The organism is Ornithinibacillus contaminans (assembly GCF_001038425.2).
In the GTDB taxonomy this organism is placed as follows: domain Bacteria; phylum Bacillota; class Bacilli; order Bacillales; family Amphibacillaceae; genus Ornithinibacillus; species Ornithinibacillus contaminans.
This window is the reverse complement of record NZ_LDPV02000046.1, coordinates 115,344-173,014: the sequence shown is the minus strand read 5'-3', so window position 1 is coordinate 173,014 and position 57,671 is coordinate 115,344. Positions and strand designations below refer to the sequence as shown.

Annotated in this window: 58 protein-coding genes and 1 pseudogene (2 of these 59 cut by a window edge); 25 read left to right on the top strand and 34 right to left on the bottom strand. The window is 37.8% G+C overall.

Annotated features, from left to right (window positions below):
• A protein-coding gene (locus tag JF53_RS12120; RefSeq protein ID WP_047982192.1) for a DUF2663 family protein crosses the window boundary here: on the top strand, nt 1-282 show its 3' portion. The gene continues 162 nt to the left of window position 1, outside the view; only the last 282 of its 444 coding nucleotides appear in the window; its start codon lies beyond the left edge, outside the window; its stop codon occupies nt 280-282.
• Between the two features lie 61 nt (nt 283-343).
• The gene (locus JF53_RS12115) at nt 344-841 is read left to right on the top strand and encodes a DinB family protein (protein WP_047982193.1); all 498 of its coding nucleotides are present in this window, start codon (nt 344-346) and stop codon (nt 839-841) included.
• Between the two features lie 104 nt (nt 842-945).
• Here JF53_RS12115 and JF53_RS12110 read toward each other — a convergent pair whose 3' ends face one another.
• Nucleotides 946-2,220: a SpoIID/LytB domain-containing protein gene (locus tag JF53_RS12110; protein ID WP_236686947.1), complete on the bottom strand. Its 1,275-nt coding sequence runs from the start codon at nt 2,218-2,220 to the stop codon at nt 946-948.
• Between the two features lie 306 nt (nt 2,221-2,526).
• Between JF53_RS12110 and uraA the strand changes: the two genes are divergently transcribed.
• Nucleotides 2,527-3,777, top strand: coding sequence for a uracil permease (gene uraA, locus JF53_RS12105; protein ID WP_047982195.1), 1,251 nt, complete (start codon nt 2,527-2,529; stop codon nt 3,775-3,777).
• 52 nt (nt 3,778-3,829) lie between these two features.
• On the opposite strand, the gene JF53_RS12100 is transcribed toward uraA, so the two are convergent.
• From JF53_RS12100 to dacB, 3 genes are all read right to left on the bottom strand, one after another.
• Nucleotides 3,830-5,986: a type IA DNA topoisomerase gene (locus JF53_RS12100; protein ID WP_047982196.1), complete on the bottom strand. Its 2,157-nt coding sequence runs from the start codon at nt 5,984-5,986 to the stop codon at nt 3,830-3,832.
• 160 nt (nt 5,987-6,146) lie between these two features.
• On the bottom strand, nt 6,147-7,004 hold the full coding sequence (locus JF53_RS12095; protein ID WP_047982197.1) for a manganese catalase family protein: 858 nt from the start codon (nt 7,002-7,004) through the stop codon (nt 6,147-6,149).
• Nucleotides 7,005-7,142: 138 nt separating this feature from the next.
• Nucleotides 7,143-8,525: a D-alanyl-D-alanine carboxypeptidase/D-alanyl-D-alanine endopeptidase gene (gene dacB, locus JF53_RS12090; RefSeq protein ID WP_236686946.1), complete on the bottom strand. Its 1,383-nt coding sequence runs from the start codon at nt 8,523-8,525 to the stop codon at nt 7,143-7,145.
• A 218-nt stretch (nt 8,526-8,743) separates the two neighbouring features.
• Here dacB and JF53_RS12085 point away from each other — a divergent pair, with 218 nt between their 5' ends.
• A complete protein-coding gene (locus JF53_RS12085) occupies nt 8,744-10,018 on the top strand; it encodes a tetratricopeptide repeat protein (protein WP_047982198.1) in 1,275 nt (424 codons plus the stop codon).
• Nucleotides 10,019-10,025: 7 nt separating this feature from the next.
• Nucleotides 10,026-10,166: a hypothetical protein gene (locus JF53_RS17505; RefSeq protein ID WP_157052508.1), complete on the top strand. Its 141-nt coding sequence runs from the start codon at nt 10,026-10,028 to the stop codon at nt 10,164-10,166.
• A 209-nt stretch (nt 10,167-10,375) separates the two neighbouring features.
• Here JF53_RS17505 and abc-f read toward each other — a convergent pair whose 3' ends face one another.
• Nucleotides 10,376-11,953, bottom strand: coding sequence for a ribosomal protection-like ABC-F family protein (gene abc-f, locus JF53_RS12080; RefSeq protein WP_047982199.1), 1,578 nt, complete (start codon nt 11,951-11,953; stop codon nt 10,376-10,378).
• 330 nt (nt 11,954-12,283) lie between these two features.
• On the bottom strand, nt 12,284-14,023 hold the full coding sequence (locus JF53_RS12075) for a methyl-accepting chemotaxis protein (RefSeq protein ID WP_047982200.1): 1,740 nt from the start codon (nt 14,021-14,023) through the stop codon (nt 12,284-12,286).
• Nucleotides 14,024-14,418: 395 nt separating this feature from the next.
• On the opposite strand from JF53_RS12075, the gene JF53_RS12070 reads away from it, so the two are divergent.
• Both JF53_RS12070 and JF53_RS12065 read left to right on the top strand, forming a co-directional pair.
• Complete coding sequence (locus tag JF53_RS12070) at nt 14,419-16,014, top strand: amidohydrolase (RefSeq protein WP_047982201.1); 1,596 nt, start codon at nt 14,419-14,421, stop codon at nt 16,012-16,014.
• 167 nt (nt 16,015-16,181) lie between these two features.
• On the top strand, nt 16,182-17,432 hold the full coding sequence (locus tag JF53_RS12065; protein ID WP_047982202.1) for a DNA polymerase IV: 1,251 nt from the start codon (nt 16,182-16,184) through the stop codon (nt 17,430-17,432).
• Nucleotides 17,433-17,514: 82 nt separating this feature from the next.
• Here JF53_RS12065 and coaW read toward each other — a convergent pair whose 3' ends face one another.
• Both coaW and JF53_RS12055 read right to left on the bottom strand, forming a co-directional pair.
• Complete coding sequence (gene coaW, locus JF53_RS12060) at nt 17,515-18,318, bottom strand: type II pantothenate kinase (protein WP_047982203.1); 804 nt, start codon at nt 18,316-18,318, stop codon at nt 17,515-17,517.
• Nucleotides 18,319-18,412: 94 nt separating this feature from the next.
• Entirely contained in the window at nt 18,413-19,165 is a 753-nt protein-coding gene (locus tag JF53_RS12055) for a WxL domain-containing protein (RefSeq protein WP_047982204.1), read from the bottom strand.
• 100 nt (nt 19,166-19,265) lie between these two features.
• Here JF53_RS12055 and JF53_RS12050 point away from each other — a divergent pair, with 100 nt between their 5' ends.
• Nucleotides 19,266-20,288: a DUF916 domain-containing protein gene (locus JF53_RS12050; RefSeq protein WP_047982205.1), complete on the top strand. Its 1,023-nt coding sequence runs from the start codon at nt 19,266-19,268 to the stop codon at nt 20,286-20,288.
• A gap of 94 nt (nt 20,289-20,382) precedes the next feature.
• On the opposite strand, the gene JF53_RS12045 is transcribed toward JF53_RS12050, so the two are convergent.
• Nucleotides 20,383-21,594 (bottom strand): S8 family peptidase, encoded by a 1,212-nt coding sequence (locus tag JF53_RS12045; protein ID WP_047982206.1) that lies wholly within the window; start codon nt 21,592-21,594, stop codon nt 20,383-20,385.
• Between the two features lie 251 nt (nt 21,595-21,845).
• On the opposite strand from JF53_RS12045, the gene JF53_RS12040 reads away from it, so the two are divergent.
• The 8 genes and pseudogenes from JF53_RS12040 (at nt 21,846) to qoxD (ending at nt 28,810) form a co-directional block, all read left to right on the top strand.
• Nucleotides 21,846-22,691 (top strand): alpha/beta fold hydrolase, encoded by an 846-nt coding sequence (locus JF53_RS12040; protein WP_053071999.1) that lies wholly within the window; start codon nt 21,846-21,848, stop codon nt 22,689-22,691.
• A 129-nt stretch (nt 22,692-22,820) separates the two neighbouring features.
• Nucleotides 22,821-23,279 carry an Hsp20/alpha crystallin family protein gene (locus JF53_RS12035; protein ID WP_047982207.1) on the top strand — a complete coding sequence of 153 codons (459 nt, stop codon included), beginning with the start codon at nt 22,821-22,823 and terminating at the stop codon, nt 23,277-23,279.
• Nucleotides 23,280-23,359: 80 nt separating this feature from the next.
• Nucleotides 23,360-24,142, top strand: a complete 783-nt coding sequence (locus JF53_RS12030; protein ID WP_047982208.1) for a DUF2268 domain-containing protein — start codon at nt 23,360-23,362, stop codon at nt 24,140-24,142.
• Between the two features lie 278 nt (nt 24,143-24,420).
• Nucleotides 24,421-24,498: pseudogene (locus JF53_RS18015) on the top strand (YjcZ family sporulation protein); the annotation flags it as partial.
• 438 nt (nt 24,499-24,936) lie between these two features.
• A complete protein-coding gene (gene qoxA / locus JF53_RS12025) occupies nt 24,937-25,914 on the top strand; it encodes a cytochrome aa3 quinol oxidase subunit II (RefSeq protein ID WP_047982209.1) in 978 nt (325 codons plus the stop codon).
• A gap of 66 nt (nt 25,915-25,980) precedes the next feature.
• Nucleotides 25,981-27,930, top strand: a complete 1,950-nt coding sequence (gene qoxB, locus JF53_RS12020) for a cytochrome aa3 quinol oxidase subunit I (protein WP_047982210.1) — start codon at nt 25,981-25,983, stop codon at nt 27,928-27,930.
• On the top strand, nt 27,927-28,523 hold the full coding sequence (gene qoxC, locus JF53_RS12015) for a cytochrome aa3 quinol oxidase subunit III (RefSeq protein ID WP_047982211.1): 597 nt from the start codon (nt 27,927-27,929) through the stop codon (nt 28,521-28,523). The genes qoxB and qoxC overlap by 4 nt, the downstream gene beginning before the upstream one ends.
• A 2-nt stretch (nt 28,524-28,525) precedes the next feature.
• Nucleotides 28,526-28,810, top strand: coding sequence for a cytochrome aa3 quinol oxidase subunit IV (gene qoxD / locus JF53_RS12010; protein WP_047982212.1), 285 nt, complete (start codon nt 28,526-28,528; stop codon nt 28,808-28,810).
• A gap of 51 nt (nt 28,811-28,861) precedes the next feature.
• Here qoxD and JF53_RS12005 read toward each other — a convergent pair whose 3' ends face one another.
• A complete protein-coding gene (locus JF53_RS12005) occupies nt 28,862-29,086 on the bottom strand; it encodes a hypothetical protein (protein ID WP_047982213.1) in 225 nt (74 codons plus the stop codon).
• A gap of 209 nt (nt 29,087-29,295) precedes the next feature.
• Between JF53_RS12005 and JF53_RS12000 the strand changes: the two genes are divergently transcribed.
• From JF53_RS12000 to JF53_RS11990, 3 genes are all read left to right on the top strand, one after another.
• Complete coding sequence (locus tag JF53_RS12000; protein ID WP_047982214.1) at nt 29,296-29,838, top strand: hypothetical protein; 543 nt, start codon at nt 29,296-29,298, stop codon at nt 29,836-29,838.
• 52 nt (nt 29,839-29,890) lie between these two features.
• On the top strand, nt 29,891-31,456 hold the full coding sequence (locus tag JF53_RS11995) for a flotillin family protein (protein WP_047982215.1): 1,566 nt from the start codon (nt 29,891-29,893) through the stop codon (nt 31,454-31,456).
• A gap of 142 nt (nt 31,457-31,598) precedes the next feature.
• Nucleotides 31,599-31,853: a hypothetical protein gene (locus tag JF53_RS11990; RefSeq protein WP_047982216.1), complete on the top strand. Its 255-nt coding sequence runs from the start codon at nt 31,599-31,601 to the stop codon at nt 31,851-31,853.
• A gap of 92 nt (nt 31,854-31,945) precedes the next feature.
• Here JF53_RS11990 and JF53_RS17960 read toward each other — a convergent pair whose 3' ends face one another.
• The 4 genes from JF53_RS17960 to JF53_RS11975 form a co-directional block, all read right to left on the bottom strand.
• Entirely contained in the window at nt 31,946-32,071 is a 126-nt protein-coding gene (locus tag JF53_RS17960) for a hypothetical protein (RefSeq protein ID WP_269083300.1), read from the bottom strand.
• Nucleotides 32,072-32,100: 29 nt separating this feature from the next.
• Nucleotides 32,101-32,454, bottom strand: coding sequence for a DUF1360 domain-containing protein (locus JF53_RS11985; protein ID WP_047982217.1), 354 nt, complete (start codon nt 32,452-32,454; stop codon nt 32,101-32,103).
• 171 nt (nt 32,455-32,625) lie between these two features.
• Complete coding sequence (locus JF53_RS11980) at nt 32,626-33,261, bottom strand: DUF3889 domain-containing protein (RefSeq protein WP_047982218.1); 636 nt, start codon at nt 33,259-33,261, stop codon at nt 32,626-32,628.
• 195 nt (nt 33,262-33,456) lie between these two features.
• Nucleotides 33,457-34,440 (bottom strand): ring-cleaving dioxygenase, encoded by a 984-nt coding sequence (locus tag JF53_RS11975; protein ID WP_047982219.1) that lies wholly within the window; start codon nt 34,438-34,440, stop codon nt 33,457-33,459.
• 207 nt (nt 34,441-34,647) lie between these two features.
• Here JF53_RS11975 and JF53_RS11970 point away from each other — a divergent pair, with 207 nt between their 5' ends.
• Nucleotides 34,648-35,088, top strand: coding sequence for a YndM family protein (locus JF53_RS11970; RefSeq protein WP_047982220.1), 441 nt, complete (start codon nt 34,648-34,650; stop codon nt 35,086-35,088).
• A 50-nt stretch (nt 35,089-35,138) separates the two neighbouring features.
• Here JF53_RS11970 and JF53_RS11965 read toward each other — a convergent pair whose 3' ends face one another.
• Together JF53_RS11965 and JF53_RS11960 are read right to left on the bottom strand one after the other, a co-directional pair.
• A complete protein-coding gene (locus JF53_RS11965) occupies nt 35,139-37,871 on the bottom strand; it encodes a UPF0182 family membrane protein (RefSeq protein ID WP_047982221.1) in 2,733 nt (910 codons plus the stop codon).
• A 139-nt stretch (nt 37,872-38,010) separates the two neighbouring features.
• On the bottom strand, nt 38,011-38,802 hold the full coding sequence (locus JF53_RS11960; RefSeq protein ID WP_047982222.1) for a phosphotransferase family protein: 792 nt from the start codon (nt 38,800-38,802) through the stop codon (nt 38,011-38,013).
• 161 nt (nt 38,803-38,963) lie between these two features.
• Between JF53_RS11960 and moaC the strand changes: the two genes are divergently transcribed.
• Nucleotides 38,964-39,452 (top strand): cyclic pyranopterin monophosphate synthase MoaC, encoded by a 489-nt coding sequence (moaC, locus tag JF53_RS11955; RefSeq protein WP_047982223.1) that lies wholly within the window; start codon nt 38,964-38,966, stop codon nt 39,450-39,452.
• A 3-nt stretch (nt 39,453-39,455) separates the two neighbouring features.
• On the opposite strand, the gene modB is transcribed toward moaC, so the two are convergent.
• The 14 genes from modB to JF53_RS11885 form a co-directional block, all read right to left on the bottom strand.
• Nucleotides 39,456-40,103, bottom strand: coding sequence for a molybdate ABC transporter permease subunit (gene modB, locus JF53_RS11950; protein WP_047982224.1), 648 nt, complete (start codon nt 40,101-40,103; stop codon nt 39,456-39,458).
• On the bottom strand, nt 40,103-40,885 hold the full coding sequence (modA, locus tag JF53_RS11945) for a molybdate ABC transporter substrate-binding protein (RefSeq protein ID WP_157052506.1): 783 nt from the start codon (nt 40,883-40,885) through the stop codon (nt 40,103-40,105). Before modA ends, modB begins: the two co-directional genes overlap by 1 nt.
• 6 nt (nt 40,886-40,891) lie before the next feature.
• Nucleotides 40,892-41,416 carry a MogA/MoaB family molybdenum cofactor biosynthesis protein gene (locus JF53_RS11940; RefSeq protein WP_047982225.1) on the bottom strand — a complete coding sequence of 175 codons (525 nt, stop codon included), beginning with the start codon at nt 41,414-41,416 and terminating at the stop codon, nt 40,892-40,894.
• Nucleotides 41,417-41,443: 27 nt separating this feature from the next.
• On the bottom strand, nt 41,444-42,025 hold the full coding sequence (gene mobA / locus JF53_RS11935) for a molybdenum cofactor guanylyltransferase (RefSeq protein ID WP_047982226.1): 582 nt from the start codon (nt 42,023-42,025) through the stop codon (nt 41,444-41,446).
• Entirely contained in the window at nt 42,022-42,528 is a 507-nt protein-coding gene (gene mobB, locus JF53_RS11930; protein WP_047982227.1) for a molybdopterin-guanine dinucleotide biosynthesis protein B, read from the bottom strand. The genes mobA and mobB overlap by 4 nt, the downstream gene beginning before the upstream one ends.
• Nucleotides 42,529-42,530: 2 nt before the next feature.
• On the bottom strand, nt 42,531-42,764 hold the full coding sequence (locus JF53_RS11925) for a MoaD/ThiS family protein (protein ID WP_047982228.1): 234 nt from the start codon (nt 42,762-42,764) through the stop codon (nt 42,531-42,533).
• The gene (locus JF53_RS11920; RefSeq protein ID WP_047982229.1) at nt 42,761-43,240 is read right to left on the bottom strand and encodes a molybdenum cofactor biosynthesis protein MoaE; all 480 of its coding nucleotides are present in this window, start codon (nt 43,238-43,240) and stop codon (nt 42,761-42,763) included. Before JF53_RS11920 ends, JF53_RS11925 begins: the two co-directional genes overlap by 4 nt.
• The gene (locus tag JF53_RS11915) at nt 43,233-44,543 is read right to left on the bottom strand and encodes a molybdopterin molybdotransferase MoeA (protein WP_047982230.1); all 1,311 of its coding nucleotides are present in this window, start codon (nt 44,541-44,543) and stop codon (nt 43,233-43,235) included. Before JF53_RS11915 ends, JF53_RS11920 begins: the two co-directional genes overlap by 8 nt.
• A gap of 12 nt (nt 44,544-44,555) precedes the next feature.
• Complete coding sequence (locus JF53_RS11910) at nt 44,556-45,569, bottom strand: MoeB/ThiF family adenylyltransferase (protein ID WP_047982231.1); 1,014 nt, start codon at nt 45,567-45,569, stop codon at nt 44,556-44,558.
• Nucleotides 45,570-45,598: 29 nt separating this feature from the next.
• Nucleotides 45,599-46,603, bottom strand: a complete 1,005-nt coding sequence (gene moaA / locus JF53_RS11905; protein WP_407944461.1) for a GTP 3',8-cyclase MoaA — start codon at nt 46,601-46,603, stop codon at nt 45,599-45,601.
• Between the two features lie 68 nt (nt 46,604-46,671).
• Nucleotides 46,672-47,484, bottom strand: coding sequence for a formate dehydrogenase accessory sulfurtransferase FdhD (gene fdhD, locus JF53_RS11900; protein ID WP_047982233.1), 813 nt, complete (start codon nt 47,482-47,484; stop codon nt 46,672-46,674).
• A gap of 12 nt (nt 47,485-47,496) precedes the next feature.
• Nucleotides 47,497-49,848: an FdhF/YdeP family oxidoreductase gene (locus JF53_RS11895; protein ID WP_047982234.1), complete on the bottom strand. Its 2,352-nt coding sequence runs from the start codon at nt 49,846-49,848 to the stop codon at nt 47,497-47,499.
• Between the two features lie 80 nt (nt 49,849-49,928).
• Nucleotides 49,929-51,215: an L-lactate MFS transporter gene (locus JF53_RS11890; RefSeq protein ID WP_047982235.1), complete on the bottom strand. Its 1,287-nt coding sequence runs from the start codon at nt 51,213-51,215 to the stop codon at nt 49,929-49,931.
• 347 nt (nt 51,216-51,562) lie between these two features.
• Nucleotides 51,563-52,096, bottom strand: a complete 534-nt coding sequence (locus JF53_RS11885) for a helix-turn-helix domain-containing protein (protein ID WP_269083302.1) — start codon at nt 52,094-52,096, stop codon at nt 51,563-51,565.
• Between the two features lie 400 nt (nt 52,097-52,496).
• Here JF53_RS11885 and JF53_RS17500 point away from each other — a divergent pair, with 400 nt between their 5' ends.
• Together JF53_RS17500 and JF53_RS11880 are read left to right on the top strand one after the other, a co-directional pair.
• Entirely contained in the window at nt 52,497-52,649 is a 153-nt protein-coding gene (locus JF53_RS17500) for a hypothetical protein (RefSeq protein ID WP_157052505.1), read from the top strand.
• Nucleotides 52,636-52,989, top strand: a complete 354-nt coding sequence (locus JF53_RS11880) for a hypothetical protein (protein WP_047982237.1) — start codon at nt 52,636-52,638, stop codon at nt 52,987-52,989. The genes JF53_RS17500 and JF53_RS11880 overlap by 14 nt, the downstream gene beginning before the upstream one ends.
• A 78-nt stretch (nt 52,990-53,067) precedes the next feature.
• Here JF53_RS11880 and JF53_RS11875 read toward each other — a convergent pair whose 3' ends face one another.
• Complete coding sequence (locus JF53_RS11875) at nt 53,068-53,973, bottom strand: hydroxymethylglutaryl-CoA lyase (RefSeq protein ID WP_047982238.1); 906 nt, start codon at nt 53,971-53,973, stop codon at nt 53,068-53,070.
• Between the two features lie 349 nt (nt 53,974-54,322).
• Here JF53_RS11875 and JF53_RS11870 point away from each other — a divergent pair, with 349 nt between their 5' ends.
• Complete coding sequence (locus JF53_RS11870; protein WP_047982239.1) at nt 54,323-54,598, top strand: DUF2619 domain-containing protein; 276 nt, start codon at nt 54,323-54,325, stop codon at nt 54,596-54,598.
• Nucleotides 54,599-54,655: 57 nt separating this feature from the next.
• On the opposite strand, the gene arsC is transcribed toward JF53_RS11870, so the two are convergent.
• The 3 genes from arsC to JF53_RS11855 are packed head-to-tail and all read right to left on the bottom strand — an operon-like array spanning nt 54,656 to nt 56,755.
• Nucleotides 54,656-55,075: an arsenate reductase (thioredoxin) gene (gene arsC, locus JF53_RS11865; RefSeq protein ID WP_047982240.1), complete on the bottom strand. Its 420-nt coding sequence runs from the start codon at nt 55,073-55,075 to the stop codon at nt 54,656-54,658.
• Between the two features lie 15 nt (nt 55,076-55,090).
• Nucleotides 55,091-56,380, bottom strand: coding sequence for an arsenic transporter (locus tag JF53_RS11860; RefSeq protein WP_047982547.1), 1,290 nt, complete (start codon nt 56,378-56,380; stop codon nt 55,091-55,093).
• Between the two features lie 30 nt (nt 56,381-56,410).
• Complete coding sequence (locus JF53_RS11855) at nt 56,411-56,755, bottom strand: ArsR/SmtB family transcription factor (RefSeq protein WP_047982241.1); 345 nt, start codon at nt 56,753-56,755, stop codon at nt 56,411-56,413.
• A 252-nt stretch (nt 56,756-57,007) separates the two neighbouring features.
• On the opposite strand from JF53_RS11855, the gene JF53_RS11850 reads away from it, so the two are divergent.
• Nucleotides 57,008-57,671, top strand: partial view of a peptide chain release factor 3 gene (locus JF53_RS11850; protein ID WP_047982242.1) — the beginning only. It continues 923 nt past the right edge of the window; only the first 664 of its 1,587 coding nucleotides appear in the window; the start codon lies at nt 57,008-57,010; the stop codon falls past the right edge of the window.

Genomic DNA, 57,671 nt, shown 5'->3' with positions numbered 1-57,671 from the left:
GATGATATCAAAACTATGGTTGATCCACTTACAACGTTTGCCAACATTTTAGCTAATCCCTTGTACTTATTCATGATTGGATTAATTGCGATTATGCTGTTATATCATAACTATTATCAAAAAAAGCTGAAGAAGGAAAAAGACAAATTCAAATCCGTAAGAATAGAAGCGATTGATTATTTAAATGACTCTAGAAATATGAACACACAGGATCAAGCGGTGATGATTAAAAAAATTATGAAGGAAAAACACAAGATTAATCTCTATGTTAAAAACAGCTAACCTCACTATTCAATTTTTCTGATTGTTATGATAGTGTTAAGTTGAAAGTGAGGTTCTGAAAATGAATGAGGTTACCAATGTAAAAAAGGAGCTAGTTGCTTTTAATTCCTGGATTGAATCACTTTATCTAATGGATGAAAAGCTATTTTTCACCCCCATCAAAGCTGGCAAATGGACACCAGCGGAAATTATTAGCCATATTACCTATTGGGATCGGTATATCGATGCCGAAATGCTCCCTGTCATGACAGAAGATGCAGCAATACATAGTGTAGATTTTGAGGTTATCAATACGCCCGCTGCTGCCTATGCCTTATCAGGTGTTTCTCAATCTGATTTATTAGATGCTCAACTAGAGGCTAGAAATAACCTTGTTGCTGCCTTATCGGAAAAAACAGAGGAAGAGTTTTTCCAAGCATTTACGTTAAACGGTGAGGTAATTGATGAATATTCTGGCTATCCCCATACGTTATACAATTACCTTATGTCATTCATTTGGCATGATAATCACCATAAAGATCAGATTGAGGCGTTTTTAGCAAATACAAATAAGGTGTAACATGCAAAGAAGCTGCGACTTCAAGTAAAGTAACCTAAACAAATGTGAACATATTCTGCTCTATTTTGCTTACAAAATTTACTATAGTCTCAGCTTCTCATTCTTTACTGGGCAATCTTTATAGATCTATCAGAAATATGTTTTATCGTTGTACCAGGATAGTAAAATGAAATAATCTCTTCATAGGTCTTACCTCGCTGACCCATGAAATGAGCACCCCATTGACTCATTCCAACACCATGGCCATAGCCCCTCCCCTTCATTGTATACTTACCATTTTGTTGCTCAAGCGAATCGATTAAATAGCTTTTAAAAATTGTACCTCCAATCATAGGGCGAATTCGATTTAAATTAACGTGCTTAAGCTCTACCTGTTCAAACAAAATTAATCCCTCCAGCAATTGCCTCATAAAGTGAATGGAAATTGAACCATTAACACTTCGTAAAGAGTCAAGAACAGGTCCCTCTACCTCAAACTTTGGAATGCTCAAAATTTTAATTTCACCTGGATAACCATTACGATTTAACCAGCTCTTCATGCTGTTTATAATTTCTGAATCTTTTTCCTCAAGGCTATTCCACCAATTGGGATCATCGAAATTAATTTGATTATAATCAATTTGTATCTGGTGAAGCGAAAATCCCCATGGATTTATCGGATCATATGGATCTTGTTTAATCGGAAAATATTGCATCGCCTTCCCGCCCCAAACATTTTGATTGCTTTCGGTCATGCCCCCATTGCTCGCTGAATAAAATGTTTCAATTAAACGATTCTGATGTGTAATCACTTCTCCAATAGTTTCGTTTACTGCTTGGGTTGTTTGTTTATCCCATTTGAATCCTCCATATGCTTGATAACTAACAGTATCATCAATTACTTGTCCTAATTTCGAAACTGCATAGGTCCTGGCGGCTAATGTTTGTGCCTTCAACGTTTCCATTCCCCAAGAGGAGAAGACTTCAAATGGAACGACTCCTTTTAAATAATCTTCAAGTGGCAATTGATTAACAGGTCGAATCGATTGTTTATCTTCTATTGTAAATTCCATTGCACCTAAATACGGTCTATCATTAATATAGATCAGATGTGATGTATCATAGGATTTTGGAACTAGAATTAATCCTCCCGTGATTTTTTGCTTTTTCTGTCCTTTTTGTTTTATATAAAGATTTCCTTTCTCCAGAAATAGTCTATATTTCACCCCTTCTTCTATATTTAGCGTTTGATCTAGGGTAAAAAAGTCTCCTTCAATTTTTATCGTTACTTCGTTCGTATTCCCAACATAGTTTAACAGCTTAACAGTAACCATTTGTTCTGCATGAACAATGGATGAACATAGTAATAAACCTAATAATGGTAAAAGTATTCGTAGCATTCTCATGGGTATATTTTTTGTTAGCAGGGTTGGATTATACATGCAGAAAAAAATAGATTGACAGTTCCCGGGTCTATTGTGTAATATCTAGTTAAGTTCATACGGTTACCTTTAAATCAGTCCTGTGAGACTGGCAAGGTGTAAAAGACAGTGGAGCTGTCTTTTAACTTAAAAGCAGACATGGTATGTCTATTTTTCATATTAAATCTGCTTCTATACGAGCACCTTGCCAATTATTGGCAAGGTGCTTTTCTTAGTTTTCACCTGGTAACTGCCTGAGCATCCAAATAAAAGGAGAGAAGAAATTTGGCAAAATATGATGAAATTCAAGTAGATCAACGTTTACCATTTTTTCAAAGTTTACCATTAAGCTTTCAGCACTTATTCGCAATGTTTGGATCGACTGTATTAGTACCTATCATTTTTGGGGTAAACCCAGCAACCATTCTATTAATGAATGGGGTTGGAACATTATTGTATATTTTTATCACAAAAGGAAAAATCCCTGCATATCTAGGTTCAAGCTTTGCCTTCTTGGCACCAGCAGGATATGTTATTGGTCAATTCGGTTATGGCTACGCGTTAGGTGGATTTTTAGCAGTAGGGACTATTTTAACGCTAGTCGGATTGCTCGTAAAAGTAGCAGGAACAAAGTGGATTGATGTATTATTTCCGCCGGCAGCTATGGGTGCTATTGTTGCGGTTATTGGACTAGAGCTGGTGCCAGTTGCAGCTGGACAGGCTGGTCTAATCGGTGAAACCATAGATTCCACTACGATAATTGTTTCACTACTTACCTTAGGAATTACTGTCATTGGTTGGGTAACATTTCGTGGGTTCTTTAAAATCATTCCAATTTTAATTGGATTTATTGCTGGTTATATTATTGCTTACTTTTTTGGATTAGTAGACTTTACACCTGTTAAAGAAGCAGCATGGATTAGTATACCTGAGTTTTATAAAATGCAGTTTGATTGGTCAGCAATACTAATCATTATTCCTGCCGCATTAGTATTAATTCCAGAACACATTGGTCACTTGTTTGTGACAAGTAACATCGTCAAAAAAGATTTAGCGAAAGACCCTGGTCTTGACCGCTCATTCTTAGGAAATGGTATCTCGACTATTTTATCAAGTTTTATAGGATCCACTCCTAATACAACGTATGGTGAGAATATTGGCGTATTAGCAATCACAAGAGTTTATTCAACATGGATTATTGGTGGTGCAGCAGTAATCGCCATTCTTCTTTCCTTTGTTGGAAAGCTGTCTGCACTAATTTCTTCCATCCCAAATGCAGTGCTTGGTGGAATATCATTACTCTTATTCGGTATCATTGCCGCAAGTGGTATTCGTATGCTAGTGGAAGCAAAAGTGGATTACAGTAAATCACAAAACCTAATTCTAACCTGTGTTATTTTAGTAATTGGAATTAGTGGTGCAACTCTTCAAATTGGTGAGGTAGGACTATCAGGTATGGGCCTAGCAACAATAGTTGGTATCATCCTTAGTGTACTTTTTAAATTATTCGATGTATTAAAGTTATCAAACGAATAAACTAGAAAGAGCGTGCTTGGTTATTAAAAACTCCGGCACGCTCTTTCTACTTTTATTCAAATTCCATCTTCCAAGAATAATACTCGTTATCTGGATTTTTTTCATAACTAAGATAGGCGTTAAATTTCTTTCCTTGCTTACTGGTCAATCCTTTTACATATGCTTTTTTATTTTTCAATAAGCTTTTCACCATAGTTTTTGTAGGTTTTTTCTTTAAGGCACCTAGATATTTATCGTTTTTCCAGATGACAAATTTACAGCCCTGCTTCCAATTACTACAGCCAAATCCCTTTCTGCCCTCTATGATATTCCCACCACATACAGGACATGTTCCTAATGGTTCATTAGACTGCGTAACACTAGATGAACTCTGTACTTCTTGAATAGTAATTGCGTTATCCGCTTTTATTTGTTCAACAGATTCATTCGTAAACAGGAACACCGTTTGTAAAAATCCCTGTTTATTGACAGTACCTTTCTGAATATCAGCTAAGGATTTTTCTAATCGGCCGGTAAATTCAAGGTCAAAAAGAGATTTTACCGGGAAGGTTTCAACAAGTCTCATGCCAAGCTCTGTACAAGCTAAATTTTTCCCTAGGGATGTTATATAACCGACATCCTTCAGCTTCTTAATAGTTTCTGCCCTAGTGGCCGGGGTGCCTATACTATAACCGGTTAAAATACTGCCTACTACGTCTTCATCATCCTCTTTTACACTTTTTCCACAAGTTTCCATGACGCGAAGAAGTGTTTTTTCGGTATGAGCTTTCGGCGGCTTCGTGACATGTGTTGTAACCTCTGCCTGTGTCACTTTAACTTGTTCGTTTTGCTGAACAATCGGTAATAGCTTGTCTTTTGAAGAAATCTTCTCTACCTTCTTCCACCCTTCCACAAGCTGCACCTTGCCTTTAGATTCAAATTTCCCGTTGATACGTTCATCCATTATTTTGGTAATCAGTCTTGTCTCTTCGAACTCTGCAATCGGCATAAACTGCATAATAAAACGGTTTTTAATCGCATCATAAACGATTTGTTCGTCAGGGCTTAATCGTTTGGGCTTTACATATGTAGGAATAATCGCACTGTGACTCTCTACCTTTGCATTGTTAAATATCCGTTTTGTTTTCATAAATTTGATTTCATCTCGGTATGGCAAATCTTCAGATAGCGTCGTTAAAACCTTCGCCGTCTTACCAACTAGACTTTCCTCAAGAGCTGTACTAGACGTTCTTGGATAGGTAATAAACTTTTTCTCATAAAGTGATTGTGCAACCTTTAAAACCTTGTCAGAAGTCCACCCTTTAAACTTACTCGTAATATGTCCTTGTAAATTAGATAGATTAAACAAGAACGGTGGAAATTCCTTTTTCTTTTCCACTTTCTTATCCGCTACAATTGCTTCCTTTTGTTGAATCAATTCTAGTAAACTTTCTAATGACACTTTATTTTTAAACTTATCCTCTGAATCTTCTACATATGTACCTTCGTATGTCTCCTGTTTTGTTGTTTGAAACGTCGCAATCAATTTAAAATAATCCTCTGGTACAAAGTTTGCTATTTCTTTATCCCGATCATAGATAATTTTCAGAGTTGGTAGCAGGACTCGTCCAATATTTAGTACTTTCCCTCTTCCCTTTTGATATTTCAAAGTGGCAACCGAGGTTAAATTGATTCCAATCACCCAATCAGCCCACTGTCTACTAACACCAGCATCCTGTAAAGGTCGTAATTCCTCATTTGGCCTCAAGGAATCCAATCCTTTAAGTACCTCATCCTTGGTCCATTCGTTCAATAACAGCCGGTAAACAGGTTGATTTGGTTTTGCCCGGTAAATAATACTATCGCCGATTAATTGTCCTTCACGGTCATAATCACAAGCTGAAATAATAGCCTCAACATCCTGCCTTTTCATTAGGCTATGAATAATAGCCAACTGCTTCTTAGCACCTTGATCAGCCCATTGTCTATTCTTCGGATTACTTTTGACCTTATATTCAAACTTTGTCGGAATAAACGGGAAATTATCCATATTCCATCTAGCCATTTTATTGTCATAATCCTTAGCATCGAATAACTGTAATAAATGACCAAACGCCCATGTAATGAGATAGTTTCCCCCCTCTAAATAGCCATCTTTCTTCCCTTTTATGCCAAGAGCATCAGCAATGTTTTTAGCCACAGAGGGTTTTTCTGCAATAATTAATTTCAATTGGACACCTACTTTCAAGAAAAAGTTTTCAGAAGGAAAAAATCGATTGTATTGATCGAAGTGGGGAAAAGGAGAAATGAACAGAGTGACTCTATTATACTATAAGACGGTTAAATTGAGAAACTGTCTCAGCAACAGAGCCAAGACAGTTACTAGTTAATTAGATTGTATCAGGATCCGGTAAATCATCTGACTTACGAAGTGCTTCTGGCGGAGTATTGAAGATATAAGGTGGCGCCGGTTTTAGCTGCGGTGCTTTAGCAAAAGCAACCGGACGATTAACATAGTTGAACACACCTAGACCGTCCATGCTTGTGCCATGTGCCCATCGACCCTTTGCACTTTCATCACCTTTTGAATAATTAAATAGTGTATAAGCAACTTCTTGCTTTTCAAGGCTACGCGGGAATGTGCTCGGTACGACTATATTTTCTTTTTCCTCTAGTTCACGAATTGCAGCATACCATTGGTTTTGATGCATCGTATCTCTAGCAATCAACCACGATAGCATATCTTGCACACCACGGTCATTTGTTTGTTCATAGAGTCGGGCAACTTGTAATCTACCTTGAGACTCTGCGGTTAAGTTATGTCGGAAATCCGCAAGTAAATTTCCACTTGCAATAATGTAGTTTGCTGTCCAGCGATTACCGTTACTATCGGCTGGCATTGCACCTAATCCCGATACAATTGTATGCTGTGGATTGGAACCCCCAATAATGGCAGCAACAACTGGATGAATAGAATCATCTAACTCTAAATCTGGTGTCCCATCTAACAATCTCGCAATCATAGTAGCTAACATTTCAATATGAGCTAACTCTTCTGCACCTGTATCCATTAACAAGTCTTTGTATTTTCCATCGCCTCTTACATTCCAACCTTGAAATAAATACTGTAATGCAACAGATATTTCACCGAATTGCCCACCAAGAACTTCTTGTAATTTCCTCGCAAATACAGGATCAGGTCTATCTGGTTTTGCGCGATATTGTAGTTCCTTTACATGATAAAACAACAGCCTCACTCCTTCTGATCAATAGGTAAAATAACCACTCCCTAAATAGATATTCATCATCCATTATTCGGTGACCAGTAACAGAGCCCATTTGCTATTCCATAGTAAACAAAGAAAGTAAAACTTCAAACGAAAAGGTTACTTTTTTTCTTCAATGATAAAGGTTAATAACCGATCAATAATAGCCGGTCCCTCCTCTTCATCCAGTAAATTATTTAACATAACTGAGAAAATTAAATCCTCACCCAATGTTGTTGTTAAATATCCGGACAATGTACTTACTCCCATTATCGTACCTGTTTTTGCTTGAACAGAATATCCTATTAACCTATCACGTAATGTACCTCCTACTAGGCGGTCAGTAGAACCCGCTTCTGGAAGAGATTGATAGAAGATAGGAAACCATTCATTTTCTTGAATCAAGTATAGGAAGTTCGATAACTCATTTGGTGGTATTAAATTAACATGTGAGATACCAGACCCATCGCGGATAACTAGTTTCGCAGTATCCATCCCCATTTCTCTTAATTGTACGTCCAATACCTCTAATCCAGCTTCCCAGCTTCCTATTCCTTTTATTTTTTTCCCTAGTTCTTTTACCAATATCTCTCCATGACCATTGTTACTAAGCTTCATAAATGGATGGCAAAGTTCTGCTAATGGTATGGAATAATGAGTATGTAGTAAAGTTGCTGCTTTAGGAGTTAATCCAGTAGTAATAATTCCAGCATGCTCCACTCCATGCTTCACTAAAGATTGATAAAACAAATCCAAAGCATAATTTGTTGGTTCCCATACTGCAACCCATTCCCTTACGTCTTCAGCATTAATTGGAATTGATCCCTCAATTTGAATAAGATTTTGACCATGTATTCGATTTATCTGTAATTCTTCTGGTTGTTCTACCATAATCGAGTGAATCGTTATGGCTTGATTGATTACTTGTACATAATTTGTACTCGGAGTAATTTTCACTATAGGTTTTTCTTGAACAGCTTCCCCTGGTGAAATATCTAGTATAATAGACCCTGAATCAAAATCCTCATTAGGAGAGGCCGTTAAGGCAGATACTTGTGCACCATAATAGTAGGTTTCATCACTCCAATTTAAATCCTTCGATAAGCGGATACCATCATACCACGAATCATCCCCTATAATATTTCCTGTAATTTCGTTAATGCCTAGTTCCCTTATTTTTCTAGCAAACTGATCGAATTGATCTGGTAGCAATGTGGGATCCCCTTTGCCTTTCAAAAGCAAGTTACCAATCAACTTTTGATTGACAATTTCCCCGTCCATCCATAACTCCGTTTGAAACGTGTAGTCCTTACCTAGCACAGAGAGAGCTACTGCACAGGTCAAAAGCTTCATATTTGATGCTGGGTGTAAACGTATATCACCCAAATGCTCATAGATTAACTCACCAGTTTTTCTCGAACGAATACTTATACCAGCAAGTGCTCCATTTAACTTCGGTTCCTCTTTTAATAGAATCTCAAATCGCCGCCAAATGTCCTCCACAATTGCTCCTCCTCGAATTTTATTTCTTAAAATGTATTGTAAAAATCCTTTTGTCATTACTAAAATCTCATAATCAACCTAGATTCTAGGAAAACTTTCCTAAAACACGACAAAAATGAGCATTTTTTTACAGATTTACACCTTTTATTGAATATTATAATTATTGTCTAGTTTTCCAACTTGATTTTGATTATAATGAAAACCATGGAGGGGAAAACATGGGGATTGATCTTGGACAAGCAATTAGAATTAATCGATTACGATTAAATATGACACAAACCGAACTAGCAAGCGGAATTATTTCGGTATCTTATTTATCAAAAATAGAAAACGGCACTGCCGAACCACCAAAAGAAATTGTTGAACTACTTGGGGAGAAATTAAAACTAGATCCACTGAAGCCAGATAACACGATAAATGACCAGTATGTATTGCGATGGTTTTATCACATTATGCAAGCAAACGTTGACGAGTCAATTAGACTTTATAATAAACTAAAGCATAATTTAACGACTGCAATTGATAAAAAGCTCCTTTCTCTTATTGAAATACATAAGTTACATTATTTTAATCTTATCAGCGATAAAACCGAGGCTGAAAAATTAGCACTATCTCTGCAAAAAAGCTCCAATCGTTTTACCGAAACCGAAAAATACTATTATCTAAAATTTCTTGGAAACTACCATTACACACAGCTAAACTACAGAAAAGCTTTGGAATGTTATCAAGAAGCTGAAAAATATAGTAAGTCCGATATATTTCATCAATTAGAGGAAATATATAGCCTATATTATCTGATTGGTTCAGCGGCGAGTAAATGTATGGAACCTCATTTATGCATACTTTATACTATTCGTGCACTTGATTATTACCAAAAGAATTATAACTTAAAAAAATGCGCCGATTGTCATATTCTTTTAGGGATTTCGTACAGGAGACTGAATGATTTAGAAAAAGCAACAGAATGTTATCAGTATGCTATACGTCTTGTTGAAAAAAACGAAAATAAAGAGCAACTAATATTATGCTACCAAAATTTAGGGAATGTATATTCAAGCAGTGGAAAATCACTGGAAGCTATCAATTATTTTTTAAAAAATTACGAGCTACGTATCGATAGTTCTTTACAAAGTAAATTAATACCAATATCAAGTCTTATGAAGGAATACTACAAACTTAATGATATGGAAAATGCAAAGGTGTGGTTAGATTTAGGTTTTAATTTATCTAAAAATCTTGATCCATCAGAATCCATTTTTGTATATGAATTTCAAGTTTACCAGTACTTAATCAATGGCATTAATAATTCCTTTGAATCATTAATCATTGACCATATTATACCTTTCTTTAGGGAGAAGCAATTATACTACCAAGAAGCAACTTATATTAAAATTCTATCCGATTATTATTTCGATAACAGAAAGTACAAACTAGCTGCAACCTATTACCAAATGCTAGTAAATGATACAAAGTATCATACTGAAAGGGGGTGAATGAACTATGAAAAGATTTATTGTTTGTATGCTGTTTTCATGTGTAATTATGTTTACAGGATTCTCAACAACTGTTTTAGCTTCTAGTACAGATGGGTTAATTTCTCCTTTTAACGAGGAGCATCCAGACCCTTGGACTAAAAAGTAAGGTTTTTCCTGTACGCCTTTTTCTTGCCTACTCCTCGCAAAGCAGTATTCGCCTGCTTTCACTACCATCCACAGGTTTTCTTCTAGATATCACTCCAAGATAAAGGGCAAGAAATTCAACCCATTTAAAAAACTAGTTTTCGTGGAAGCCCGTGCATGCAAGGCATCCATACATATCAATTAGCAATGGAAAAGGAAAGCTATAGATATCTATAGCTTTCCTTTTCCTATTAATTCTTTCTTTTTCTTCAACAATTCTTGAAATTCTTTTTCCAATTCAGGATCTGGATTAATACTTAGTCTACTTAACACATCAGTTAATCTAGTTTCAATGACCATTAATGACTGTTTTAACTCATCTAAGGATTGCGGTTCAAAATTACGATAAGCATGATAATCCCCATCAAATAATTCCATCTTTTGATTCTGTAAAGTAATAACTTTAGTTGCTATATGTTCAATAAATCTCCGATCATGTGAGACAAAAATTACAGTACCCTTGTACTCCTTTAAGAGTAATTCCAATGCTTCCATCGCTATAATATCCAAAAAATTAGTAGGCTCATCTAAAACAATGGTATTAATATCACTTAAGAAAATCTTTGCAAAGGCAACCTTCACTCGTTCTCCACCACTTAAAACATGGACTGGTTTATTGACGTCATCCTTATAGAAGTGCAACCTTGCTAAAACCGTGCGAATTAAGGAAATTTCTTGTGATGATGAATGACTAACGTTTTCCAGGATTGATTTATTTATCGATAATACATCCAAATTCTGGCTAAAATACCCCATCTTTACTGCTGGAGAAATGGTTATTCCCTTTTCCTGTGATATTAATTTTCGAATAAACGTTGTTTTACCGGTACCGTTATTACCAATAATCGCAACTTTATCGCCAGCATGAATTTGGAAAGAGGTTTTGTTCCAAAGTAATCGACTTCCAATACTTCCTTGTAGATCCTCTACTCGAATGATTGGCTTGTTTCCAAGCAGCTCCTCATTTATCACATTCATATTTAATGGTGGCTCTTCTTTTACTTTATCTACCTTTTCTAACTTATCAATTCTAGTTTTGATTGCGTTAGCAGTTGTTTCAAGCTTCTTTTGTTTTTTTGCGAAATATGGCTTAGAGCCCATTTGATTTGCATCTGAATCATTCCTTTTATTTGGGTTTTTAGTTGCTCTAGCTGCTTTTTTCTTCTTCAACTCTAATGCTTGCTCAAGCTGCCGCTTTTTAGATACATACTTCTTATAGTCATTCTCTTGCTTTTCGATTTCTTGTTTCTTTTGCTGTTGATAGCTAGTGTAATTCCCTTTATATTCGGTTACCTTAGAGTCTTTTACCTCCCAAATAATGTTACAAAGAGCATCTAAAAAAGCACGATCATGGGACACAATAACAACTGCACCGTTCCAGCGCTTTAAATGATTCTCTAACTTTTCAATATGCTGTTGGTCGAGATTCGTCGTCGGCTCATCGGCAAATAAGATATCCGATTTATTGGCAATAGCCTCGTTAATGTACGTTTGCGTTACTTCTCCACCACTTTGCGTTGTATCTGTCGTTTTTAATTGTGGTAGCAGCTCTACACTTGCTTCTGTTTTGATTGTGCCGTGAAATCCTGTTTCATGATTCGTTAATATATTGATTAACGATGTTTTACCACTGCCATTCTTTCCTACAACTCCAATTACATCCCCTTTTTGAATCTGTAGGTGTTCCGTGTTTATAATTTCTTTTCCATTTATTTCAAAAACAATCTGTTGTGCCTCTAATAAAATCATGTTATCACCCCGTTTTTTGGTACAAAAAAACTCCCTACCACAAAGAATAGGAAGTCATTGCTATGCCAAATAAACTTAATAAATAGTGTTTACTCGTGCAGATCCTAATCCTATTCTTCGTGTGTACGAATTAATTGCACGCCAAATAAAGGATAGTCACCTTCATTAACATACAATTATTCAAATCACAATTAAAAATAGGATTAATTTAACATCTGCCCAAGTAACACCCTTTCCGACTTTTATTAGGTTCACTATAAATCAGTACACTTTTTATGTCAATATAAAAAAATAGATCTGCTAAAAAATAGCATGATCTATTTTTCCATATTATAGCTTAAATTGTCTGATTAACGAATTTAGTTCTTCAGCTAATTTAGCAAGTTCCTCAGAGCTTGCAGTCATCTCTTCCATCGAACTACTTGTTTGTTGAGAAGATGCAGACGTCTGCTCAATTCCAGCAGCTGACTCCTCAGAAATAGCTGCGATTTCCTCAACGGAAGTACCCATTTCGTTGGTAGTGGCAGCAATTTCAATTAAATTATCTTTTACAACTTTAATATTTTCGACCATATCGGTAACGGCTTTACTAATATCGGTAAACGTCTCACTCGTTGTGATAATTTGCTTCGTACCTTGTTGTACTTCTTGATAACCTTCTTCTAATGACTGAGTAACCGAGCTTGTTTCGGATTGGATTTTTTTCACAATCCCTGTAATATCGGTAACCGATACGGATACTTGCTCTGACAATCTTCTTACTTCATCTGCAACAACCGCAAATCCTTTTCCATGCTCACCAGCACGTGCTGCTTCAATAGCAGCGTTTAACGCTAGTAAATTGGTTTGATCAGCAATATCTTGAATAACAGAAACTAGTTGCGAGATGGCTTTTGAATTTTCATCTAGACCTTGTACTTTGGATACAGCCTCTTGTACGATATGGTCAATTCGCGTCATTTGTTCACCAGATGCTTGCATCAAATGTGTTCCCTGTCCTGTTAAGTCCAGTACAGATTCTGAGGATTGTTGAATTCGTTCCCCATTTACATTTGCCTCTTGAACCTTGGAAGAAAAACTATGCATTGTATGTGCTAAGTTACTTGCACTATCTGCTTGTTTTTCAGAACCTGCTGCAAGCTCCTGCATTGTACTCGCAATCTGGTCTGCCCCTGCTCGTACCTCATTAGCAGATTGTGTTAGTGCTTCACTCTGACCGGTAACCGTATGAGATACCGTTGATACTTGTTTTATAATGGTTGTTAAATACGTACTCATTTTACTAATCGAAGCAGCTAACTGCCCAATTTCATCATTACCTTCATAATCGACCTTCGTAGCAGTTAAGTCACCTTCTGCAATTTGATTACTTACTTGGACTACCTTTTTAAGGTTGCGTGAAATCACACGACTAATTAGGACCACCAAGATAACACTGATGATAATCGAAACCCAAATAGACACGACTAATGACACAAATGTTTCCTGTTGTGCATCTTTTGCACTACTAATGGCATCTTCCCTCTCAGCATTCACGGTAACAACTAATTCATCTAATAAACTTACCGATTCTTCTCGAAGTTCGTTCGATTGTTCCACAAACGATTCCGCAGAAGTTAAATTATTGTTCTCAATTGCTGATACTATGTAATTTGTAAAAATTCGGTACATTTCTTGATTATTCGAAGAAATTTGTTGGAAAATTTCCTTCTGTTCTTCCGTTTTTAGGTGAATCCGAACATCACTTGCAAGTTCATTGTATTGGACTTGATTCGCTGTAAATTCTTCTACAAAGCTAGGATCTTGTTCCTGAAAATAGGAAATAACGAAAACACTCATATTACGGGTTAAGGATCCCATCTCCGAAATGTTCATTGCAATGTCACTCTTGATTTCAAGTTCGTCAATACCCTCTCCAATTTCCATAATTGAAGTAGATACTTTATAGGATGTTACAATAAATAATAAAAGAACAATAGCTAATGTGATCCCATATTTCCAACCAATTTTAATATCTCGTAATTTAACTTTCTTCAACTTAATTTTTTTGAATCGAAACTTTCTAGCCATTCTTTAGCCCCCCAGTATCAATTGCTCTAGTAATTCCATTTACGAATAGCCATGATATATATGTACTATAGAAAAGGAAATTTTTTATATTTACAGACTGTACTAAAATTAATAATAATCGATGAATCGTCAAATTACAACAAATCTCGCAAAAATAACAATTATAAAAACTCAAGGAATTTACTGCTCTATTTACTGGCATGAATTCTTTCTAATTTACTTCTCCTATGAATCCCGGTAAATGAAACTTCGTCAAGCTCTTATTGACGAACTCAGGCTGGATTAGTATGATTAATTAAAATTTTGTGATTCGCTTTATTTGACACTTTATTCTTCCATCATTGAACGTACATAAAACATAATTGAACCAAATTCATTATTAAGGAGAATGCTCCGTGAGAAAAATCTATACAAATGCAAACTTTTATACATTCGACCCAAGTAAACCACTTGTTCAAGCCGTTGTAATTGAACATGGACGGTTTATTGATATGGGGCATGAAAGTGAAATGCTACTTCATTGGAAAAATCCTTCTACTAACGTTATTAACCTTAATGGATTAACGGTTACTCCTGGTTTAGTAGATAGTCACTTACATTTATCCTTAATCGCTAATCAGTTTATGAACCTTGATCTTATTGGCGTATCTTCAAAAAAAGAAATGCTAACAAGGATTCAGGAACGAGCAAGTAAGTTAACCCCCAATGAGTGGTTACTTGGTGGGGGCTGGGATGAGAACCTATTTACAGATGGTTTTATTCCTTCGATTGAAGAGCTCGATACTGTAGCCCCTGGAAATCCATTATTCTTAACAAGAATTTGTACACATGCTGCCATCGTGAATACGAAGGCACTTGAAAGATGTCATTATCATCCTACAATGTCTATTCCAGAAGGTGGAACCATTGTCTTACATGAGCAAACTAAAAAACCTACCGGACTTATCTTAGAATCCGCCTCGGAAATTTTCCAGCAGCATATACCAGAAAAGTCTTATGAAGAATTACTAAACGCCATGCGAGAGGCAGTTCACTTTGCTATGAAAAAAGGATTAACAAGTGTTCATACGAATGATCCACTTTTTCTAGGAGGACTCGAGCAAACGTATCGTATTTATGACACCCTTTTAAACCATGAAAAACTTGGGCTTCGTACTAATCTCTTAATCAATCATGATTTTATTGATGATTTAAGGGATGCTCGTATGTATGCTGGTTATGGTAACGATACCCTAACAATTGGTGCGATTAAGATTTTTGCGGATGGTGCTTTCGGCCGCCGAACTGCCCTTCTATCCGAGCCATACAGTGATGATCCTGAGAACTTTGGTGAAGCAATGTTAGATCAAGCAACACTTACCGACATCGTTCGAAAAGCACGAGAGCTTTCCATGCCGATTGCGGTCCATACGATTGGTGATCAAGCACTTGAAAATGTTTTGGATGTGCTGGACTTATTTCCAGCTGTTTCACATCGTGACAGAATTATTCACGCGCAATTACTTCGAAAGGAACTGATAAAGCGGTTAGCCATTCCGTCAAGAGTTGTTGATATTCAACCAAGATTTGTTGTTAGTGATTTCCCTTGGATTATCGAAAGGCTTGGCGACGATAGAGCGGAGCTTGCTTATGCTTGGAAGACACTCATGAATAATGGTGTCATTTGTACTGGTGGTTCAGATTCTCCAGTAGAACCTATTGACCCATTACTTGGTATTCATGCAGCAGTGACTAGAAAAACACCTGGTGATCATCACGCAGGCTGGAATCCGAAAGAAGTTTTATCAATACACGAGGCTTTTCGTTTGTTTACAGAGTTAACAGCATATGCGACTAATGAAGAGATTCTAAAAGGAACTATTTCTCGCGGAAAGCTCGCCGATATGACCGTTTTATCGAATAATCCATTTACAATGCAGCATCCCGATGAACTACTCGATACCGAAATCGAAATGACTATCATCGGTGGCGAAATTCATTATCATAAATAGCCATAGTAAGGAGCCTTGGACTAAGTAATTTTGTCAAGATAACATCCGCATTTGTGCGTCATACCCGCTTCGGGAATATTTCTTTTTTCTTGAATAAATTTCCATTGATAATCCCATTTAAACGGCATATAATAAGAACAAACGTTCTGTTTAGGTGGTGAAATCGCTTGGATTATTCTGCTTATCCGCGTCATGATGTGCTTTGTATTGACATGCGTTCCTTTTATGCCAGTGTGGAGGCAGTAAAACTCGAACTTGATCCGATGGAAACCATGCTTGCAGTGGTTGGGGATCCAAATAGATCTGGTAGTATTGTTTTAGCCGCTTCCCCAGCCCTAAAGCAGACATATGGCATCAGCAATGTCAGCCGTTTTTTTGAATTACCAAGTGATCCAACTATTCATATTGTTCCAGCTCACATGGCTGATTATTTGCAGGTCTCTGTTGAAATTACAAGACTAATTAATCAATACGTTCCAAAAGAAGCCATCCATCAATACTCCGTTGATGAGGTATGGGTTACATTAGATGGGATGAACACGCTGTTCGGTGACTACCTGGAAATCGCAAAACGAATCAAGCTAGATATTCTCGATAGCTTTGGCATCACTTGCTCGATTGGAATCGGCGACAATAAATTTTTAGCCAAAGTCGTGATGGATTTACACGCCAAAAAAGTCGGTATCGCAGAATGTCGATATGAAGATGTAGAAGAAAAGCTATGGCCATTTCCCGTTGAGAATATTTGGGGAATCGGCAGTCGCATGAAGCGTAATCTCAATCGAATGGGAATTATTACGCTCGGACAACTAGCTCGATTTAATTTAGATCATCTAAAAAAACGCTTTGGTGTCATGGGGGAACAACTCTACTGGCATGCATGGGGAATTGACTTGAGTCCTGTAATTGGTGACTTTGTAAAGCATGAGCAAAAAGGATTCGGACATGGCATTTCGCTTTTGCGTGATTATACAAAGGATGAAGTAGCTGTTTGTATATTAGATCTTTGTGAGGAAGTTTGTCGTAGAGCCCGTACTGCCGGAAAAATTGGGAAAACTATTCATCTTGGCATTGCCTATTCCAAAGAAACTGGCGGCGGTTTCTCTCGCTCCAGGTCCATTTCGATTCCAACCAATGTTACCATGGATATGTATCGTATTTGCATGCAGCTTTTTGCCGAATTTTATGATGGTCAAAGTACAATTCGTCATGTCTATGTTACCTTAGACAATTTAGCTGAAAAGCGCGAAACACAATTAAATTTATTCGAGGATCGTCCCAAGAAAACCGACATCGGTTATGTGATGGATGCTATTCGTGATAAATATGGCACAACCGCAATCCTCCGTGCCAGCAGCTATACCGATGCCGGCATTACATTAGACCGCAGCAAAAAAATTGGTGGACACTTTGCGTAACAAAAGCGCAAGACCCCGCTCAGTGACGCGAGCTAGACATCTTTGATACAAGAATAAAACCGGAACAAGTCTACTGTTCCGGTTAAACCATTAAAGCACCTATCGCCCCTGCATGGGAACCTTTTTCTAAAAAAATAGGTTCAAACGGCATTAACTTACGAGAATTACGTAAAATTGCTTGTAATGCTTTGTTATTAGTAACCGTACTACCAACGAACACAATTTTAGACACTTGCTTTTCCGATGCTAGTTGACCAGCAAGTAAAATAATCGTTTCTGCAATCAATTGCATGAGACTAGCGACATAATCATCCGTAGTAGCATGTTCGTTCAAATGTGCTTTTCCGAAATTAGCAGCAGTGAAATCCCCAAAGATGGGTGGTTCATCCGGTGCATATATATCACGTACTAATAAATCACTATTTCGATTATCACCTTTTTCAGCCATTAGGGTCAGCTCATGAAAATCCTGTTTTCCAGAAATCACTCTTCCTAGCCCCATTAATGTTCCACCCCCAATTCCAGTCCCTAAGACACGTTCATACGAATCCGGTGTAACATGGAAAAAAGAAGTTCCCGTACCAATATTCACTAACACAAAATCCTCATTGGTCAGACCTTTTTCTACGTGCAATAAATATCTGGCACCTAGAGTTGCTGCTTGAAATTCATCTATTAAGTGACATGTATTTCGGCTAATACGTTTAATGTGCCCAGCCTGCCCACCTGTTAAAATGAGCTCAGTTGAAGGCGCTTGAACCTGCAACCATTGAATAGCTTGGTCTATTTTATGGGTAGGAAATGTTTTAAGATGCAATTGTTTCTGCTCTTCATAAGCTACTTTAACCAAAGTACCTCCTGCATCAATTCCTATTTTCGAGACCATATTCTCCCCACCTTCTCTATGTATCGTCCCTTAAAAATACAATAAAAAAGAGAGTTGGGCAATGAAAACACACCCTAACTCCCGCACTTAAAACTTAAGGACCACTATTTATCTCGACTGATATTGTCGAGGTATATGTTCCGGAATAAGCACCCGCTGGAACTCGTAAGGAAAGCGAGTCTTCTAAAAAGGATACCGTATAGGATCCCATTCCTTGCCCCGATTCGGCCGAAATAATAGTCGATCCAGTACCATTATCAATGGTACCACTAGATGTTGTGATATCCCCAGCAGGCGAGGAACCAGCATCAGCAGTAGTTAAAGACGGTGCTGAAACAGTTAACGAACCTGCTGGAAGTGTATCACCATCTGCATTCGTAAATGGCGATGCCTTCATGACAACATTCCAGCCTGTACCAGATCCACGTGGGTCAGAAATATTAAAATCAGATATGCTAGCATGTGTATCTTGTGTAATACCGTTTAATACTACTGCATCAAAAACACCTACATCAAGCGTTGTCGCTTGTACCAATTCTCCACCTGTTATTCCAACAGTTGTCTCTGCGGCATACGCTTGATTACTTGCACCTGGAACTACTAAAGCTGTTCCTAGCATGGTAGCAACGACTACTCCAGCCATCATAACCTTTATTTTTTTGTATTTAACTTGCGGTAAATTTTTCTTTACATAATCCATGGAGGCTTTTTGAAGCTCTAAATCTTCTCGATTACCTAACTCATGCGAAAACTCCTCTAGGGCACTTGGTGATGTATCAAGATGAAGAAGTATTTCTGTATAGCCATTTTCCAAGTCACGGATTTCGTGTCCCTTAAATCGAACCATTATGTTTTTTCACACCTTTCATTTTAGTGGTGATAGTTTCCGTATATTTCATACTCTTTATTCGTATTGGAAACACTAATTCAAGAAAGGTGGTCATAAAATGCAAAAAATAATCAATCTTACACTGGTCACACTCGTCTTTATTTGTCTGCTCGGAGGTAGAGTAGCTGCCCAAGAAAATTCTATTCCATTACTAATAGAGCCGATCTATCCAGATAATCAGATTGGCGATGAGAAAGGATATTTCCACCTCCTTACAGAACCTGGCCAAGAAATTACAGTAGCGGTTGAATTAACCAATCAACTGGATACTGAACTACACGTAGAAATTGAGCCTGCGAATGCGTTTACGAATCCTTCAGGTGGAATGCTTTATGGCCAAACCATTGACTCAGACCAAACCATTCTATTAGAGGACGCCATTAAGCTAGCCCCACATATCGAGGTTGAATCCAATTTAACCTTACAACCTAATGAAACACGAGAGATTCCCGTTTCCATTACAGTACCTGATGCAGATACCGGAACTATTCTTGGTGGGATACGAATCATTACCGCAGGAAATCCGATTGAAAAATCAGAGGAAGCACAAGAAGACGAAGCAAATTTTATCTTGAATACCGAAATTGTAAACTCCATCGCCATACAGCTCGATTTACCTACAAAAACGGAACCAAATTACACTCTAGGAGATGTATCATTCAATCCTGATGGCCCTAGCGTTACGATAGAGATGACGAATGATGCACAACATATTCAAGAAGATGTAAGGGGAAATTATCAGATTAAAACGGTAAATGGAGAAGTTTTATTTGAAGGAACAATCAACCCTTTCAAAATGGCTCCAAAATCTCGGATACAATATCCAATTCTTTGGAATTATAAAACAATCGAAAGCGGTACTTATCATGCTAGCTTGGTCATGCAAGCCAACGATACCAAGTTAGAATTAGAGGAAGATTTTACGATTGGAGATGGGGCGATTCAAGATTATGTGGAACGGACGCAACCTATTGCCACACCAGAACCAGCTGAAAAAGGAATCCCTATTTGGTTATGGATTATTTTAGGCGTCATATTAGCTGGAGTAATGTACTGGCTAGGAAAAAGAAATAAGAAATAAGAAAAGAAGAAGCGCTTTTTTCCAAAACAGGATGGAAGGCTTCTTCTCTTTGACTCTTACGCAGAGAACTTATTCAACTCGAATTTCTACAGTATTAATATTGAACAGAATCATATACATTTATCAAACCATATCGTACATATGTGCCAACACCACTCATGTAATCCGCGGTATTTTGTATTGCTGCACGCACTTGTGCATTACTTTTTCCTTGGCCTTTAAGTAATGCTGCCTGACCTGCCACAAACGGCGAAGCCATCGATGTGCCAGACATGTATACGTAGCGATTGCTTGGATAGGTAGAAGCAATATCAACACCTGGAGCCATAACATCTACCCAAGTACCCCAATTAGAGAAGCTTGCCTTTCGATTATTAGATCCAACAGCACCAACTGCAATTACGTTTGCATAAGAAGCAGGCTCAAAAGTCGTACTAACTCCATCATTACCAGCCGCAGCAACTACTACTGCCCCTCTATTCCATGCATAGTTAACCGCATTCTCCAATGTTTGAGTAGCACAGTTGCAACCAAGTGATAGATTAATAACCTCTGCTCCACTGTCAGCAGCATAGGTAATTCCATCCGCAATATCCGCTAATGATCCATTACCACTGGCATCTAACACCCGAACAGCAAGAATTTTAGTATTCGGTGCCATCCCCGCAATACCGGTACCATTATTAGTTTCAGCAGCTGCAATACCAGCAACATGTGTACCGTGTCCGTTTTGGTCTAACGGGGTATTATCATTTTGGACGAAATCATAACCACGAATTACCTTTCCATCTAAATCAGGATGTGTATAATCTACTCCTGTATCTAGAACTGCAATCTCTTGGCTGGCGCTCCCTTTTGCTACATCCCAAGCAAGATCCGCATCCGTATTAAATAATCCATATTGATAGCTCGGGCTAAAGTACGTATCGTTTGGCGACCAAGCAGCACTTAAAATATAATTTGGTTCTGCATAGTCAATGGTTGGATTATTGTTCAAGGCTGTTATAACCTTCTCAACATCCTCAACCTCTAGTACCAAAAATGATGATTTAACAGCATCGACATCCTTTTTAACGTTTGCACCTACTTGGGCCAGGACAGTACTTTGAGCGGAAACGGAAGTATTGTCTTTAAATTTAACAATAACTTCTCCCTCCACCTGTTTCCCTTTCTCAACAGACTTACTCACTACCGATTCACCAGGACTTTTTGCTAACAACCCTTCCTCCTCAGCAGCAGACCCTACCACTGGAATTAATAGGATGAAAACTGCGCCAACCACCCCAGCTAACCACGTTTTCCTCATAAAACGCCTCCTCTCATTTGCTACTTTAAAATTTATATTTCGAGAAGCGTAAATTCATAATAAGCTCTAGCGCCTATAAAACTTGGGAAACATTAGTGGATATGTTATCGAAGAAGCAGGAGTGATTACCTATATTCACTAACTTGACTTGTCCTAATGTCCTATACGTATGGTGAATAAATTTACTTTTGAACCATGAATTAATAGTCTATACTGTATGATAAAAGCATTTCTTACATATGGTGGTGGTGATGATTTTAATCCACATGAATTATACAAAGACCTATTTAAACATAATGAACACATCGATTTACTGTGAACACGCATTACAAAAAGAGAAGCCACCATTATTCTTACTACACGGATTTGTGGCTTCCTCGTACACTTTCAATCGCCTAAAACCATTGCTTGCAAAGAACTTTTCTGTTATTGCAATCGACTTACCCGGTTTTGGTAAAAGTGAAAAATCAACGACCTTTACCTACTCATTTGATCAATATGCCAATCTTGTGCTGGCATGCTTTGATTATTTTCAACTTAAACGTGTTGCTATCGGGGGACATTCGATGGGTGGTCAAATTGCCCTTTATACGGCAAAAAAAGCTCCAGACAGAGTGACCAAGCTACTTCTTTTTGCTAGCTCTGGGTATCTTCCAGGTGCAAAGCCTTATTTAATTTACAGCTCATACCTTCCCTTTTTTCACTTGCTAGCAAAACGAAAAATAAATGCAGAAAGTGTCGTCAAGAATTTGCGCAACGTTTTTTATGATCATTCACTAATCACAGCGGATCAAATTGAGGAATACGGAAAACCATTGCAAGATAAAAACTTTCCAAAATCACTTATCAGGCTGTTACGTCATCGTGAGGGAGACCTTACAAGTAAAGAGCTTCAAACCATAAAGACACCTGCCTTATTACTATGGGGAGTTGCCGATAAAGTTGTTCCGCTTTCGATTGGAAAACGACTTGCAGCAGATTTACCACATGCAACGCTTATTTCGTATGACAAAACCGGTCATCTAATTACCGAGGAAAAACCAGAGGCATTATACCAACAGATACTAGCTTTCCTGACCGAAGAGGCTGGGACATAAGTAAAATGAGTCGGATTTTATCTAGCCATAATCACTTATGCCCTAGTCTCTTTCCATCATCGCCCACTACTTTTTTCCGAAATCTGCATACTCTGTTAATGACCGATAGCCATATAGGAGTGAGCACTTATGAGTTCAAGGAAAAACAGGCTTCCTAATCGATTTGATATTGATATGACCCCACTTCATGATTTCATGAAACAAATGGATTCCTTTTTTCATCATTCCTTTAAGCAAATGAACGAACAATTTCACCTAAATCCATTCTGGGTTGATGTAAAGGAAAATAATACACATTTTATTATTGAAGCAGACATAGCTGGATATGATAGGGATCAAGTCCAAATTGAAGTAATTGGAAATCGTTTGCGTATTGGTCTAGAGGAAAATGAAATCATTGATGAAAAAAATACTGAAACCAATTATCGCCACAGGAAGCAATTTTTTAACAGAAAAGAGCGTTTCATCACCCTCCCTTTTGAGATACCAAAGCAAGAAACAAAGGCGTCGTATCGTCAAAACACTTTATACATTACCATCCCTAAGCAAAATAGCACTAGATCGTTTATCGAAATTGAAGATTCCTAACGCTTTATAAAAAGGATTCGGCAACATATCTAGTCGAATCCTTTTCCATACATATATACTAGTAATTCAGGAGGCGTAAAATGGTAGTACATCCGACCGATCAATGGCTAGAGAAAGCGTATCATTCCCCTGAACAGATGTTTAAGAAATTAACCCGTTACTTTACCCACTCAACCCCAGAAGAAATTGCCTCCCTCCTTACCTATCATGGCATGTACAAAAAGCCTTCCCTAAAAAAAGAAGATTTGCTGAGGCAGTTGCGAGAACGTAAGGTGTGGGAAATCATAAAAAAAGAGGAGCAGCTTTTAAAACAAAAATGGAACGGGCGCAATGTATCCATCTTTATCTTTCCATCCAACACCAACGACAGAAAAATATCCCAGCATTACAACGGGAAGTCTGGGCTCGCTTTTATCGATAAGCTATTTTTATTTATTTCACAGGAGAATTCCGAGCAAGAACTAAAAGCACTATTTACGCATGAATATAATCACTGTTGTCGACTCCTGCATGCTCCAAAAAGCGAACGAAAATATCACTTACTAGATGTCGTTATATTAGAAGGTTTAGCAGAAAACGCTGTGCAAGAACGTTTTGGACCTGACTATTTAGCTCCATACACGGGATACTATTCAAAGCAAGAACTAGAATCCATTTGGGAAAAAATCATCCAACCAAATAAAGAACTACCGAAGACTTCTTCGAAAGCTAACGCAATATTATACGGAAAGAACCTGTATCCTAAAATGGCTGGATACGCTGTTGGGTATTACTTAGTTAATCGCTACGTACAAGAAAATGGGGTTAACAGCCTGGATTTATTAACCCTCCCCGCTGAAAAAATTGCCCAATTAAATACGTAGGCATTTAAACAGTTTCCTATTAAACTGGGTATCTATCCCTATCAAATCCCAACTTCATTCATATAGTAATAACAAACACTGGTTGTTGGTGTTTTGATAAGGAGAGCTATCGCCTCAACGTTTCCAATTAGAGGTCCTCATTACACTACCCTAGATCCAAATAAATATAGCTCTTCTTTAGCGTTATGAAATTGATTTTTACAAGTTAGGAGGGATGTAGAATGTCATTCGGATACGGCGGCTGTGGTGGTTACGGTGGTTACGGCTACGGCGGAGGTGGAGGATACGGCAATGGCTTTGCGTTGATTGTCGTATTATTTATCCTTCTAATCATCGTAGGTGCTGCTTGGCTATAATTTAATTTGCATTTACTCATTTTCCACCTAAATGCAACTACAATAAGACGGGGTCTATCCCCGTCCCAGGTAGTTAAGCTAGAACACCAGATACAGCAAAGTAAGAAAAATTCCTATATTTCTTCTAAGATATAGGCCATGAGGTGGGCCAAAAACGGTAATCAACTAGTTGAAGAGCATTCGCTTAAAAAGCAATGCTCTTTTTTGTGTTGTTCCTATTTAAATTATCCACATCATAATTTCTCGAATAATCCCTCAATAACCAATATTTTCCTCAGTCTCCACTAAAAAGACAAATCTTCTTGAACATTTTGTGAAGCATTTCTCAATCTATTGTAATAATCTACTTACCGTAATAATATATGGTAGCAGCACTTTGTGAAAAAAAGTACAATTTGTCCAACAATACGGAATAATCCTAATGAAGGGAGAACGAACATGAAATTCAAATTGGCATTCATTACAGTTGCTATTTTGATTACTACAATTCTTTCTGGTTGTGAACCACTATTAGTTTTAAATCCAAAAGGTCCACAAGCAGAGACAACAGCAAATGTTATATGGTTATCTATTTTCACCATGGCACTAATTGTGATTGTTGTAATCACTATACTTATTATAATTCTTATTAAATATCGAGCTTCAAAACAAGCGGATGACTATAAGCCACCGCACATTGAGGGAAATCCAATTATTGAGTCCATCATCATTGGTATTCCAGTTTTAATTGTTATTTTCTTATCTATTGTATCGGTTAAATCAACATATGAGGTTGAATCGGTACCAGAAGGATATGAAAATCAAGAACCACTTGTCATTTATGCTGCATCATCAAATTGGAAATGGCATTTTAGTTATCCAGAACAAGATATTGAAACACTTAACTATGTAATTTTACCAACAAATCGTCCGGTTGAATTTAGACTTTATTCGTACGGACCAATTACTAGCTTCTGGATTCCACAGCTTGCTGGTCAAAAATACGCTATGGCAGACATGGTAACCAAGATAAATCTTGTTGCAGAAACGCCTGGTGATTATATGGGTCGAAATGCAAACTTTAGTGGAGAAGGATTTGCTGAAAATACTTTCAATGCAACAGCATTATCTCCAGATGAGTTTGATAAATGGATAGACGAGATTCACAATACTGCAGAACCACTTACAGAAGAGAAATACGATACATTACTAGAGCCTGGACATCTTGGTCAAATGACATTTACTGGAACACACTTAGAATTCGCACCTGCTCCTGAAGGAGAAAATGCAGGCCATCATCATGGTTCTTCAGATGAAGAAGATAACGAAAACCATGAACATATGAATCACGACGAACACAGTGATCATAGTGAACACGAGAATCATGACGAACACACTGATCACAGTGAACATGAAAATCATGATTCAAATCACTAAAGAATAACAGAACGGATATTTTACAACAAGAAAGAATAGCTTATATTCTCGAAAGGAGAAACAAAAATGGAATTTTTTGATCGGTTTGCCATCCCCCATCCTAGTCCATTAATCTATGGATCGATGGTTGCAATCGGACTTACCGTTATTGCCATCATCATTGGGATTACGTACTTTAAAAAATGGGGTTATCTATGGCGTGAATGGTTAACTACAGTTGACCACAAACGTATTGGTATGATGTATTTAATATCAGCTTTACTCATGCTTTTCCGTGGTGGAGCAGATGCCATCATGATGCGTCTACAAACTGCTGTACCTGACAACACATTTTTAGATGCACAACACTATAATGAGGTATTTACAACACATGGTGTTGTCATGATTTTCTTTATGGCAATGGCCTTTGTTATTGGATTAATGAACTTTGTCGTACCACTACAGATAGGTGCACGAGATGTTGCATTCCCGCGTTTAAACGCCATTAGTTTTTGGTTATATTTCGCAGGAGCAATGCTATTTAACATTTCATTTGTTATCGGAGGATCTCCTGATGCTGGGTGGACCAACTACTTCCCACTAGCTGGAACGGATTATAGTCAATCCGTTGGTGTGAACTATTACATGTGGTCCCTACAAATTTCTGGTATCGGAACATTAATGACTGGTATCAACTTTATTGTTACCATTCTTAAAATGCGCGCACCAGGTATGAAATTAATGAAAATGCCTATGTTTACATGGTCAGCATTAGTAACAAACGTTATTATTGTATTTGCTTTCCCTGTATTAACCATTGCCTTATTAATGGGTACATTTGACCGCCAGCTTGGTACAAATTTCTTTACAAGCACAAATGGTGGAATGGATATGCTTTGGGCAAACCTATTCTGGGTTTGGGGACATCCTGAAGTATATATCTTAATTCTCCCTGCGTTCGGTATTTATAGTGAGATTATCTCCACATTCTCGCAACGTAATTTATACGGTTATAAATCTATGGTTGGATCAATGGTTATTATTTCCTTCCTATCGTTCTTAGTGTGGGTACACCACTTCTTTACAATGGGACATGGCGCTTTAGTAAATGGTATATTCTCCATTACCACTATGGCGATTGCCGTTCCAACTGGTATTAAGATTTTTAACTGGCTACTGACGATGTGGAAAGGAAAAATTCGTTTTACCGTTCCAATGCTGTATTCAATGGGCTTTATACCATTATTTACCATTGGTGGTGTAACTGGGGTTATGCTTGCTATGGCAAGCGCTGACTACCAATACCATAATACGATGTTCTTAGTAGCGCATTTCCATAACGTTATTATTCCGGGGGTTGTCTTTGCAATGCTTGCGGGATTAACTTACTGGTGGCCAAAAATGTTCGGCTTTATGCTAAGCGAACGAATTGGTAAATGGGCATTCTGGTTCTTATCAATTGGATTCTGTTTTGCATTCTTCCCAATGTATATTACAGGCTTAGACGGGCAAGCACGTCGTATGTACACGTACTCTGAAGAAGCTGGATTTGGTCCGTTAAGTATGCTTTCCTTCTTCGGTGCAGGATTAATGGCAGTTGCTTTTGCGCTAATTGTATACAATGTGTATTACAGCTTCCGTCATGCACCAAGAAATGTTGGGCAAGATCCTTGGAATGCACGTTCACTAGAATGGGCAACACACAACCCAGTTCCAGAATATAATTTTGCTATTATACCAGAAGTAAATTCTTCTGAAGCATTCTGGGATTCAAAGGAACATGGACATCAACTATTCAAAGGAAAAATCAAGAGAATTCATATGCCAAATAATAGTGGCATACCGATTATCATGGCAGGATTATTCTTTGTATTAGGTTTCTCTTTTGTCTTCAGTATTTGGATTGGTGTTGTTATCGCGCTAATTGGGATTCTCGGATGTATGGCATATCGTACGTTTGAGATCGACCACGGTCGCCATATAGAAGAAGATGAAATAAATGAAACAGAAAATAAATTTGGAGGTGCAAACAAATGAAAATAGATCACTCGCAACCTCTTGAGTATGGCACCCACCAAAATCAGATGAATATTCTTGGCTTCTGGATTTTCCTAGGTGCAGAGATTATGTTGTTTGGTACATTATTTGCATCGTTCTTCACACTAGAAAACGGGGTCGGTAATGGCCCTTCTGGTGAGGAACTATTTGAAATAACACCAGTGTTAATTGAAACCATTATTTTGTTAACAAGTAGTTTCACGATTGGTCTTGCTACTCACGCAATGCGTATAAAGCATAAAAAAGCAACCATCGCATTTTTAGCAATCACATTAGTATTAGGCCTAGCCTTTATTAGTACCGAAGTATATGAGTTTATGCACTACTATCATGAAGGTGCAACCCTTCAGACAAGTGCATTTACAGGGATATTATTAACAACCCTAGGAACACATGGAGCTCACGTAACCTTTGGGTTATTCTGGGGATTATTCATTTTAATCCAAATCAAAAAACGAGGATTTACTCCTGAAACAACGAATAAATCCTTTATTTTCTCGCTTTACTGGCATTTTCTAGATGTAGTCTGGATCTTCATCTTCAGCTTCATCTATTTGAAAGGAATGATGTAAACATGAAAGAGTTATTTCCAGTAAAACAAGTAATGGGATTTATTTTCTCACTAATCCTTACTGCAGTAGCACTTACAGTTTACTTCACGGATATGTCATTTGAAGTTGGTTTGACAGTATTATTAGTAACCGCTTTTGCGCAAGCAACTCTACAGCTCGTATTCTTCATGCATGCTGGGGAAACAGATGACAAAAAAGCTATCTATACAAACATTTACTATGGTGTTGCTATCGCACTAGTTACCATTTTTGGAACACTATTAACCTTAATCTGGGGTTATATGTAATAATAAAGAAGCTCTGTCAAACGACAGAGCTTCTTTTACATTTAAATTAACTTAAGAAATCGTATTTTGTTTGTCCTTCTCCACCACTTCTTCTGTTGCTACTAAGAAAATACCCATGATGAAAATGAACACGCCTCCCATTATGGTTCCGATTCCAACACCAATTAACGCATTGTTACCGCTTGCAAAAAAACCATAAAGAAATGCAATAACTCCAATCGTAATTAACGTTCCACAAAGAAAACTTACTGCCCTTAAGATCTTTGAAGATTTCATCACGTTAAATCCCCCTTCTTATACTTATATTATTCATCTTGTTCACAAATTTGTCAAATTTATTTTTACACCTTCTTTACATTGTCACAAGCGAATTTTATTTTTTCTATCCTTTTTTCGAATTTTTTACTATTTTTCGAAACTTTCTATACAATAGAACCGTATAACAGGTAATCGGAAATTTGAATCTACAGATTAGGATGATGTGAATGATGCTATTTGGGGTTGAAATTCAAACAATTTATTTAACCGTATTAATCATTTCTGGATGCTTAATCATTCTATATATCTTTTTCGGGGATATATTGGATGCGGTTGGTGAAGGAATCGCTTTTTTAAATCCCACCCTCCTATTAGCCTTTATCGTTTTCCTATCCTCATCTGGATATGTTTTAGAATTAATTACACCACTATCCAGCTTACTTATTCTTATCCTATCCGTATCGTTTGCAATCTTATTGGATGTGCTACTTAACTTCTTTGTATTAATACCACTATCAACTGCTGAGGAATCCTTAGTTTATACAGAAGAATCTTTAAAGGGTAGAGTTGGAAAAATCATTATTCCCATTCCGAAAGATGGCTTTGGAGAAATTGTTATCGATAGTAAAAGTGGCATGATTTCAAGACCAGCAGCGAGTTATGAAAACAACTCAATCGCAGAAGGCACTGAAGTACTAGTCCTCGAAATCAAGCAAGGGGTCTTATATGTCATTCCATATGATCTTGATTCAGAAATGCCGGTTAACTAATACATTTTCTCTGAAGATGTATTTTAATAATTTACTTTAAGGGGGAAAAGAAATGTTAAGTGAACTAGTAAATGGTTTTACAATTCTCATTGCAATTGCTGTCTTTCTCGTCATTGCTCTTATTGCGGTATTTGTTAAGAAATACAGGACAGCAGGACCAGATGAAGCATTAATTGTAACTGGTAGCTATTTAGGAGGCAAAACCGTACATACGGATGAGTCTGGTAATAAAATCAAAATCATTCGAGGTGGCGGTACCTTTGTTCTTCCTGTCTTTCAACAAGCAGAACCACTAAGCTTACTTTCTAGTAAGTTAGATGTTACCACTCCAGAGGTTTATACAGAACAAGGTGTACCGGTTATGGCTGATGGTACAGCAATCATTAAAATTGGCGGAACTACCAATGAAATTGCCACAGCTGCAGAGCAGTTTTTAGGAAAATCAAAAGAGGATCGTGAAAATGAAGCAAAAGAAGTACTTGAAGGTCATCTCCGCTCTATTTTAGGATCCATGACAGTTGAAGAAATATATAAAAACCGAGATAAATTCTCCCAAGAAGTTCAACGTGTTGCCTCACAGGATTTGGCGAAAATGGGATTAAATATCGTTTCCTTTACGATCAAAGACGTTCGAGATAAAAATGGTTATTTAGATTCCCTCGGAAAGCCTCGTATTGCCCAAGTAAAACGTGATGCAGATATCGCAACAGCTGTGGCAGATAAAGAGACTCGTATTAAACAAGCAGAAGCAGCAAAAGAAGCTAAGAAAGCAGAACTAGAACGAGCGACTGAAATTGCTGAAGCAGAAAAAGAAAATCAATTAAAAACAGCTGAATACCGTCGTGAGCAAGATATTGCAAAAGCCCGTGCTGACCAAGCATACGATTTGGAAACTGCACGTGCACAGCAGGAAGTTACCGAGCAGGAAATGCAAATTAAAATTATTGAGCGTCAAAAGCAAATTGAGTTAGAAGAAAAAGAAATCCTTCGTCGTGAAAGACAATATGATTCAGAGGTTAAGAAAAAAGCTGATGCTGACCGTTACGCGGTTGAGCAAGCAGCAATCGCTGAAAAAGCAAAACAAATTGCCGCTGCAGATGCAAACCAATATCGTATCGAGTCACAAGCAAAAGCAGATGCAGAAAAGGTTCGTGTGGACGGTTTAGCCAAAGCAGAATCTCAACGAGCACAAGGTGAATCCGAAGCAGATATCATTCGTCTAAAAGGATTAGCTGAAGCTGAAGCAAAACGAAAAATCGCTGAAGCATTTGAGCAATTCGGGCAGGCGGCAGTCCTTGATATGGTGATTAGAATGCTTCCACAATATGCAAAAGAAATCGCTAGTCCACTTGGTAATATCGATAAAATCACTGTTGTCGATACTGGTAGTAGTGGCAGTGATGGTGGCGCCAATAAAGTGACTGGTTACGCAACAGATCTCATGGCAACATTACAAGAAACCTTAAAAGCCTCTTCAGGAATTGATGTAAAAGAATTATTAGAAGGATTAGTCGGAACCAACAAATTAGCAGTCACTGATCGTGATGGCTTGTCCTATGAATTAAAGGAATCGATGGAAAAGGTTGATACAAAAGTCAAAGAAGAAATATCAAATTAATCTCATTTATAAGGAGCAAACCAATGTGTTTGTTCCTTTGTATTTTAATCAATTACGCTCATACTAGGATAAACCAGATAACTATTTGGCAAGCTAATAGCAATCATTGTTGAAACAATACTAACAGATAGGATGATACTAGATGGCTAAACGAAAAATGATGACTTCCTTACTAACAATTGGTGCTGCTAGTGCCGCTATTTATGGGATTTCAAAAGGTGTACAAAACGGCACCTTTCAAAAGCTACCACAAAATGTATCAAATTTGATGAACAATCAAACCGTTCAACAATTCACAAAACCGTTACAAGAGATGTTTATGGGGCAAGATCAATCTAATACGATTACACAAGGAATGACTCCAAATGATACCCCTTCTCAAATCAATCACTGGTAAAATAAATAGCCAAGATACATTTTTTTGTACCTTGGCCTTTTAATTTATACCCATAGCGCTTAACTACCAGCTACGTAATAAAATAAACTGTATTAGCTTAGTGTCTTTCTTCTCTTCCCACAGCCGCAGCCCGAACGTTTTACCCGTTTTCCCTGTGGCCGGGATGGCCGTGCTAAGGAAGCGTTTGTATAATTATTCGTATTGTTTTGTTTGCTCATACCAGTACCTTCCTCCTTCATTGCTCAAGTTAGTCCACAATTCGTTGGACAATGGCTTCACATATTCCAGCAACTCCTGCAATTGCTAGAAGCGCAATAAGTACCTCACTTCCAATCGGCCATACATAAGCTAATCCGATTAGAAATGCAGCACACCATATCCCCGAACACCAATAGCAACTTAATAACTCCCCAATCCAATAGCGTAAACCGTTCCCTCTGATTTCAATATAGGTTGTAGTCATTCCATCTGAATCAATTTCTTCAATTTCATGATGGAAAGGTTTTCGGATAAATCCAGTAATCTTATCGAATACAAGTAATCTTGTTAACCGAAATGTGGCCAGTACAAGTAACGTAAAATCAAGCCATCCATCTATCATGATAGTCATCCTTACTTTCTATTTCTTTACTATTCTACGAAGGAAGATTTACGTATCCTCTTGCTTCAGCGTTGCATAGAATAGTATATTTTCCAGTATCCTTATTTGACACTGTTACTTACCTAGATTAAGTGAAGTATTAACCGGATATGGATTAAACGGTTCTCATTCTCACATTTCTGCCAAATCAAATGAAATAACTCTATCGGATTCTGGATTATAAATAACATTACCACGAACCCTAATCTGTTCCTGTTGAGTATTTAAAATAAAATCATATGTTTCTCTGACTCGTGTTGGTGACATTTCTGTCTTACCCACACTACTATAATCTGTTATTTCTACACCTGGATAGGCAGTCTGTACAAGTTCGAGTAAATATTTCCCCCACTTTTCCTCTTCTAGCTCTGGTGACGGGATGATGTCGACCGAAATAATTCCTTGATCTAGGTTAGCACCTAATGCTTGAAAAGCTCTTCGATGTAAATTCACATTATTCTGTGGGAATCCCCTAACCGTATCGACTACTGTTGCTATGATTTCTCTGCCATTAGCTAGATTACGTATTTTTAGGGATTGGCCACATTGGTAGGGAGCATTCTCACCTACAGCTACAGTCATGTATTGGTTGTCAGACCATGGGATTCCACACTTTGTGGTTCCGCCGCCGTCTGTCCAAGTTGCTCGACCTCTCACGGTTTGCTGACGATATGGACTTAAAACAGTGTTTTGATACTGAGGTGCTAGGTAATACCCCGGTGGATAGCCTTGATATGGATTATAACCATTTAGATAATAATAGAACATTTCCTTTCCCCCTATAATTTGACAGCAATTTCAACGCTACTGTAATCTGAACTTTTGTTAGTATAAAGTCCTATAATAGAAGGATATGATTGGATAAGGTACCCTGTTACCTATTTCTTGCACAAGAACATACTTAAATATCTCAAGAAACGAATAACCCACACTCCGAAAATTGGAAAGTGGGTTTTTATATCGTTATTCATATTCTTTTTCGAAGTTTATGGTACTACGCACAGTGTCAATAGGACGCACTAATTCTTCAATTTGTTCCCGTTTTGGTTCGAGGAATGGTGGTAATGATAATTTTTCACCTAAAGTTTCATATGGCTCATCCCCCATGAATCCTGGACCGTCTGTAGCAAATTCAAATAAAATTTGTGGTGCTACATTAACATATAAAGAGCCAAAGAAGAAACGATCTACAAAGCCTGACGACTGGAAGCCAAAGCTGTGTACTTGTTTCATCCATTGATCTAGTTCGGCGCGATCTTCTACACGGAAAGCCGCATGGTGGACAGTTCCAAATCCTTGTCGTGCACGCGGAAGGACCGGATTATACTCGACAACTACTTGTGCACCGTTTCCGCCTTCCCCAACTTCAAATAAGTGAAATGCTCCGTCAGATGCTATTTCTTCAAATAATAATACTTTCTCCAGCATTTGTTTGAAGTAATCAAAATTTGCTACCCGTATAAAAATTGGACCTAATCCAGTAATCGCATATTCTAACGGAATTGGACCATTTTGCCAAGGAGTCCCTGACTCAACCCCTTCATTATGTTCATCAGAAATCAGTTGATAGTGTTGATCATCAAAATCGACAAAAGAAACGGACTTCTTACCAAATTGTTCTTGTATACCTTTATGCTCCACTTTTAGACGTTCAAATCGTTTTACCCAGTATTCTAACGCTTCATCACTTGGTACTCGAAAAGATGTTTTATAAATTTCATCTGTTCCATGTACTCCTTTTGGAATTCCAGGGAAATCAAAGAAAGTCATGTCTGTTCCTGCACTACCCTTGTCATCCGCAAAGAATAGGTGATACGTTTGGATATCATCCTGGTTAACTGTTTTCTTAACCAATCGCATACCAAGGACATATGTGAAGAATTTGTAATTCTCTTCCGCGCTACTTGTAATTGCCGTTACGTGGTGCATTCCTTTTAAGGAATTCATTGTAAAGCCCCCTATGTTGTAGTTTAAACAAAATTAAATCATTTATTTTTAATTAAATTATCTCTAATTCAAACTAAATATACCATATAAAAATAGTTGTGTCAAACTCCCTATCTTTTAAAAAGGAGATAGTTATTTTATAAAACAGAATTAAATTACATTTATTGGGAAATATTATAGTTAATCGTAATGAAAGGAGCAACTTCCATGAACTATGTCACATCTTTTATTCTAAAATTTATTATGACCACTGTCATTCTGTGGATAATTTTAGGATTATTTTACGACGTATCTTTCCTCAACATATTATTAACTAGTATTATCCTAAGCGTCATCTCTTATATCGCTGATGTGTACATCTTACCGTACGTTAGTAATTTTTGGGCAACGATAGCCGATTTCGGATTAGCTTTTGCAGGAATATGGATTATTGCAGAATTTTTCTATGCGGCCAATGATTCTTTTGCTGATGCTGCCCTCATTTCTGCTATTTTTATAGCGGTAGGAGAATACTTCTTTCACCGCTATATGAAAAGCCAAGTAATTGATGATAGGGTTTCCACTAGCCCAAGCACGTTAAACATTTCTAATAAACGAATGCAAACGGAATTTAGCTCGGAATTAGATGATAATAATAAAGATAAGTAAGAAAAAGGGTGATTTCTATTAGCGCACATAGAAATCACCCTTTTTGTTAGTTATTCAATTTCTTCAAGTAAAGCTTCCATTTCTGTCATTATCTCTGCTGCTTGTTGCCAGTTCCCTTCTGAAAGTGCAGCTTGATAGGAGTCAAATAGCTCGGACACTTCTGTTAATAATGCTTCTGCATTAGAAATTGGTGTGTTATCCTGCTCAGTTTCATCTGTTTCATCAGTTGAATCTTCATTTGTTTCATAATCTGGATCAATCGTTTGAAGTAATCTATCCAATGCCACCTCGAAATTTTCTTCCATTACAATATAGTCACCATATGCAAGGACAACCTGCTTAACTTCTGGAAGTGATGTTTCATTAGACGATTCAATATAGATTGGTTCTACATAAAGAATAGTATCTTCAATTGGGATTGCCAATAGATTACCTCTTATGACTTCCGATCCACCCTGTGACCAAAGATTTAATTGCTGCGATATCACGCTATCTTGATTAATACGGTTTTCAATTTGTTGTGGTCCATAAACGTTTTTCTGCTTTGGAAAACGGTAGACGAGCATCTCACCATAATGCTCACCATCATTTCGCACACCCATCCACGAAATCATGTTTTGTCTATTTCTAGGTGTAAATGGTTGCATAAGAATAAACTCTTCTTGATCGTATTCCGGTAACTTCATTGTTACATAATATGGTTCCATTACAATATCTTCATTATAATATTTCTCTGTAGGAAATTCCCAAACATCTTCACGATTATAGAATACTTCTAGATTAGACATATGATAGGTTCCATACATAGATGTTTGAATTGTAAACAATAACTCTGGATAACGGAAATGCATTTGGATATCCTCTGGAATATCTTCCGTCAATAATTCTGGGAACATATTCTGGTAGGTTTGGATTAACGGATCGTCAGGATCAACAACATAAAAATTAACTTCACCTGTATAGGCATCAATTACTACTTTTACAGAGTTACGGATATAGTTCTTACCGTCATTTCCATATGGTTCTGAATATGGATAATGCTCTTCCGTTAAGTAAGCATCCATCATCCAGGCTAAGCTACCATCCTCACGTACAAAAATGAATGGATCTGCATCATACGTAAAAAATGGTGCAATTCGATTCACACGTTCTACGATATTACGTGTTTGAAGGAACAAACTATCCTCTGTAATTTGATCAGACACTAGCATACGGAAGTTCATCGTGTCAATTGCAAATAAGAAGCGATTCAACCCATTCATTGGTATACCTGCTTCCGCTTCGTACTGAGATGTTACATTTTCACTACCTTGCGGATAATCGAATTCTTCTTTTTTGCTTTTGACGATAACCTCATCATACTCTTCTTCGCCAAAATATATTTGTGGTTTGGTAATATCAACAACACCTTGTGGAGGCAAATTATTTAACATATACTTTGGCTGCCCCTGAGGTGTTACTTGATTTACATGACTCATAACGATACCATAGCCGTGCGTATAGCGTAGGTTCTGATTTTCCCACGTTTTGGCTTGGTCAGGTAAATCCTTAGTTGTTAATTCCCTCGCACTTGTAAATACTTGTTCATATTCACCATCAACCATATAACGGTCTATATCCACATCGTTAAATGAATAGTATGTCCGTATCGTTTGTGTTTGATCGTATACGGCTTGTAACGGTGTAACATCGTTAATGCGCACATTTTCTAATGTCTTTGAATTTCGCTCAACCATTGCACCATCTAATGAGTTATTCGCTGGATGCTCTTCCTCTACTATGTCAGCAATGTCATAAGCAATCTTCGTGAACTCCAAATTATGCGCCAAATACGGTTCTTCTTTTGAAAACTCATTCGGAGACACTACAAAACTTTGAACAACCACACTCGATAGCTGTCCTAAAACAACAATGACTACATACACAACTACTGGAATTGCCATGGAAACGATTTTTCCTCGATTCATCGCAATAATCATCCAAATCGCTCCGATTATTGCTACAGCAGCTAATATATAGGCTTTTGGAATGTTAATCAAATTATCAGTGTAGCTAAGTCCATAAACGGCACTTTCTTGAAACATATTAACTTGGTTTGTTAGCAAGGTTTCATATGGGGCAAGTATATGTAAGCCTGCCAGTAACAACCCGACGAAACCTAACGTAATCCCCAAATGCATTTGTGCTTTTCTACTTTTACGATACATTCCGAATACAGAATATAGTCCTGCCTCGATAAGAAAATAAAACACGGCTAATCCTAATAATAGATTTAAGACTATTTTTAATAATGGTAATGTAAACATGTAGAAGGAAATATCCAAATTAAAATACGGATCTTCCACACCGAAAGATGCCTGGTTTAAAAACTTTAATAATGGCTCCCAACCAATTCCTTGGACAAGGGCACTTCCAACTAACCCTATAAAAATTGATAAGGCTATGATAATAAGGTTACCTTTCCGCTTCTCCAATATGAAAGTCGGTAACTGTCCCTCGCTTAAAAAACTTACATAAGCATTACGGATCCATAGAAATGAAATAAGTGTTAGGACAAAAAATAGAACAAATCCAATTGCTGCTAATAATAATTTACTACTTAGAATAGATGTAAATACACTACGAAACCCAAGTGTATCCATCCAGATAAAATCGGTAAAAAAACTAATGGATGAGAATCCAATAACCAATAAGGCAACTAAAACAAGAAGGAAAATCGATTTTCCTTTTGATAAAGCTGGCCGTTTTTTGGTAGGTTTATTTTCAAATACTGTAGAATCCAATGCTGTTCCTCCTAGATATAATATGACAGGCAATTTTACCTACGTTCATCATACCAGATAAGATAAGTGCCTAACTATTATTACGTCAATAGCATATAAAAGTTTCACTAATCGTCGTTATTCTTAAAGTAGATTTTAACTAGAAAAACTCATACAATCCCTCTGCAAAGTACCAATACTCTTCATCACTTACAAGCTGCTCCCCATATCCTTTAAAGAAAACTGCTTTATCTGTATCCTTTTCAAATGCATTAGGTTTTGGACGTATTGCAAGTGACACATCATATCTAGGGTCACCAAACGCTCCCCCACTCCAATCAATTATCGTTGTAACTTTTCCATTGTGAACCATTACATTATCAATTGTAAAATCGCCATGGATTAAAGTCTGCTTTTGTTCCTTAGGGCGTTTTCGTTGAAGCTCATGAAGCAATTCTTCCGACCCATCGACATTATAATGACGCAAATTATTTTCCGCATCCTCAAGCATGACATTCAACCAAGACTGTTCCGTTATTAATTCATCTGGACAAGGAGTATTGTGAAGCTTCCGTAATATTTTTCCAAACTGATAGAGTAGGTCTAGTCTTTCTGCTTCGTTTGTACTAGCAGTTAAAGCTTTTCTCAATGTCATTCCTTCTATATATTCCATCAAAACCCAACAATCTTGATTTTCCTCAGAGTATACCAATTTAAAAATCTCAGGTGCAGCTATGGAAGTTTTCATTAAAATCGTTAATATCATTGCTTCCTTCTTTAACCAGTTAGCAAATTGTTCACCCGTCGCATGCTTCACTATATAGCTTGCATGCTTACTTTCTAAAATGGCAACTCTTGATGTGCACCCTTGACTTGGATAGGTAATTTGTTGAACTGGACCAATATAATCCAGTAGCTCTTTTGGAATTTCCTCTTTATGTATAGATGGCAACTTTAATCCCCCCTGTTCTTATTCTGATTGCTATATGTAATCACACATTTAACTGATTTTCTAATGAATATAGTCATACCATTTTATGGTACACTATTATTAACTATTTGAAAATTTTGTACTCAAAAATCCGAGTATAATACAGACTAGGAGGCGAGATAATGCTAACACATTTCAATGAAGATGGACGCGCAAAAATGGTAGATATTTCCGATAAACAGACTAGTGTAAGGACGGCTGTTGCTCGTACAAGTGTCGAGATGAGTGAACAAGTATATAATGCAATCCGCCAGCAAAAAATTAAAAAAGGTGATGTACTATCGGTGGCTCAGGTAGCGGGAATTATGGCAGCAAAGCAAACATCCTCCCTTATTCCAATGTGCCACCCAATTCCCATTAGTGGCGTGAATATAACGTTTGAATGGGAAACGGAAGTAGATAAAACCGTAAAATTAATCATTCAGACCGAAGTAAAAACTATTGGCAGCACTGGGGTAGAAATGGAAGCTTTAACAGCCGCTTCTATCACAGCCTTAACGATTTATGATATGTGTAAGGCTGTTGATAAAAGCATGACGATTGGTGCAACATTTTTAGTAGAAAAAAGTGGCGGAAAAAGTGGCGATTACAAACGTAATCCTAATGCGTAATCTTTATTTACGATTAATACTAAAAAGCAACATAAACGAAAAAGCAATACTAATTAGAACATAGTACCAGGCAATCTGGGTTTGACCAGATTCAATGCTTAAATAAATTGCTGTAGGAATGGTTTGCGTCTGGCCAGGAATATTTCCCGCAAACATCAATGTGGCACCAAATTCCCCAAATGCTCGTGTAAAACTTAAAATAACGCCGGCGATGATAGCTTTTGACGAAACTGGAATTATAATCCGCCATAGGACTCTCATATCTCCTGCACCGTCAACCTTTGCCGCACCAATTATATTGGAATCAACCGATTGAAAGCCTGTTTTAATCGATTGGTACATAAGTGGCAAAGCTACGACAATGGCAGCAATAACCGCTGCTGTAACTGTAAAAATAATACTTTCTCCTGTTACCATTTGAATAGCTTGTCCAATCACACTATTACTACCAAAAACTATAATTAATATAAATCCAATTACCGATGGTGGTAATACAAGCGGAAGAAACAAAATTGTCTCTATCAGTGCTTTCCCTTTTACCTTTTTACGAACCATCCAATACGAAATAAAGACACCAATAAAAAATGTAATGACTGTAGCAACTACCGATACATATATCGATAATTTTACAGGCAACCAGGAAAATTCCATTAGTCATTCACCAACTTTTCTTTTGCAACAACGATAAATCCATATTTTTCAAAGAGATCTAGATTCGAATCCGTTAATAAAAAATTATAAAATTGATTAATAGCTTGTTGTTCTTGTTGATTGATTCGATTATGTCTCTCTATTTTCATCAAAATATATTCAATTGGTCGATGGTACTGTGGATCAATCTCTACTGCTATTTTGACATCGTCTGTTTTCAAAACATCACTTGCATAGACAATCCCTGCTTGAACGCTCCCCTCAGCAACAAGCGTCAACACATGGCGTGCATCCTTTGCATAAACGGTACGACCTGCAAATTCTTCCCATATCCCCATGTTCTCCAATGCTTCTTTCGCATAGGTTCCAGCTGGGACAGCTCCCGGAGTACCTATGGCGAGTTTTCCATTCGATAACGTCAGCTCTTCAATGGTACTATTCGTACTATCCTTTGGCGTAACCACTACTAATGTATTAGCAAGAAATGCATCTCCATCTAATGCTTTCTTCGATTCTAATAAGTTCGTATACTCTTTCTTCGACGCAGAAATAAATAAATCAATCGGTGCCCCCTGATCGATTTGCCTTCTTAAACTGCCAGAACCACCAAAATTATAATAAATATGGATATCTGGATTGGTTTTCTCAAATTTCTCTTTCACTTCCCATAGACTGTCCATCATACTAGACGCTGCTGAAATGGTAATATTCACTTCACCTGTTTTACCATTACAACCAGCAAGCATTAGAATTATCCATACCAACACTAGTCTCTTTCGCAAGGTATCTCACCCATTTCCCTTACGGAGGTCCTTCGTTACTTCGCTTACTGCATGTCCTAACTCTGGAAGGATTAACTTTTCCATCGCAAGCTGAACAGCCTTTTTGGAACCAGGAGTGGCAAAAACAACGCGCTCGTTAATGATCCCAGCAATTGCTCGCGACAACATACTTGCAGGTCCGATATCAAACTGATAACTGAGCATACGAAAGAGCTCACCAAAGCCTGAAATTTCTTTTGTGAATAATGGCTGAATTGCTTCGATTGTTATATCCCGTTTCGCTATTCCGGTGCCACCATTTATGATAACTGCTTCAATTTCTTGATTCGTAGTAAATGCAGTTACAGCTGTCTGAATATCACTTTGAATATCAGGCACAATCGTATATTCCCTTATTTCATGATCCGCTCCCTGAAGCATTTCCATCATGAGCTGTCCACTCTTATCAGTCTCTATTGTTCTCGTATCACTCACCGTTATCACACCACATGAAACAGACCTAGCGGAATTCTTTCGATGCTCTACAAGCATGTCATCCCCTCCTTGATTGTACCGTTTCTAGTTAATATACCGCTTGTAATCTTCAATCTGATTAATATTAATAAACGGTCTGTCACTATCTATTTCTACATACGTTACTTGGCATTTCTCAAATAGTTGTTTCATAGAAAGCTCTTTTACCTCTAGTTGTCTTTTAATTTTTTCTTTAATGGAATTACGAAAAACAGAAATCAATGGCTGCATCTTTCCGTTTACCATCGGAACTATTGCATCTGTGTCTTGATTGGTATATTGTATCAATTTTTCAAACACCCATGACTCAATAAACGGAACATCAATTGGTGCAATCAAATACCAATCTGCCACTTCTTTATCCATCCCAGAATAAATACCCGCTAGCGGACCCATTCCTGCTATTTCTGGAAGATCAGAAATAAGTTCGATATTCAAATCGACTCCCTTAAATCTTGAGATGAGTTCAGATCTTGCTACTATAATAATGGAATCCACACTACCGCTCATTGCATGAATCGAATAGTGAAAAAATGGTGTTCCATCTTTTTCTACGAATGCTTTAGGGGAACCAAATCTCCTTGACTGTCCACCGGCTAGTATGATTCCAGCAATCGATTCCTTCATGCTTGTTCCCACTCTCCATATTGGTGATACAACCAACGACAAATTTTTTTCTGATTAGTACGATCAAAAATAGGAATCTCTACTTCTCGTATCGATACAGAGGCCTGCTTCACAATGCCAATAATATTCGTCAGATCGTTTAACAGGTGGACATCCTCTGCTGTTTTTACCAGGACTATCTTTGGATAATCTAACCGTTTAAATCCCTCAAGTAGTAACAGTTCGACACCAAGATACTGATACATCACTAGCATATCCGCTAGCTTCCATTCATTCGTTTGTGTTAATTGAAATACCTGATCTCCTTTAACACCTGCAATTACTGCCCCAGCTTGTCGGTGACGTTCACTATCCGTAGCTTCAAATCCTTGAGGTGTACCACCATGACCATGATTTTTTAACGAGCCTACTTTTATTCCCTTACCTGTAAAATAGCTTATAATCGACTCAGAAATGGTAGTCTTCCCACTATTTTTATAGCCAACCACCTGTAAAATCTGCATTGTTAACCACCACTTACTGGAGGGATTAATGCAACGGTATCACCTGCAAAAATGTTATCCGTAGGTAAAGCATATTCCTCATTTATAGCGGTCATCACATGATCAAGCTGACTCAGTTTGTAGGATGATTCCAAAAGTGCTTTTAACTCCGATACTTTTAAATCATCCGCTTCTACAATAATTTTTTCTTTCCCTGCTTGTTCTTGAAGTTGGGCAAATAGTAGTACTGTAATCATCGTTCTTCCCCTTTCACCAGTCCATACGGCTCCCCTATTGGATAGGCATTTTTTTCTACTTGGTCACCAATCCATGTTTCACCGTTCTCCCAATGTTCTTTTTTCCAAATCGGCACCAGCTGTTTAATCCGCTCAATTGCATACTCATTTGCTTTATAAGCTGCTTTACGATGTGGCGAAGATACAGCAATGACTACGGCTATATCTGATATTTCTAATCGACCTATCCGGTGTGTAATCGCGACCTGTGTATTCTCCCACTTCTCATTTATTTCCTTTCCGATTTTCGTTAGCATTTTTACCGCCATCGGTTTATATGCTTGATACTCTAGGTAGATCGTCCGTTTCCCATTTGTCCATTCCCGAACGGTTCCAAGAAATGTAGTTACTGCTCCAGCTTCCCTGCGCATAACTTTTTCAATGACTTGATTTACCTGTATTGGCTCGTTGACAATCTCAAAGTAATCATTATTCATGCCGAATTCTCCTTTTGGGATTAACAGTTGGCTGGATAAAGTTATCAAAGCTCATACCTTCTTGATCCTCTAGTAATAGTACTTCAACATCCATCCCTTGTTCATATCCTCGTGTTCCACCAAGTAATCGGATTAAAATATCTGCGTCTGCTAAGGAAGATACTACATTTGACTTATCTAACCCAACTGGGTTGGCTACTAATCTACCCTTTTCGTATGACAAATGCCCCCGGACAAAACGATCAAATGGATTTGCCTTTTTGAAATCTGCACCTAAAACGGCAATCTCTCTCTTTACACACGGGTAGTTACTATGTAAGTACGATCGGATAATTGGCCTCGTAAACAGTTCAAAACCAACATAACAAGCAGATGGATTACCAGAAAGCCCAAATAATAATTGACCATTAATTTCTGCAACGGTCGTAACACTTCCTGGACGCATAGCAATTTTATTAAACAAGACGTTTGCACCTAACGTTTCATAAATGGCAGGTAAAAAATCATAGTCACCAACAGATACACCACCAGTTGTGATTAAGATATCTACCTTATCAAGTGCCGCCAGAACTTGGCTATAGCACGTAGCCAAATCATCACTAAACTGTCCTAAATAAACGGGCTCCCCACCAGCACGCTTGATTTGCGCCATAATCATATATGCATTACTATTACGTATTTTTCCCGGTTCAAGGGCTTGACCCACCTCTAACAGTTCACTACCGGTTGCTATGACTCCTATTCTCGGCTTCCTGCTTACAGGGACTTCTTTGTACCCAAAGGTTGCAAGTAAAGCAACAATCCCTGGATTAATAAATGTTCCCTTCGACGCCAATACGGTCCCCTTCTTCGTGTCTTCTCCAGTAAACGAAATATTCTCGCCAGACTTCATCCGTCGTTTCAGCTGAAACATTGGCGCTCCCTCAACCACCAGTTCATGGGCCAATTCCAGCATCACAACAGCATCACAATCGTCAGGTACTTGTGCCCCGGTCATAATCCGAACAGCTTGTTTTTCCCCAACAGGTTCAGTAAAAACACTTCCTGCCCCAATTTCACCAATTACCTCAAATGTTATCGGATTATTTCTTGTAGCCTCTTCGGTATCCTTCGAGCGAACTGCAAATCCATCATATGGGGAACGGTCAAAAAAAGGCACATCATGGTCGGCAATTAAATTTCCCCCAAGAAAATGCCCATAGGAATCTTCAATTGCTACCAATTGAACACTTCCCGTTCGCTTAAAGTCCATGACACGCTTTAATGCATCTACTACTTGAATTGGTCTTCTTCTTTCTACCATATCTTCTGCCTCCTATCCCACTAGCTGATAATATACTGCTTTTGCCTTTTCAGCAGAATCGGTACCATGAATGAGTACACGACCATCTCGAAAAATAACAACTCGATAAGGCTGGTAATCTAGCGAAAGTAAGAATTCATTTTGTTTCACCGTTCCGATAGTTCGAAGACGTTCAGCCAATTCTACTAGATGTACCATTCTATTTGATCTAATTTGGACGGTATTTCTCCCACAAAGCACCTCTAATTTAGTTTGAGCCTCGTATGATAGATTCGGATAACTAGGATTTGCACCACAAGTCGGACAAGTATCCTTTTTTGCTCGCTTCATATCAATTGTTTGATACTGATTATGCCACAGATCAAAGGTAACGAGTTTCGTTCTTACCGCATCAACAGCCTCCACCAAAATCTTAAGCGCCTCTGCTTGCTGATGGGCAACAACCATTTGAACCGCTGGGGCAATAATTCCTACTGCGTCACACGTTGCACCAGATACAGGTGTTGCCTCCAAAATACATTGTAGGCAAGGTGTTTCGCCAGGTAAGATTGTATAACTCATCCCCGTACTTCCGACACAAGATCCAAAAATCCAGGGCACTTCATATTGATGAATTAGATCATTGGTAATGAATCGTATGTCAAAATTATCTGTTGCATCTAGGACAAGATCAGCTTCCTTTACTAAAGAAGCTAGATTTCTACTATTTCCGTCCATGACATAGGCGCTTATAGAAACAGACGAATTAATTTGCTGTAATCTCTCTTTAGCAGCAATTGCCTTTGGTAGTTGCTCCAAGTAATCTTGTTCCGTGAAAAGCTGCTGTCTTTGTAGATTGCTCGCTTCTACATAGTCTCGGTCCACTATGGTTAATTTACCAATACCAGCTCGAACTAAGCTCTCCGCATTAGCTGTTCCTAGCGCACCACAGCCTATCAAAAGAACATGTTTGTTTTTAATCTTTTCTTGACCATTTATTCCAATTGGCTGATATAGGCTTTGACGAGAATAACGATCATCACTCATTGTTTTTTCCTCACTATCCCTTTAAGTCTTTATCCTCCGATATAGGACATTTCGATCTTTTCCTTTTCCTTAGCGGATTCTTCTGTTCGTTCATCCGAATATCGATCGACACGTTGATTCCAGATTGAAGCAATTTGCTTTTCCAATTCCGCATCCGTAACGCCAGAACGGAGAAGCTCCTTGAAATCAAATCCTCCACTAGCAAAAAGACAGGTATATAGTTTTCCATCTGCAGCGATTCGTGCTCTTGTACACGTTGAACAAAACGATTCTGATACTGAGGTAATAAAGCCAACTTCCGTATTTGTTCCTTTGTAACGATAGCGTTTGGCGACCTCCCCAATATAGGCGGACTCAACTGCTTCTAGTTCAAAATGCTTGGATATTTCATCAAATAATTGCTTTTTCGTTATGACCTTTTGAAAGTTCCAGCCATTTGTTGTGCCCACATCCATAAATTCGATATAGCGAAGTGTTATTCCTTTGTCCTTAAAATATGTCGCCATCGGAAGTACTTCCTGTTCATTCATCCCTTTTTTTACAACCATATTTACTTTCACTTGTAAACCGACCTGTACTGCTTTTTCGATCCCCTTTAATACGCGTTCTGTACTAATTCCGCTATCATTAATCGATTGAAACAAGCTATTATCTAACGCATCCAGGCTGACATTAATGCGCTTAAGACCAGCAGTCTTTAAATCTGGTGCCATTTTTTCCAAAAGAGTAGCATTTGTGGTTAGTCCAATATCTTCTAACCCGTCAATTACCGATAGTCGCTGAATTAAATCCGGTAAGTCTCGTCGTAATAAAGGCTCACCACCGGTTAGGCGGATTTTTTTCACCCCAAGCTTAACAAAGGCTTTTGCAAGTCTTTCAATCTCTTCAAAGGTGAGTAAATGACTTTTCGGTAGAAATGGATAGTCCTTTCCAAAAATCTCTTTTGGCATACAATAGGTACAACGAAAATTACACCGATCCGTTACTGAAATTCTCAAATCCTGAAGTGGCCGACCAAATTTATCAGTAATCACCTGTATGCCTCCTTTTTATTTTGATAATGGGAGCTATACAACTATACAACAGCTCCCATCATTTCCAGTTAGGTTGTACTAGACTCGAAGTTTGCTTCTAGTATTCGTTGTGGATGTGTATACACATTCATCTTATTACCTCTCGCAAATCCGATAGTCGTGATACCTAAATCATGTGCTAGTTTAAGAGCCAAATCAGTCGGAGCAGATTTAGATAGTAAAATACCGACACCAATTTTAGCTATTTTCAATAACACTTCTGAAGAAATTCTTCCGCTAAATACGATTAATTTATCAGCTAACGGAATTTGTTCCTTTAAAATATTGCCAAACACTTTATCAAGCGCATTATGTCTACCAATATCCGTTCGAACGTCGAGCAACCCTTCCGTAGTTGCAAGTGCAGCATTGTGAACGCCACCAGTTCTTCTAAATTGATCCGAGCTCTCTTGAAGCTCCTTCATTAAGTGATAGCATTGTTCAACTGTAATGGTTAAGTTGCTCCGAACTGTTTTAGCGGTTTTCACATCGCTTTTAAAATAAAACTGTCTACTTTTTCCACAGCACGATCCGATGAATCGTTTGGAATGATCCTGTTGTGTAAGGTCTATTGCTTTCGTAAGCTCAACATATGCAAACCCTAACCTTGAATCAATCGAGAGATTTTTTATCTCTTTATATACTCGTATAATCCCCTCTGAGGCAAGAAATCCTATAATTAACTCTTCCAGATCAACTGGTGAACAGACCATTGTTGCAAATTCTTCGCCATTAATCATAATCGTAATCGGAAACTCTTCTGCGATTTCCTCTTCCACTATTAATGAATTAGCTCCTGTAAAACGAATAATTTCCCAGCCATTATTTTTTTGTTCATTCATGCGCGTCACCTTCTACTGTGGTTCCATTTCAAGCTCTTCAATACGTTTCTCAACATATTTTGTATCTTTATGGGCAAAATAGGTTTCTGCTTTTTCCACAATTACTGCTGTATTGTACTCTGGAATTCCGGCGAAGCTTTCGTACACACCCTTGGGAATAAGTGAATTTCCTTCTGGCCAATGGACCTCAATATTGCCCGCTAGAACCGGTACAAACTTCGCACGTCCAGTGAAGCTTCCATGCTGATTAAAGACAACGACGGCATCGCCTTCTTGAATACCCAGTTCTTTCCCATCTTCTGCATTCATTAATACATCATAACGATCGGCAGCATTAAACGGATCCTGTTCGTTATAAATCATCGAATTGAACTGCTTTCCACGTCTTGTTGTCACATAGAAATGTCCTTCTGGTTTGCGAAGCTCTGGTAATTCGACTGTTATTAAATTCCCTTTTCCATCTGGTGTTGGGCATACCCCATCCTCACAAAGCCATGCCCCGCCCCATTGAAATAATTCACCCTTCTTTTTCAAATGCTGGATACCATTATAATTCGGGGCTGTTTTTGCAATTTCTTCTCGAATCTCATACGCATCGTTAAAATCGATTAATGCTTGCTTTTCTGGGTGTACACGTTTTGCAAGGTCAACATAAATTTCCCATTCTGGTCGTGCCTCTTCAATTCGCGGCCCCTTTATTTCTGGTGAAAAATAAACCATTCTCTCGGTAGATGTTGAGGTACCTCCACCAGGCTGCTCATATCTAGTCATAGCTGGCAGCACAATGACCGCTTCCTTCGCGTCTAATAAGGTGGATGTATTTAGGATAATATCCTGATGAACACGAATATCGATATTTTCTAAGCTCCCTTTTACAAAGTCTGGATCTGGCATCGTTTCTAGGAAATTACCCCCAGACATATAGTAGAGTTTTAGTTTTCGTTCATGTTCTTCTGGTAATAAGGCATTTTCCAGTGTCACACCTACAATATCCCCTTGCCATTCCGGAATATCAAATCCCCAAATTGCTTCCACACGTTTACGATTCTTCTCATCCATTCCCCCACCAGGTAATGAAAATGGATCTGCACCCATTTCAGAGGAACCTTGAACACCAGAATGTCCACGAATCGGCATTAATCCACAGTGCTCTCTACCAAGAAACCCTTGCAATAATGCAAGATTGGCCACTTGTGATATATTATCCGTTCCAAAGCGATGCTGTGTCAGTCCCATTGACCATACAAATACAGCAGAGTTAGATTTTGCTAATAATAGCGCTAATTCCAGCATTCGTTCTTTTGAAATACCCGATGATTGCTCTAATTGCTCCCAGGTGAATGAAGTAGCCTTCTCCTTTAATGCCTCTAAGCCATTGACATGCTCTTTGATAAATTCATGATCCAGTGCAGATCCTGGCTCCTGTTCTTCCATTTCAAACCAATGCTTGATAATTCCATGCATAAAGGCAATATCGCCACCGATATTAACTTGATAGAAATCATCCGCAATCTTTGTTCCAAATAATGCAGACTCTGGTATAGATGGTACCCAGTAGCTATCCATCGCTGGCTCATGGTATGGATTGATTACAATAATCTTGGTACCTTTCCGTTTTGCTGCATACATATACTTTGTTGAGACTGGCTGATTATTAGCTGCGACAGAACCCCAGAATACGAGCACATCTGTCCCAATCCAATCCTTATAATTACAAGTAGACGCACCAACACCTACCGAACGGCTTAATGCGGTCTTTGATGGAGAATGGCAAATACGGGAAGCATTATCTACATTGTTTACCCCTAGGAACCGCGCAACTTTTCCTAATGTGTAGTAAGTTTCATTTGTAATGCCTCGTGAGGTTGTATAAAAGGCAGTTTGCTTCGGCTCTGTGGATTTTATTTTTGCTGCGATTGTATTAAGGGCATCGTCCCACGTAATACGTGTAAATCGACGGTCACCAGGTTTTCGCATCATTGGATATGGAATTCTTCCTAGTTTTCTAAGCTCGGTACTATTCATTTTTCGTAACTCATCTATATCTCTATGCAGGATTTCCTCGTCAATGGCACTCATTGTATTTAGCCGTAATACGTTTAATCGAGTTGTACAAACATGTGGACCTTTTAAAGTTTGATCTTGTAGACCGGCAACTCCAAGTGCGCAACCATCACAAACTCCTTGTGTCAATATTCGAGTGGCATATGGTAGATTATCCTTGTTTTCCCACACCACTTTCATTGTATCTCGGATATGATGTGGCTTTACTTTCCCTAATCCAAATGGAACCTTACTCACCCATAATGCTGGATCTGGTTTCTTCGATATTTTAATAGGACCAGTATGCTTTGTGTTTCCCAACACATATCCCTCCCTAAAAAGTAATATGCTATGAAGGGTCTAGCTCAACCGTAGTGAGTAGACCCTATTTATCTAATTACTTATTCAGCTTCCTGTGTTGCTGCAGTAGCATGTTGCACTGCTACTTTGTCCTGTTGCCCTCGTAAGCGTTTAATATCAACTCGGATCCAAAGGGAGATTCCAAGTGCAATTACAAACATGACAGTGAATATGGTCATCGTTAAGGTATAGCTATTCGTATTGTCATAAATCAGTGATAGTAGAATTGGACCGACAACCCCCGCCATCGCCCATGCCGTTAATATATAGCCATGGATGGCTCCTAGCTGTTTTGTTCCAAATAAATCGCCGATATACGCCGGGATAGAAGCAAATCCTCCGCCATAACATGTAAGGATAGCGAACAATAATATCTGGAATAAAATCGCGTTAGATGTAAATGGAAGTAACCCAAAAGCGATTACTTGGATGACAAAGAATGCAGTGTAGACATTAGGGCGACCAATAAAATCACTTAACGAAGCCCAACCGATTCTTCCTCCACCATTGAATAAACCTAAAAGACCTACCATTGCCGCTGCAGCGACTGCTGTCATTCCTGTAATTTCCTGTGCCATTGGGGAAGCAACAGCTAGTATCGCGATACCACAGGTTACATTAATAAATAACATAAACCATAGCATCCAGAATCTTCTTGTTTTAACCGCTTCATTTGCAGTAAGCTGTGACAAGTCAGGTTTGATTTTCGTCTTGCCGGATTCTTGTTTTTCAATAAATCCTTTTGGCGCCCAGCCTTCTGGAGGTGGTGCCAAATATTGGGCAGAGGCCGTCATCACGACAAAATAAATGGTTCCAAGAATGAAGAATGTATTAGCTATTCCTACCGAAGTAATTAATGCTTCAATTGCTGGGCCACTAATCATCGCAGCAAAACCAAATCCCATAATAGCAAGTCCAGTTGCTAAACCACGACGATCTGGGAACCATTTCACTAAGGTAGAGACTGGCGCTATGTATCCTATCCCTAAACCGATACCACCAATGATTCCGTAAAATAGGTATAACAAAAATAATGATTCCATCACGGTTGCGAGTCCTGATCCAGCTACCCCTACTCCAAAAAACAGTGCAGCGAGCATTCCTGATTTTCTAGGACCTCCCTTTTCCACAAATCGTCCCATAAATGCAGCCGAAAATCCTAAGAAGAAAATGGCAATACTAAATGCCGTCGACACTTGTGTCTGTGTCCATCCATATCGTTCAATCATTGGATTTGTAAATACGCTCCATGCATATGCTGAACCAATGGATAGGTGAATACCTACTGCTGAAGCAGCTATTAACCACCTATTTTTTACCTTCTCCATAACTAAATCCTCCTTTAAAGATATATTCAAGTCCTCCAGTTTTATTTGAAAAACTAGTCAGACTAATAAAAGAAAAAAACAAACTATAAATCTCTAAGAAAGAAGACATGTAGTGTAGTTGTATGGACTTCTAAAAATAACAAATTACTATATCAAGTTTACGAATGTATCCAATAAAGTAGACTAGTAGTTTATTATCAATATTCAATTCCTTATTTTCCCTAAATTCTGTCTTTTATCGTAACATGGAATCGGTTACATTTCAAACTATAAAACTTACAACTCCGTATCAAAAATTAAAAGCCCTGCACATGATTGTACAAAGCTTTAGGCATTATGTATTCGAATTACAGTGGGCTATCAATAAAAAACGTCAAGACTTGAGCTCCCTTGTTGTCAACAGGGATAAACAAATGAGGCTTAGATCCTTGGAAGCATGCACTATCACCTTTTTCAAGCAAATACTTTTTTCCATCGTAAGCTAAATAGATAGAGCCTTCTAATATATAGATAAACTCATCTTGTGAATGTGTGTAGGATTCCTCACGCATATTTAAGTTTTTTGGAGTGACATGAACAATAGTTGGTTCTATACCAGTTAAGCTAGAGCGATTGGCGAGCAGTTCATAGGAGTAGCCCATGTTTTCATCGCCTATTTTTGCTGTTCTTCTTTCTTTTGGCAATAGTACGAGATCCTGCTCAACTCGTTCCTCTAACAGCCATGCTAGCGGAACCTCAAGCGTTTCACTAATCTTGGAAAGAGTAGCAATCGCTGAAGCAGATTGTCCATTTTCTATTTTCGATAGCATACTTTTAGAAATCCCTGAAGCATCTGCGACCTGCTGCTGTGTTAACTTTTTTCGCAGGCGAATTTCTTTAATCTTTGTTCCGATGTTTTCCAGATTAATTGTTGTTCTCTCCCCTCATGTTGAGGTCATTTGTATCTTTTATAATAGATGAGACGGTAGAAAACCGTCAAGATGAGAGATTCTCTTCTTAGTTGAACATCAGACATTAACTTTCTGGTTTATTTAAATAATATTTCGAAAACAGCATTAATATCTGGGATATTTTGGTATAATGTATTAAATGTCTACTGAGTAGCCCAGCCAGCACCAGTTATTGAAGAAGGTGGACATGTTATGTTTAAATCACATCAAGTTCCTCTCTTTAGCTGGATATAGATTTTATTCATTCGCATCATTTTATAACTAATAAAACGAGTGTAATTATAATACAGAAGTCTCAAGCAATTCAGTCCATCGATGAAAGGGTGTTTCTTTGCGAAAGTTATTAATTTTAATTGGTTGTTCTGTTGGTATTCTATTTTTACTCGCTGCTTGCGAAAACAGAGAAGAATCCGAGATACAGCTTGGAAAGAAATTTATTAATGAGCTATACAATGTTAATGAGGAAAGTATTGCTCCTAAATGAACTGAGCGTTGGACAACTCAATGTCTTCCAAGATAAATTTTCGACTTATTTCACAGAAAAGGAATTTGAAAACCTAGCAAACAAAAGATTCTTCTTAGTACCACTAGAGGCTGCAAGCAAACAAAACAGTAAAATTTCTGTAGAAAATATCGTATTCAAAAAAGGCAATGATGATCAAGACTTTGAGCTCTCCTTCACCTTGATATTTACGGATGAAAATGGAAACCAAACAGAAGAGATGAAAATCAAGGGGCAGATGTCAGTTGTAAATACGGAAAATGGGTTAAAAATTGACCGATACTATGACGGAGAGACACTAATGAGCTTGATATATAAATAAGCTATTAATAAGAAAAATAGCGGGTAATACCATCTGTCGATGACTTTACCCACTAATCTCAGTTTGTCTTTACAATTACTATGCTGTTCCTTCTACATATGCTAATGATCTACTTGGTAGTTTTTTTCCGAGCTTATTTTGAATAAAAATAGATGCATCTTGAATTTTCTTGTCTTGGATACCAGTTTTTATTCCCAAGCCATGTAAGAGATATAGAACATCGTTGGTTGCTACATTTCCAGCAGCTCCAGGTGCATAAGGGCAACCACCTAAACCACCAATCGACGTATCAAACCGTGTGATTCCATAATTTAGTGAAGTCATAATATTGGCAATCGCCATTCCTCTCGTATCATGAAAATGCATGATGATTTTTTCTTTTGGGAAGCGGGTAATAATAGCATCCAACAGCATTTCAACTTGAGATGGTACAGCGGATCCGATCGTATCCCCAAGTGAAATATCATCTACGCCATAGGCAATTAATTGATTCAAAACACGCATGACCTGATCTGGTGCAATCCGACCTTCATAAGGACAATCAAATACAGTGGAAACATATCCCGTTACCCTTTTGCCCTCTTGCTTTGCCGCTTCAATTACTTCCTTTAATACTGGATATGTTCCAGAAATTGATTTATTAATATTCTTCAGATTATGTGTTTCACTTGCAGACATGAAAACCGATGCACCATCAATTCCTGCCTCCAGTGCATTCTCTAACCCCTTCATATTAGGAACGAGTGCCGAGTAACGCACTGCTGGATTCCGTGTGATTCGTTTGCCTACTTCTTTTGCGTCTTTAAGCGCTGGTATCCATTTTGGATTTACAAAGGATGAATACTCGATTTCTTGCACGCCAGAATTAGAGAGCATATCAATCCATGCAACCTTGTCATCGGTCGAAATAAAAGCCTTCTCATTTTGTAATCCGTCACGTGGTCCAACTTCTTTCAACTGTACAAACCCTGGCCAGTTTCCCATCTTCTTACCTCCTTCACGTTACTTTCTTTACTAGAAAACATGAACGAAAATATATTCTTGAATCCGAGACATGAAGCATAAAGTCTTGTGCACGATCAATCCATAATAAATTTAATAAGAACCGGTCGAAGTAAAGCTCCATTAAAGTGTATTCAATCTTGTATCATTATATTCAACTTTGTTGAATTAAGTGTATCGAAGGGACTAATATCTGTCAAACTATTTTTAATTTTATTGTATGTTAGCAAGACAGATGCGAAACGGCAAACCACACGGACTAATTTTTCCGTCCTAATTGGACAAGTCACGCATATAATAGGTGGGAAATGGGTTTCGGAGGAGATAAGAAATGTTTTCAATCTTAGAAAAGGCAATTTTTGGTATGGCATTATTCCGACTTATCTCAGGCTGTATTGAGCTATTCGCTGCCTATTTAATGGTTAGAGTTAACGATATTGAAAAAGCATTAATCATTAATTCCACACTTGCCTTTATCGGACCAATCATATTAATTATCACCACGACAATAGGAGTCATTGGCATAGCGGACAAACTATCCATCGGTAAATTAATTTGGATTATCCTCGGAGTATCATTTATTTTATATGGCGTTAGGAGTGACTAAAAAAACACCTATCAAATTAACATACAATTTGATAGGTGTTTTTTCGTTAGTATTTAACTATTCTCCAGTTTCAGCAAATCGTTTTATACGCTCGCCAATCTCATCACGAACACGCTGGAATACTTGCCATTTCGTTTCATCTGTTCCCTCTGCTTTTGCTGGGTCATCAAATCCCCAATGCTCCCGCTTCACATGAGGAGGTGTTACTGGACATTTGTCTTTTGCATCTCCACATAGTGTGATTGCCATTTCAGCATTAATTAACACGTTTGAATCAATAATATCTGAGGTTTGATTAGAAATATCAATTCCTACTTCTTTCATCGCTTTTACTGCATTTGGATTTAAACCGTGTGCTTCAATACCAGCACTCTTTACTTCCCATTCGTCTCCTAGATAATGTTTTGCCCAACCTTCTGCTATCTGACTACGGCATGAATTACCTGTACATAAAAAATAAATTGTCTTTTTAGTCATGTGTATGCTCCTTTTCTAAAACAGTATTAATGATAGGTATAACCCAAGTAATGTTACAAATAAGATTGGAATCGTTAGTATGATTCCAGTTTTAAAATAAGTACCCCATGAGATTTTCACACCTTTTTGTGATAACACATGAAGCCATAGTAATGTAGCTAAAGAACCAATTGGCGTAATCTTCGGCCCTAAATCTGATCCAATAACATTAGCATATACAAGTGCTTCCTTTACTACACCTGACGTATTCGTCTCGGAAATGGCAATGGCATCAATCATAACTGTCGGCATATTATTCATAATCGAGGACAGGATTGCCGCAAGAAATCCCATGACAATAGTTGCAACAAATAATCCCTGTTCAGCAGCATATTGAATGAAGCTAGCTAACAAGTCGGTTAACCCCGCATTTCGCAGCCCAAACACAACTACATACATACCAATCGAGAAAAATACGATATTCCACGGTGCACCTTTTATTACTGCTCTTGTATTAACAGCTTTGCTCTGCCTTGCCATGATAACAAAGAATATCGCAATAATCCCTGCAACAATAGACACAGGAACGTTAATAAACTCACTCACAAAATAGCCAATCACAAGAATTCCCAATACATACCAAGAAATGTGGAACATTTTTTTATCAAGAATTGCATCCTTTGGTAGTTTCAATTGGGAGAGCTCATATTTTCTCGGAATACTCTTCCGGAAATAAAACAGCAAGACTCCAATAGTTGCAACAATGGAAAATAGATTCGGTATGATCATACGTAATGCATAATCCACAAAACCGATATTAAAAAAGTCAGCAGATACGATATTTACTAGGTTACTGACAACAAGCGGTAGTGAGGTTGTATCTGCAATAAAACCACTCGCCATAATAAATGGAAAGACCATTTTTTCTTGGAAATTTAAGTTTCGAACCATGGCAAGAACAATTGGGGTTAAAATTAAAGCAGCTCCATCATTCGCAAAAAATGCGGCAACAACTGCCCCCAAGATACTAACATAAACGAACATTTTTATTCCATTTCCTTTTGCGGCGCTTGCCATATGTAGGGCAGCCCATTCAAAGAAACCAATTTCATCTAGAATAAGGGAGATCAGTATAATTGCTATAAAAGCAAATGTAGCATTCCAAACAATACCTGTAACCTCAACAACATCATCTAATGAGACTACCCCAACAAGTAAAGCAATGATTGCTCCACCAACTGCTGACCATCCAATCGATAACCCTTTTGGTTGCCAAATTACGAGGATTAACGTAGCTAAGAAGATTATGGACGCTAGTATAACCATCACTGTTGACAAAAAATATTCCTCCTCCAACTAACAACACATAATGCGTTTTCCGTTTTTATTCAATTCTTCTATTCTATGATTTTGGCTAGGTAATTGGGTAAGAATTGGTAGGATAAAATCATAGGTTGGATTGTCTTTATTAATAGAATAAAAAATCCACTGACCACGTCTCTCTTCCTTCACTAGCCCAACATCTCTTAATTTACGTAAATGCTGGCTTATTGCCGGTTGACTCATGTTAAATATCTCGACAAACTCACAGACACAGCAATCATTTTCATCTAGGATTTTCATCATCACCAATCTGGTCTTATCCCCAAGGAGTTTCAAGACCAACGAAGCTTGACTAATATCCTCCATCGTTCTAATCATCCCCACACCTCCCATTCATCACCATATAACTATATAACAATTTACTTATATACTCAATAAATATACACACACTTATACAAAGCCCCCAAGAATATAGTATAATAAGATGCTAAGTGGTGCCTGGCACCACCCGAATTTTGTCGGATAATATTTATTTACCAAAAATGATAAAGGGGCGTTAGCCGATGTAAGTAAGATCCCCATTATACAATTTATTCATTCTAAAGGTTTCATATAGAAAGGGATTTACAAATGACTATAAAAGAAGAAGTAGCAAAACGAAAAACGTTTGCCATCATCTCTCACCCGGATGCTGGTAAAACAACATTGACCGAAAAATTATTATTATACGGAAATCTTATCCGTTCTGCAGGTACCGTAAAGGGTAAGAAATCCGGTAAATTCGCAACATCTGATTGGATGGAAATTGAAAAGCAACGCGGAATTTCCGTTACATCTAGCGTGATGAATTTCCCATATAAAGACTTTCAAGTAAACATTTTGGATACACCAGGACACGAGGACTTCAGTGAAGACACGTATCGAACACTTACTGCGGTTGATAGTGTAGTCATGATTATTGATGCTGTAAAAGGGATTGAAGCACAAACGATAAAATTATTTAAAGTTTGTCGCATGCGTGGTATTCCTATTTTTACGTTCATCAATAAATTGGACCGCGAAGGAAAAGAACCACTTGAACTGCTTGAGGAAATTGAGGAAGTGCTAGAAATCGAAACATATCCAATGAACTGGCCAGTAGGAATGGGGAAACGTTTCCTCGGAATATTCGATCGTCATAACGAGAAATTTATTAAGTTTAACGGGAATGAAGATGAAACACACATTCCTTATAGCGAATTGGATAATCCGGATTATCACGATATGGTATCAAAAGTCGAGTTTGAGTCTGCTC

Bases quoted from the DNA above. Each gene is read 5' to 3' on its own strand.
- JF53_RS12115 (WP_047982193.1), top strand. From the start codon at position 344: ATGAATGAGGTTACCAATGTAAAAAAGGAGCTAGTTGCTTTTAATTCC.
- JF53_RS12110 (WP_236686947.1), bottom strand. From the start codon at position 2,220: ATGCTACGAATACTTTTACCATTATTAGGTTTATTACTATGTTCATCC.
- JF53_RS12085 (WP_047982198.1), top strand. From the start codon at position 8,744: ATGGGGATTGATCTTGGACAAGCAATTAGAATTAATCGATTACGATTA.
- JF53_RS17505 (WP_157052508.1), top strand. From the start codon at position 10,026: ATGAAAAGATTTATTGTTTGTATGCTGTTTTCATGTGTAATTATGTTT.
- abc-f (WP_047982199.1), bottom strand. From the start codon at position 11,953: ATGATTTTATTAGAGGCACAACAGATTGTTTTTGAAATAAATGGAAAA.
- JF53_RS12075 (WP_047982200.1), bottom strand. From the start codon at position 14,023: ATGGCTAGAAAGTTTCGATTCAAAAAAATTAAGTTGAAGAAAGTTAAA.
- coaW (WP_047982203.1), bottom strand. From the start codon at position 18,318: ATGGTCTCGAAAATAGGAATTGATGCAGGAGGTACTTTGGTTAAAGTA.
- JF53_RS12055 (WP_047982204.1), bottom strand. From the start codon at position 19,165: ATGGTTCGATTTAAGGGACACGAAATCCGTGACTTGGAAAATGGCTAT.
- JF53_RS12050 (WP_047982205.1), top strand. From the start codon at position 19,266: ATGCAAAAAATAATCAATCTTACACTGGTCACACTCGTCTTTATTTGT.
- JF53_RS12045 (WP_047982206.1), bottom strand. From the start codon at position 21,594: ATGAGGAAAACGTGGTTAGCTGGGGTGGTTGGCGCAGTTTTCATCCTA.
- JF53_RS12040 (WP_053071999.1), top strand. From the start codon at position 21,846: ATGATTTTAATCCACATGAATTATACAAAGACCTATTTAAACATAATG.
- JF53_RS12035 (WP_047982207.1), top strand. From the start codon at position 22,821: ATGAGTTCAAGGAAAAACAGGCTTCCTAATCGATTTGATATTGATATG.
- JF53_RS12030 (WP_047982208.1), top strand. From the start codon at position 23,360: ATGGTAGTACATCCGACCGATCAATGGCTAGAGAAAGCGTATCATTCC.
- qoxA (WP_047982209.1), top strand. From the start codon at position 24,937: ATGAAATTCAAATTGGCATTCATTACAGTTGCTATTTTGATTACTACA.
- qoxB (WP_047982210.1), top strand. From the start codon at position 25,981: ATGGAATTTTTTGATCGGTTTGCCATCCCCCATCCTAGTCCATTAATC.
- qoxC (WP_047982211.1), top strand. From the start codon at position 27,927: ATGAAAATAGATCACTCGCAACCTCTTGAGTATGGCACCCACCAAAAT.
- qoxD (WP_047982212.1), top strand. From the start codon at position 28,526: ATGAAAGAGTTATTTCCAGTAAAACAAGTAATGGGATTTATTTTCTCA.
- JF53_RS12005 (WP_047982213.1), bottom strand. From the start codon at position 29,086: ATGAAATCTTCAAAGATCTTAAGGGCAGTAAGTTTTCTTTGTGGAACG.
- JF53_RS12000 (WP_047982214.1), top strand. From the start codon at position 29,296: ATGATGCTATTTGGGGTTGAAATTCAAACAATTTATTTAACCGTATTA.
- JF53_RS11995 (WP_047982215.1), top strand. From the start codon at position 29,891: ATGTTAAGTGAACTAGTAAATGGTTTTACAATTCTCATTGCAATTGCT.
- JF53_RS11990 (WP_047982216.1), top strand. From the start codon at position 31,599: ATGGCTAAACGAAAAATGATGACTTCCTTACTAACAATTGGTGCTGCT.
- JF53_RS17960 (WP_269083300.1), bottom strand. From the start codon at position 32,071: ATGAGCAAACAAAACAATACGAATAATTATACAAACGCTTCCTTAGCA.
- JF53_RS11985 (WP_047982217.1), bottom strand. From the start codon at position 32,454: ATGATAGATGGATGGCTTGATTTTACGTTACTTGTACTGGCCACATTT.
- JF53_RS11980 (WP_047982218.1), bottom strand. From the start codon at position 33,261: ATGTTCTATTATTATCTAAATGGTTATAATCCATATCAAGGCTATCCA.
- JF53_RS11975 (WP_047982219.1), bottom strand. From the start codon at position 34,440: ATGAATTCCTTAAAAGGAATGCACCACGTAACGGCAATTACAAGTAGC.
- JF53_RS11970 (WP_047982220.1), top strand. From the start codon at position 34,648: ATGAACTATGTCACATCTTTTATTCTAAAATTTATTATGACCACTGTC.
- moaC (WP_047982223.1), top strand. From the start codon at position 38,964: ATGCTAACACATTTCAATGAAGATGGACGCGCAAAAATGGTAGATATT.
- modB (WP_047982224.1), bottom strand. From the start codon at position 40,103: ATGGAATTTTCCTGGTTGCCTGTAAAATTATCGATATATGTATCGGTA.
- JF53_RS11940 (WP_047982225.1), bottom strand. From the start codon at position 41,416: ATGCTTGTAGAGCATCGAAAGAATTCCGCTAGGTCTGTTTCATGTGGT.
- mobA (WP_047982226.1), bottom strand. From the start codon at position 42,025: ATGAAGGAATCGATTGCTGGAATCATACTAGCCGGTGGACAGTCAAGG.
- mobB (WP_047982227.1), bottom strand. From the start codon at position 42,528: ATGCAGATTTTACAGGTGGTTGGCTATAAAAATAGTGGGAAGACTACC.
- JF53_RS11925 (WP_047982228.1), bottom strand. From the start codon at position 42,764: ATGATTACAGTACTACTATTTGCCCAACTTCAAGAACAAGCAGGGAAA.
- JF53_RS11920 (WP_047982229.1), bottom strand. From the start codon at position 43,240: ATGAATAATGATTACTTTGAGATTGTCAACGAGCCAATACAGGTAAAT.
- JF53_RS11915 (WP_047982230.1), bottom strand. From the start codon at position 44,543: ATGGTAGAAAGAAGAAGACCAATTCAAGTAGTAGATGCATTAAAGCGT.
- JF53_RS11910 (WP_047982231.1), bottom strand. From the start codon at position 45,569: ATGAGTGATGATCGTTATTCTCGTCAAAGCCTATATCAGCCAATTGGA.
- fdhD (WP_047982233.1), bottom strand. From the start codon at position 47,484: ATGAATGAACAAAAAAATAATGGCTGGGAAATTATTCGTTTTACAGGA.
- JF53_RS11890 (WP_047982235.1), bottom strand. From the start codon at position 51,215: ATGGAGAAGGTAAAAAATAGGTGGTTAATAGCTGCTTCAGCAGTAGGT.
- JF53_RS11875 (WP_047982238.1), bottom strand. From the start codon at position 53,973: ATGGGAAACTGGCCAGGGTTTGTACAGTTGAAAGAAGTTGGACCACGT.
- JF53_RS11870 (WP_047982239.1), top strand. From the start codon at position 54,323: ATGTTTTCAATCTTAGAAAAGGCAATTTTTGGTATGGCATTATTCCGA.
- arsC (WP_047982240.1), bottom strand. From the start codon at position 55,075: ATGACTAAAAAGACAATTTATTTTTTATGTACAGGTAATTCATGCCGT.
- JF53_RS11860 (WP_047982547.1), bottom strand. From the start codon at position 56,380: ATGGTTATACTAGCGTCCATAATCTTCTTAGCTACGTTAATCCTCGTA.
- JF53_RS11855 (WP_047982241.1), bottom strand. From the start codon at position 56,755: ATGATTAGAACGATGGAGGATATTAGTCAAGCTTCGTTGGTCTTGAAA.